Raw genomic sequence first — 57,671 nt, 5'->3', positions numbered from 1 at the left:
CCAGCTCCAGGGCGTCGTCCAGCAGGTGGAAGCGGTCCGTGGCGGTGTACGTCACCTGCGTGGCGGCCAGCACCCGTGCCTCGCGCCAGCAGCCGGCGGCGACCTGGACGTAGGTGCCGGCGTCGATCCGCTCCCGCACGGTCAGCGGCAGCGGCTCCACGCCGAGACCCTCCGTGCGCACCAGCGCGAGGTCGAGACCAGGCAGTGCCGTGACCGCGTCGGGGCCGACCACGCAGGTGCGGTCGCCGCCGGCGTGCAGCACCAGCCGGGGCAGGCCGTCGACGGCCTCGTGGCTGGTGAGCAGGGTGCCCTCGTGATCGGCGAGGAAGCCGAGTCCGCGCGGGCGGCCGGCCAGGTCCCGGATGCGTACGAGGGCGGCGTCGAGGCGGCCGGTTCCGGCGCCTGCGCCCGTGTCGTCGGCCGGGGTGGTGGCCGGGGCGCGGTCTTCCGGACCCGCGCCCGGCCCACCGCCGGCGCACTCCTCGTACGCGCGCGCTCCGGACGGCCGTTCCCCGTGCGCGCCGCCCCCGCCCGCGCGCTCCCCCTCGGCGCGCCCCTCGAACGGCGGCTCTGCGCACTCGTGCCCCCGGCGCCCGCTTCCGCCTCGCGGGCCCCGTTCCGTCATGGTCGTACCTCCCCGCCCGTCCCCGTGCCCTGGTTCCGACGGTAGGCGCGGGATGATCGGCGGGACAGATCGCGTGATGAACGCGCCCCCTTCCGCTCCCCCGGTTCACTCCGAGCGCCTGCCCGGACGGGTGAATAGGCGGAAGTTGCTGGATAACCCTAGGGGTGGGGGAACCGAGGGGGGACCGTGGAGCGGCGGCAGGACCGACCCCGTGTGGCCGCCGGCCGCCGCTCCACGGCAGACAGCCGCTCCCGGGCGGAGAGCCACGGCGGACAGCCACTCCACAGCGGACGCCGATCCATGCGGGCCCGATATCAGGGCCGACGGCTCATGCCTCGGATCTGAACGCCTCCGCGCCCCCGCGCCCCCGCGCCTCAGCCGAACACGGCGAGGCTCTTCGCCTTGCCCCGGTGTTCCTCGACCAGCGCGAGGAAACGGCCCTCGGTGTCGAACACGGCGACGGGACCGGCTCCCGCGTACTCGTCGGGGATCTCCAGCCGGACGCCGTTGAGCAGCAGCCGGGCCCGCTTGGCGTCGACCTCCCAGCGCGGGAACGCGGCGGTGGCGGCCTCGGCGATCGGCATCACGGTCAGCTCCTGCTGGAGCTGGTCCAGCGTCTTCGCCGCGTCCAGCTTGTACGGGCCGACGCGGGTGCGGCGCAGCGCGGTGAGGTGGCCGCCGACGCCCAGGTCGGCGCCCAGGTCGCGGGCGAGCGCACGGATGTAGGTGCCGGAGGAGCAGACCACCGACACCACCAGGTCGAGCACGGGCGTGCCGTCCTCGGCGACCGCGTCCCGGACGTCGTACACCGCGAAGGAGGAGATGGTCACCGGCCGGGCGGGGATCTCGAAGTCCTCGCCCTCACGGGCCCGCTTGTACGACCGTACGCCGTCGATCTTGATGGCGCTGACCTTGGACGGCACCTGCATGATGTCGCCGGTCAGCTTGGCGATGCCCGCGTCGATGGCGTCCCGGGTCACCTTGGAGGCGTCGGTCGACGAGGTGATCTCACCCTCGGCGTCGTCGGTGAGGGTGTTCTGGCCCAGGCGGACCGTGCCCAGGTACTCCTTCTCGGTGAGCGCCAGGTGCCCGAGGAGCTTGGTGGCGCGCTCGACCCCGAGGACCAGGACGCCGGTCGCCATCGGGTCGAGGGTGCCGGCGTGGCCGACGCGGCGGGTCCTGGCGATCCCGCGCATCTTGGCGACCACGTCGTGCGAAGTGAAGCCCGACGGCTTGTCGACGATGACGAGGCCGTCGGGCGTGGTGTGCTTCTGGGTCATTCGGTGGCGTCGCCGTCCGTGTCGCTGTCGTCGTCCGCCGGCTTGCGGTACGGGTCGGCGCCGCCGGCGTACGTGGCGCCCGTGGCCGCCTCGCGCACCTTCTCGTCGGACTGCCGGGCCTTGTCGAGGAGGTCCTCGATGGTCCGGGCGGTGTCCGGCAGGGCGTCCGCCACGAAGGTCAGGGTGGGCGTGAACTTCACCCCGGCCGCGCGGCCCACCTCGGAGCGCAGGATGCCCTTGGCGCTCTCCAGGCCGGCGGCCGCCGCCTTCCGCTCCTCCTCGTCGCCGTAGACCGTGTAGAAGACGGTCGCCTCCCGGAGGTCACCCGTGACCCGGGTGTCCGTGATGGTGACGTGTGAGCCGAGCCGCGGGTCCTTGATCCCGCGCTGCAGCTTCTGGGCCACCACCTCCCGGATGAGGTCCGCCAGCCTTTTAGCCCGCGCGTTGTCGGCCACTGGTCCGTCTCCCGTTCTTTCTCTTGCTTGCGTTTCGTGGTCAGTCGTCGTCGCCGTGGAAGCGCCGTCGCACGGACAGCAGCTCCACCTCGGGGCGGCCGGCGACCAGCCGCTCGCACCGGTCCAGTACGTCGGTGAGGTGCGCGGCGTCGCCGGAGACCGCGGCGAGGCCGATGATCGCCCGCCGGTGGAGGTTCATGTGGTCCACCTCGGCCGCGCTCACGGCGTACTTCCGCTGGAGTTCGGCGACGATCGGGCGGACGACGGAGCGCTTCTCCTTCAGCGAGTGGACGTCGCCGAGGAGGAAGTCGAAGGACAGAGTCCCCACGTACATGTGTGCAACCGGTTCACCCGCCGGTACGGGATCGATGGCCCCGGGTCCGTGTGGCCGGGGACATCAAGAACCGTACCGCGTGCCCGCCGGTGGCTCGACAGGGTTTCGGTGCGGTCGGCCGGAGCGGCACCCGGGCGGAAAACGGCGCGCTGGCCGACGGGACCGCAGTCCCGCCGGCCAGCACGAACCACAGGCGTTACGCCCGCGGCTTCTCCCGCATCTCGTACGTCGCGATGACGTCGTCGACCTTGATGTCGTTGAAGTTCCCGAGGTTGATACCACCCTCGTAGCCTTCGCGGATCTCGGTGACGTCGTCCTTGAAGCGACGCAGGCCCTCGATGGTGAGGTTCTCCGCGACCACCTTGCCGTCCCGGATGAGGCGGGCCTTGGTGTTGCGGCGCACCTCGCCGGAGCGGATGAGGACACCGGCGATGTTGCCCAGCTTGGACGACTTGAAGACCTCGCGGATCTCCGCCGTACCCAGCTCGACCTCTTCGTACTCCGGCTTGAGCATGCCCTTGAGGGCCGCCTCGATCTCCTCGATCGCCTGGTAGATGACCGAGTAGTACCGGACGTCCACGCCCTCGCGCTCGGCCATCTGCGCCGCGCGGCCGGCCGCGCGGACGTTGAAGCCGATCACGATGGCGTCCGAGCCCATCGCCAGGTCGATGTCGGACTCCGTGACCGCACCGACGCCGCGGTGCAGGACGCGGATGTCGACCTCTTCGCCGACGTCCAGCTGGAGCAGCGAGGACTCCAGGGCCTCGACCGAACCAGAAGCGTCACCCTTGATGATCAGGTTCAGCTGCTGGACCTCGCCGGCCTTGAGCACCTTGTCCAGGTCCTCCAGGGACACGCGGCGCGTGCGCTTCGCGAAGGCCGCGTTGCGCTCACGGGCGGCGCGCTTCTCGGCGATCTGACGGGCCGTACGGTCCTCGTCGACCACCAGGAAGTTGTCACCCGCACCCGGGACGTTGGTCAGGCCCAGGACCTGGACCGGCGTCGACGGGCCGGCCTCGGCGACGTTGTTGCCGTTGTCGTCGAGCATGGCGCGCACACGACCGTAGGCGTCGCCCACGACCATCGTGTCGCCGACCCGCAGCGTGCCTCGCTGGACGAGGACCGTCGCCACGGCACCACGGCCGCGGTCGAGACGGGACTCGATCGAGATGCCCTGCGCGTCCTGGTTCGGGTTGGCCCGCAGGTCGAGCGAGGCGTCGGCCGTGAGGATCACGGCCTCCAGCAGCGAGTCGATGTGCAGACCCTGCTTGGCGGAGATGTCGACGAACATGGTGTCGCCGCCGTACTCCTCGGCCACCAGGCCGTACTCGGTCAGCTGACCGCGCACCTTGGTCGGGTCCGCGCCCTCGACGTCGATCTTGTTGACCGCGACGACGATCGGCACGTCGGCCGCCTTGGCGTGGTTGAGCGCCTCGACCGTCTGCGGCATGACGCCGTCGTTGGCCGCGACGACCAGGATCGCGATGTCGGTCGACTTCGCACCACGGGCACGCATGGCGGTGAACGCCTCGTGACCCGGGGTGTCGATGAAGGTGATCTTGCGCTCTTCGTCGTTGACCTCGGTCGCGACCTGGTAGGCACCGATGTGCTGGGTGATGCCGCCGGCCTCGCCCGCGATGACGTTCGTCTTGCGGATGGCGTCGAGCAGTCGCGTCTTACCGTGGTCGACGTGACCCATGACGGTCACGACCGGCGGACGGACCACCAGGTCCTCGTCGGAGCCCTCGTCCTCGCCGAACTCGATGTCGAAGGACTCAAGCAGCTCGCGGTCCTCCTCCTCCGGGCTGACGATCTGAACCGTGTAGTTCATCTCGTCGGCGAGGAGCTGGAGGGTCTCGTCGGAGACGGACTGGGTCGCGGTGACCATCTCGCCGAGGTTCATCATGACCGCGACGAGGGACGCCGGGTTGGCGTTGATCTTCTCCGCGAAGTCGGTGAGCGACGCGCCGCGGGAGAGACGGATGGTCTCGCCGTTGCCGCGCGGCAGCATCACGCCGCCGACGCTCGGGGCCTGCATGGCCTCGTACTCCTGGCGACGCTGCCGCTTCGACTTGCGGCCACGACGCGCCGGACCGCCGGGACGGCCGAAGGCGCCCTGCGTGCCACCGCGGCCACCGGGACCGCCGGGACGGCCGCCGAAGCCGGGACGGCCACCGCCGCCACCGCCGGGACCGCCGCCGAAGCCGCCGCCACCACCGGGACGGCCGGCGAAACCGCCACCACCGCCCGGACGGGCACCGCCGCCGCCACCGGGACGGCCGGCGAAGCCGCCGCCACCGGGACGACCGCCGCCGCCACCGGGACGGCCGGCACCGGCCGGGCCGCGACCGCCGCCAGGGCCGGGACGCGGGCCGGCAGCGGGACGCTGCGGCATCATGCCGGGGTTCGGACGCGGACCGGCCGGGCCGGGACGCGGACCGCCCTGCGGCCGGGGCATGCCGGCCGGCGACGGACGGGGACCGCCCGGAGCCTGCGGACGCGGACCGCCGCCCTGGGCGCCGGGCGCCTGCGGACGCGGACCGGCGCCGGGGGCACCGCCGGGGCCGGGACGCGGGCCGCCCTGCGGGCGCGGGGCCTGCGGACGGGCCATACCGGCGTTGCCGCCGGAGGTGAAGGGGTTGTTGCCCGGGCGCGGACCGGCCGGACGGGCACCGGGACGCGCGGCCTGGCCACCGGGGCGGCCACCGCCCTGACCCGGACGGGCACCCTGGCCCTGGCCGGGGGCCGGACGGGCGCCACCGGGCTTCGGGGCGCCGGGACGGGCGCCGGGACGCGGACCCTGGGCGGCCGGAGCCTGCGGGGTCTGCGCGGCCGGGGCCGGCGGAGCGGTGAACTCCGGGGCGGCCGGGGCCGGACGCGGCGCGGGCTTGGGACCCGGCACCGGGCGCGGGCCCGGGGCCTGGGCGGGCGCCGAGGGGGCCGACGGGGCGGCCGGCTGCTGGGCAGCGGGCGCCGTCGGAGGCTTGGGGGCCGCCGGCCTCGGGGCCGGGGCAGCCGGACGTGCCGCCTGCGCCGGAGAGGGCGCGGCGGGCCTGGGGGCGGCCTTGCGCGGGGCGGGCTTGCCGGCGGACTTGCCGTTGCCACCGCCCTGGAAGGCGTCGGTCAGCTTGCGTACAACCGGCGCTTCGATGGTCGAAGACGCCGAACGGACGAATTCACCGAGTTCCTGGAGCTTGGCCATGACGACCTTGCTCTCGACACCGAACTCCTTGGCGAGTTCGTAGACCCGGACCTTAGCCACTTCGCTCCTTTGAGGTCCGGGTTGAAGCCGGACCGTCGCTAGTTCATGGGCGTACTCATCGCGTACTCATCGAGTGCTCATCGCAATCTCGACCTGCTTTCGACTCGCGAGGTACCAGACCGAACGGGGTTCCGTGCGGCTTGTCTTACGGCGTTGCCTGCTCGGCAACTGTTGTCTGCTCGACGTATCGGCGCAACGCCTTTGTGTCGAGCGGTCCCGGGACGCGCAGTGCCCGCGGGAACGCCCGGCGGCGTACCGCCTGGTCGAGACAGACCAGGGCGGGGTGTACATAGGCACCCCGGCCGGGCAGCGTACCGCGAGGATCGGGGACGCAGGCGTCCTCGATCTCCACGATCCGCAGGAGATCGTTCTTGGCCGCCCGCTCCCGGCACCCCACACAGGTGCGTTCAGGGCATGCTCGGGCGTGCGTCCGGCCAGACACAGTTAAGTCTACCTCCCCGTACCGACCTCACCCCTTCGGGGCAAGAATCGAACGGCTGTTGTCGTGATCTCAGCGCCGGACGGCTTGGATCTATTCCCCCGGCGCCCCGATCTGCTCCCCGGTCTACTCCCCGGCCTGCTCGGTGTCGGGCCGGATGTCGATCCGCCAGCCGGTCAGGCGGGCCGCCAGGCGGGCGTTCTGCCCCTCCTTGCCGATCGCCAGCGACAGCTGGTAGTCCGGCACGGTCACCCGGGCGGACCGGGAGGCCATGTCGACGACCTCCACCTTGCTCACCCGAGCGGGTGACAGGGCGTTCGCGACCATCTCCGCCGGGTCGTCCGACCAGTCGACGATGTCGATCTTCTCGCCGTTCAGTTCGCCCATCACGTTGCGCACCCGGCCGCCCATGGGGCCGATGCAGGCGCCCTTGGCGTTCAGGCCCGAACGGGTGGACCGTACGGCGATCTTGGTGCGGTGACCGGCCTCACGGGCGATCGCGGCGATCTCCACCGAACCGTCGGCGATCTCCGGCACCTCCAGGGCGAAGAGCTTCTTCACCAGGTTCGGGTGCGTACGGGAGAGGGTGACGGACGGCCCGCGCACGCCCTTGGCCACCCGGACGACGTACGACCTCAGACGCATGCCGTGCGGGTAGGTCTCCCCGGGCACCTGCTCCTGCACCGGCAGGATGGCCTCCAGCTTGCCGATGTCCACGAGCACGTTCTTCGGGTCGCGGCCCTGCTGGACCACACCGGTGACGATGTCGCCCTCGCGGCCGGCGTACTCGCCGAGCGTCGCGTCGTCCTCGGCGTCGCGCAGCCGCTGCAGGATGACCTGCTTGGCGGTGGTGGCGGCGATGCGGCCGAAGCCGGACGGGGTGTCGTCGAACTCGCGGGGCTCCTGCCCCTCGGCGAGGTCCTCGGGGTCCTCCTTCGCCCACACGGTCACATGCCCGGTCTCCCGGTTGAGCTCCACGCGCGCGTGTCGGCGGCTTCCCTCGGTGCGGTGGTAGGCGATGAGGAGGGCCGACTCGATCGCCTCGACCAGCAGGTCGAAGGAGATCTCCTTCTCCCGAACCAAGCCCCGCAGGGCGCTCATGTCGATGTCCACGGCTACGCCTCCTCCTCTTCCTTCATGTCCTTCTCGCCGGCCGGGCCGGCGCTGTCCTTGCGGTTGAACTCGACCTGCACGCGCGCCTTGGCGATCTCCGGGAAGCCGAGCCTGCGGGCGGTGGCCTTGCGGCCCTTCACGCCGGGCACCTCGACGTCGATCCCCTCGTCGTCGACCTTCAGGATCCGCGCGACCAGCTCGCCGCCCTCCGTGAGCTGGAACTTCACGAGCCGGTCGGTGGCGCGCACGAAGTGCCGGTGCTCGGTGAGGAGGCGCTCCGCGCCGGGGGTTCCGACCTCCAGGTCGTACGCGGCGTCACCCATCGCGTTCGTCTCGTCCAGCTTCGCCGAGAGCGCGCGGCTCACATCGGCGATGGCGTCCAGGTCCGCCCCGGTGTCGGAGTCGACGACCACGCGCAGCACCCGCTTGCGTCCGACGGAGTCCACGGCGATCTCTTCGAGATCCAGCCCCTGGGAGGTGACAAGCGGTTCCAGCAGCTCTCGCAGCCTCTCGCTCTGGGTGGTGCTCATCCGGGTGACTCCTCGGCCGCGTGTGCTGTTGTGGGATGGGTCGCGTGTCTGATCAAAGGGTACTGCCTCCGACGGGGGCCGGTTCGCACCAGAGGCCCGGGGTGCCGCCGTGCACGGGCCGGCCGTCGAGCCGGTGACGCGAGGCGGAGTGACTCGCGGGTACCGTGATCAACGGCGGGCCGGCGTTCCCGCCCGTGTGTTCGTACGAGCCCCCGAGGACGTCAGCCGTGCCCTACCCCCCGCCCTCGCGCGTGCCCTCGGCGCCGCGCAGAAGAACCCTGCTCGCCTCGGCCGCCGGCGGCGCCCTGCTGATGGGCTGCTCGGCCGGGCCGGAGTCCGGCGACGACGGTCCGTCGGCCACGCAGCGGGCACGCGCGCGTGCGGCGCGGGACAGCCGGGTGCTGCTGGCACGGTACGACGCCGTGCTCGCCGCGCATCCCGGGCTGGCGGAGCGGCTGCGCCCGCTGCGGGCCCAGGTCGCGGCGCACGCGGCGGCCTTCACGGACCGTACGGCGCCCACGCCTTCCGCCACGGCCACCGCCTCCGCCGCTCCCGTCCCGGCGCGCGAGAAGGACGCCGTCGCCGGGCTGGCCGCCGCCGAGCGCGCCCTCGCCGACCAGCGGGCCAAGGACCTGCTGGAGGCGCCGGGCGAGCTGGCGAGGCTGCTGGCGTCGGTCGCGGCGGCCGGGGCCGCGCACGCGTACCTGCTGACGGAGGGGGCCAGGTGAGCGACGGGACCGAGCAGGCCGGGAAGGCCGAGCTGAGCGCACTTCAGGCCGCGCTGGCGGCGGAGCACGCGGCCGTGTACGGGTACGGCGTCGTGGGCGGACGGATCGGCGAGCGGCGCCGGACGGAGGCGCGGTCGGCGTACGACGCCCACCGCGCGCGCCGGGACGCGCTGGTGCGCGCCGTGCGTGACCTGGGCGGCGCGCCGGTCGCCGCGAGCGCCGCGTACGCGCTGCCGTTCCCGGTCGAGGACGGGGCGGCCGCGCTGCGGCTGGCCGCACGGCTGGAGGAGCGGCTGGCCGGGGTGTACGCGGACCTGGTGCGGGCCACGAGCGGCGCCCGGCGGACCGACGCGGCCGGGGCGCTGCGGGAAGCCGCGGTGCGGGCGGTGCGCTGGAGCGGGGGGAGCGTAGCCTTCCCTGGTCTGGCCGAGCGGTCCGGCGAACGGGCGGGCGCGGCCGGCACGGCACCGTCGCCGTCCGGGTCGCCGGCGCGTTGACCGCCGGCGGGGCCGCCCGGGGTCGTTCCCCGGGCAGCCCGTGACGGCGCGAGGGCGGAACGGCAGGACGGCAGGACGGCAGGCAGGCACCGGTCACGATCGGGAACAGGATCAGGACGGGAGACTCGGGCGGGGTCCCGGCAGCACAGAGACGAAGGGAACGACTCGCGCATGGCTTTCGAACCGCCGCAGCGCCTGGTGCGGGCGCTCGGTGAGACGGCACCGGCCGGGGACGACTGGCTGGCGCGGCTGCCCGCGGCGGCCGAGCGGGCCGTCGCCCGGCGCGAGTTGACCGTCGAGCGGGTGCAGGTGCCGGGCGGGCGCAGCAGTCTGGTGGTGCTGGTGCGCCGGGCGGACGGCACCCCCGCCGTGCTGAAGCTGGCGCCGCCCCGGGCCCGCCCGGAGAGCGAGCGGGCGGCGCTGGCGCACTGGGGCGGGCTGGGCGCCGTACAGCTGCTGGAGGCCGAGGCGGAGGACGGGGCGCTGCTGCTGGAGCGGCTGCACCCGGACGTGTCCGTGCGGTCGTTGCCGGAGGCGAAGGCGCTGCTGGAGGCCGCGGGGACGCTGCGCAGGCTGTGGGTGGCGCCGCCGGCCGGGCACGTCTTCGAGACCGTCGCCGAGCGGACCGGGCGGCAGGCGGTGGCGATGCGGGCGGGCGCCGGAACCGATCCGGAGGCGGCCCCGCTGGTGGAGGCGGCCCTCGCCGCCCGTGCGGAGCTGCTGGCCGCGCCGCCCGAGCAGTTGCTGCTGCACGGCACGTTCCGGCAGAGCAAGGTGCTCTCCGGGGAGCGGATGCCCTGGCTGGCGGTGGGCCCGGACCCGGTGGTCGGCGAGAGCGCCTTCGACCTGGCGCGGCTGGTGCGGGACCGGGTGGAGGATCTGATCGCGGCGTCGTCCGGGCCGTCCACCACCCGGCGCCGGATCAAGCGGCTCGCCGAGTCCCTGGAGGTCGACCAGGAACGGCTGCGGGGCTGGACGCTGTTCCGGGCGGTGGAGTCCGGGGTGCGGGCGCGCCGGGTGGGCCGCGAGAAGGACGCGGAACTCCTGCTGGAGTTCGCGAGCTGGCTCTAGGCGCACGCGGCCATCTCGCGAGAGGCGCGCGTGGCCACACCGCCACCCGGCCCCAGATGAGGGTGGCCGGGTGGCCCCTTCACGAACCCGGCCCCAAGTCAGCCCGGCCAGTGCGCGGGCCGCCCCCGGACAACCACGACCGCTGCGCGGGCCACCCCTGGACGACCATGACACCGCGCGGGCCAACCCCAAGTGAGCCCGGCCACCACGCGGGCCGCCTCCGGACGACCATGGCCACCGCGCGGGCCAACCCCAAGTGAGCCCGGCCACCGCGCGGACCGCCCCCGGACGACCATGGCCACCGCCCGGGCCAACCCCAAATGAGCCCGGCCACCGCGCGGGCCGCCCCCGGACGACTGGCGCCACCTCCGAACACCCCGGGAGGGCCCGGGGTGTTCCCTACCGCTGGTCGTCGCTCACTGTGCGGTCAGGCGGGCGATCGCGTCCTCGACCGTCAGTTCCTCGCGCTCGCCGGTCTTGCGGTCCTTCAGCTCCAGGACGCCCTCGCCGGAGCGGCGGCCGGCGACCAGGATCTGCGGGACGCCGATCAGCTCGGCGTCGGTGAACTTCACGCCCGGGGAGACCCCGGCCCGGTCGTCCACCAGGACGCGGACACCCGCGGCGGCGAGCTTGTCGGAGACATCGAGGGCCAGCTCGGTCTGGAGCGCCTTGCCGGCGGCGACGACGTGCACGTCGGCCGGGGCGATCTCCTTGGGCCACACCAGGCCGTGCTCGTCGGCGGTCTGCTCGGCGAGCGCGGCGACGGCACGGGAGACACCGATGCCGTAGGAGCCCATGGTCACGCGGACCGGCTTGCCGTTCTGGCCGAGGACGTCCAGCTTGAGGGCGTCGGTGTACTTGCGGCCGAGCTGGAAGATGTGGCCGATCTCGATGGCGCGGTCCAACTTCAGGCCGGTGCCGCACTTGGGGCACGGGTCGCCCTCCTGGACCACCACGACGTCCACGTACTCGTCGACCTCGAAGTCCCGGCCGGCGACGACGTTCTTGGCGTGGGTGTGCTCCTTGTTGGCGCCGGTGATCCAGGCGGTGCCGGGGGCCACGCGCGGGTCGGCGATGTACTTCACCTTCTCACCCAGGCCCTGCGGGCCGACGTAGCCGCGGACCAGGTCGGTGCGCTCGGCGAAGTCCGCCTCGGTGACCATCTCGACGGTGGCCGGGGCGAAGTGCGCCTCCACCTTGCCCAGGTCCACCTCGCGGTCCCCGGGCACGCCGACGGCGACGATCTCACCGTCCACCTTGACCAGCAGGTTCTTCAGCGTGGCGGAGGCCGGGACGCCGAGCGAGGCGGCCAGCGTCTCGATGGTCGGGGTGTCCGGGGTCGGGATGTCCTCGGCGGCGGGCACGCCGGAGGCGTCCACCGGCTTCAGCTCGTACGTGATCGCCTCCGTGTTGGCGGCGAAGTCGCAGTTCGGGCAGTCGGCGAAGGTGTCCTCGCCCGCCTCGGCCGGGGCGAGGAACTCCTCGGACTTGGAGCCGCCCATGGCGCCGGCGGTGGCCGCGACGATGCGGTAGTCGAGGCCGAGCCGCGCGAAGACGCGCTGGTAGGCCTCGCGGTGCAGGGCGTAGGACCGGCCGAGGCCCTCGTCGTCCAGGTCGAAGGAGTACGAGTCCTTCATCAGGAACTCGCGGCCGCGCAGGATGCCGGCGCGGGGCCGGGCCTCGTCACGGAACTTGGTCTGGATCTGGTAGAGGATCACCGGCAGGTCCTTGTAGGACGTGCACTGGTCCTTGACCAGGAGGGTGAAGATCTCCTCGTGGGTGGGGCCGAGGAGGTAGTCGCCGCCCTTGCGGTCCTTGAGCCGGAACAGCTCCTGGCCGTACTCGTCCCAGCGGCCGGTGGCCTCGTAGGGCTCACGCGGCAGCAGGGCGGGCAGCGTGACCTCCTGGGCGCCGATGGCGTCCATCTCCTCGCGGACGACGCGCTCGATGTTGGCGAGGACCTTCTTGCCGAGGGGCAGCCAGCTCCAGATGCCGGCGGCCGTGCGGCGGACGTAGCCGGCGCGGACGAGGAGCTTGTGGCTGAGGACCTCGGCGTCCGCCGGGTCGTCGCGCAGCGTCTTCGCCATCAACTGGGACATGCGCTGGACCGGTGCGTTGGCCATGGTTCTCGTACTCCTGCCGGGAAAGGGTGATGGCATGGAGGTTAGCCGGGCCGCCTGTGCCGGTGGAAATCGGTTATCGCCGGCGCAGCGGCAGGGGGGCGCCCATCACGGCGTACGGCCTCGGTGCGCTCGGGAAGTGGACCCGGCGGGCGAGGTCGACGTAGCCGAGGGAGTGGTAGAGGCCGCGGGCGGGGCTGTCGGTGTCGATCGCGGAGAGGATCGAGCGGGGTTCGTCGGCGGTGTCGGTGATGGTGGTGATCAGGCGCCGGCCGATGCCGCGGTTCTGGTGGTCGGGGTGGACGTGCAGTTCGGTGATGACGAAGGAGTCGTCCAGCCAGAAGTCGTTGCCGCCCGCGCGCAGGTAGGGCTCGACGACGGTGGACCACCAGTGGGTACGGCTGTTGGGCATGCCGTAGACGAAACCGACGAGCCGTCCCCGGACGGTGGCGCCGTAGGCGCGCGCACCGCGGTACTGCATGTGCCGCTGGACGATCTGACGGCGTACGGCGACTTCGTCCGGGCCGAGCCCGAAGGCGACGGCTTGGACGGCCAGGGCCTCGTCCACGTGGGCAGTGAGGTCCAGGGGGCCGATCACGAGGTCCATGCCGGGAGCGTACAGGGCGGTCAGAAGAGCACGCTCATGAAGGCACCCACCTCGTGGAAGCCCACCCTGCGGTACGTCCTGCGCGCCGCGGTGTTGAAGTCGTTCACGTACAGGCTGACCACCGGCGCCACATCGGCCAGGGCGTAGCGCAGTACGGCCGCCATGCCGGGGGCCGCCAGGCCCCTGCCCCGGTACTCGGGGGCCACCCACACGCCCTGGATCTGGCAGGCCTGGGGGGTGGCGGCGCCGATCTCGGCCTTGAACACGACCCGGCCCTGGTCGTCGACGCGGGCGAAGGAGCGGCCGGAGCCGACGAGTTCGGCGACCCGGGCCTGGTAGAGCAGGCCGCCGTCGCCGGCGAGGGGCGAGACGCCGACCTCCTCGGTGAACATCGCGACGCACGCCGGCATGATCGTCTCCATCTCGTCCTTGCGGACGCGGCGGACGTACGGGTCCGGGGTGATGTCGGCCGGCATGCGGTCGGTGACCATCAGCGGCTGGTGGGCGCGGACCTCGCGGGCCGGGCCCCAGTGCGGCTCCAGCAGCCGCCACAGCGCGGCGGTGGCGTCGGCGGGACCGACGATGGAGGAGCAGCGCCGGCCGGCCCGCCGGGCGCGGTCGGCGAAGGCGCGGACGGCGCGGGGGGTGGCGCAGATCGGGACGAGGTTGGCGCCCGCGTAGCACAGGGACGTGAGCATGCCGTCCTCGTACCAGCCCCACATCTCGCCGCCGAGCCGCCAGGGGTCGAGGCCCGCGACCTGCACCCGCGAGGTCACGAAGGCGTTCGCGACCGGCTCGCGGTCGAGGACGGCGAGCGCGGCGTCCAGGTCGCCCGGTTCGAGCACTCGTGAGGTGGTCTGGGTCAACACGTGCGGGGCCTCACGCTGGGGGTCTGCTGATCTCCGCACTATAGCTGCGCCTGCTTTGCGGTGCGCCTCCGAGCCCGGGAGGCTGGAACCGTCGGCGACTGCGGGCCGCTCGTGGTCGCTCGCGCCCACGCGGCGGAGCCGCACATCGGGCACGGCCCCGCGCCCCCTGCGGGGCGCGGTCCCGCTGGTGTCGGAAACTCAGCCCGCCACCGACACCGACGGTTCGCCGGAGGCGACGCCCTCGGCCTCCATCTGCTCCGCCAGCTTCATGGCTTCCTCGATGAGGGTTTCCACGATCTTGGACTCGGGGACGGTCTTGATGACCTCGCCCTTGACGAAGATCTGGCCCTTGCCGTTGCCGGAGGCGACGCCGAGGTCGGCCTCGCGGGCCTCGCCGGGGCCGTTGACGACGCAGCCCATGACGGCGACGCGGAGCGGGACCTCCATGCCGGTCAGACCGGCGGTGACCTCTTCGGCGAGCTTGTAGACGTCGACCTGGGCGCGGCCGCAGGACGGGCAGGAGACGATCTCCAGGCCGCGCTGGCGCAGGCCGAGCGACTGGAGGATCTGGAGGCCGACCTTGACCTCCTCGACCGGCGGGGCCGACAGGGAGACCCGGATCGTGTCGCCGATGCCCTGGGAGAGCAGGGCACCGAAGGCGACGGCCGACTTGATCGTGCCCTGGAAGGCGGGGCCGGCCTCGGTGACGCCGAGGTGGAGGGGGTACTCGCACTGTTCGGCGAGCTGCCGGTAGGCCTCGATCATCACGACCGGGTCGTTGTGCTTGACGGAGATCTTGATGTCGCGGAAGTCGTGCTCCTCGAAGAGGGACGCCTCCCACAGGGCCGACTCGACCAGGGCCTCGGGGGTGGCCTTGCCGTACTTCTGGAGCAGGCGCTTGTCCAGGGAGCCGGCGTTCACGCCGATGCGGATCGGGGTGCCGTGGTCCTTGGCGGCCCTGGCGATCTCCTTGACCTTGTCGTCGAACTGCTTGATGTTGCCGGGGTTGACACGGACGGCGGCGCAGCCGGCCTCGATGGCCGCGAAGACGTACTTGGGCTGGAAGTGGATGTCCGCGATCACCGGGATCTGGGACTTCTTCGCGATGGTGGCGAGGGCGTCGGCGTCGTCCTGGGTGGGGCAGGCCACACGGACGATCTGGCAGCCGGACGCGGTCAGCTCGGCGATCTGCTGGAGGGTGGCGCCGATGTCGGACGTGCGGGTCGTGGTCATCGACTGGACCGAGACGGGCGCGTCTCCGCCGACCGCCACGCTTCCGACCTGGATCTGCCGGCTCTTCCGGCGCTCGGCGAGCTTGGTCGGAACGGACGGCATGCCGAGAGAAATCGCAGTCATCTGCTGTGCAACCCCAAGTCGTGGATCAAGGTCCGGTCCCGTGCAACGGCGGGCTCCAGGCTTTGAGATTACGGCACCGGGCCCCGCGTCAGCACATCCCACCCGTAAACCCACCCGATGGAATGCGGCCCGGATCCCGAGGGGTCCGGGCCGCGGTGAACGACGGGTGGCTAGGAGATTTTCACCGGGTTCACCACGTCGGCGATCAGCACCAGGACGGTGAAGCAGACGAAGATCCCGGCCACCACGTACGCCACCGGCATCAGCTTGGCGACGTCGAACGGTCCGGGGTCGGGCCGGCGCAGCACCCGGGCCAGGTTCCGCCGCAGCGACTCCCACAGGGCGCCCGCGATGTGCCCGCCGTCGAGCGGGAGCAGCGGGAGCATGTTGAACAGGAACAGGGAGAGGTTGAAGCCGGCCAGCACGAACACGAACATGGCGAGCTGCTGTGAGGCGGGGATGTCCAGGGTGGCGATCTCGCCGGTGACCCGGGCGGCGCCGACGATGCCCATCGGGGAGTCCGGCTCGCGCGGGCCGTCGCCGAAGGCCGCGTCCCACAGGGCCGGGATCTTGCCGGGCAGGGCGACGAGGGAGTCGACGGCGTCGCCGACCCGGTCGGTCATCCAGGTCACGGACTCGCCGAAGTCCTGTTTGACGACGCCGGTGGCGGGGCTGAAGCCGAGGAAGCCGGCCTTGACGTAGCCGTCGACGTAGTTGCCGCCGGCGTCCTTCTTGGCGACCTGGTTCGTGGCGATCTTCGCGTGCAGGGTCACGTGCCGGCCGTCGCGGTCGACGACGAAGGCGACGTTCTTCCCGGCGCTGTCCCGGATGAGGTCCGAGAGCGTGTTCCAGTCGCTGGTCGGCTTGCCGTCGAAGGAGACGATCCTGTCTCCCGCCTTCATGCCGGCCTGGGCGGCCGGGGACGACGGGTCGGACTTCTCGCAGGTGTCGCGGTGCTGGCTCTGCGCGATGACGCAGGGCGAGACGGATTCCACGACGGTGGTCTCCTTCTGGATGCCGAAGCCCATCAGCACGGTGAGGAAGAGGGCGACCGCGAGCACCAGGTTCATGAAGGGGCCCGCGAACATGACGATGACCCGCTTCCACGGCTTGCGCGTGTAGAACATGCGCGTCTCGTCACCCGGCTGGAGCTCCTCGAAGGCCGCCGAGCGGGCGTCCTCGATCATGCCGCGCCACGGGGAGGTGGAGCGGGCGGAGACCCGGCCCTGGTCGTCCGGCGGGAACATGCCGATCATGCGGATGTAGCCGCCGAGCGGGATCGCCTTGATGCCGTACTCGGTCTCGCCCTTCCTTCGTGACCAGATGGTCGGGCCGAAGCCGACCATGTACTGCGGCACGCGGATGCCGAAGAGCTTGGCCGTGGACAGGTGCCCCAGCTCGTGCCACGCGATCGAGACGAGCAGGCCGACCGCGAAGACCACTATGCCGAGGATGAACATCAAGGTCGTCATGCACGCGCCTCCGCGGTCGCCGTCGTGGCTGTGAGTTCGCGGGCCCGGGCTCTCGCCCAGGTCTCCGCTTCGAGGACGTCCGACACCGTGAGTGAGGTTCCCGTGACCGGGGTGCCGTGCTCCTCCACCACCCGGGTGACGGTATCCATGATCCCGTTGAAGGGCAGCGCGCCGCTCAGGAAGGCCGCGACGCACTCCTCGTTGGCGGCATTGAACACCGCCGGGGCCGTGCCCGCGAGCCGCCCCACGTGCCGGGCGAGGTCCACCGAGGGGAAGGCCTCGTCGTCCAGCGGGAAGAACTCCCAGGTGGAGGCCTTGCTCCAGTCGAACGCGGGGGCCGCGTCCGGGACACGTTCGGGCCAGCCCAGTCCGATGGCGATGGGCCCGCGCATGTCGGGGGGCGTCGCCTGGGCGATCGTGGATCCGTCGGTGAACTCGACCATCGAGTGGACATACGACTGCGGGTGCACGACCACCTCAATGCGGTCGAAGGGAATGTCGTAGAGGAGGTGGGCCTCGATGACCTCCAGTCCCTTGTTGACCAGGGTCGCGGAGTTGACCGTGATGACCGGGCCCATCGCCCACGTGGGGTGGGCGAGGGCGTCCGCGACGGTGACGTGTGCCAGTTCGTCCCTGGTCCGGCCGCGGAAGGGGCCGCCGGAGGCGGTGACGACGAGCTTGCGGACGTCGGCCCGGGTGCCGGCGGCGAGCGCCTGGAAGAGGGCGGCGTGCTCGGAGTCCACCGGGATGATCTGGCCCGGCTTCGCGAGCGCGGTGACCAGCGGGCCGCCGACGATCAGCGACTCCTTGTTGGCGAGCGCGAGGGTGCGGCCCGCCTCCAGGGCGGCGAGGGTCGGTGCGAGGCCGATGGAGCCGGTGATGCCGTTGAGCACGGTGTGGCAGTCGGAGGCGGCGACCTGGGTGGCCGCGTCGGGTCCGGCGAGGATCTCGGGCAGCGGCTCCGCGCCGCCGTACTCGGCGGCGAGCGCCTCGCGCAGCGCGGGTACGACGTCCTCGCGGGCGACCGCCACGGTCCGCACCCGCAGCCGGTGCGCCTGCTCGGCGAGGAGCGCCGGCCGGCCGCCGTTCGCGGACAGGGCGGTGGCCCGGAAGCGGTCGGGGTTGCGCAGCACGAGGTCGATGGCCTGGGTGCCGATGGATCCGGTGGAGCCGAGGATCACCACGTCCTGGGGGCCGCCTGCGGGGGCGGGGTCGTAGACGAGGTGCGGGTCGGCGAGGGGGGCCGGACGGGCGGGACTGTCGGTCATCCCCCCATTGTGGCGGCACGGGGTGACGGCCCGGACAGCGCGTCCCTCGCGCGAGTGCGTTTCCGCGGGACTGTGAACGCGCCGTGAAGATCATGTGATAACACTTCAGTCCGGGCCGGTCACCGTCCGGGCCGGCCACGACTTCGCGGACGACATCCTGGGGGGATCTCTCCATGCGTACTGTGCGCATACGCGCCGCCCTGCCCGCCCTCGCCGGCGCGGCCCTGCTCACCGGCACCCTGCTCAGCACCCCGGCCGAGGCCGCCGGGGGCGTGAAGATCCACCATGTGTGGTTCGACAGCCCCGGCTCGGACAACCGCTCGAACAAGAGCCTGAACGCCGAGTGGGTGCAGCTGAAGAACACCAGCGGCTCGGCGGTCTCGCTCAAGGGGTGGGTGCTGAAGGACGCCTCCAACCACAAGTACGTCTTCGGGAACGTCAAGATCGGCGCCGGGAAGTACCTGAAGGTGCACACCGGCAGCGGCTCGGACACCGCGTCGGACAAGTACCAGGACCGCCGTGCCTACGTCTGGAACAACGACAAGGACACGGCGACCCTGACCAAGGCGAGCGGCAGCAAGGTCGCCACCTGCTCCTGGACGACGCGGGACCCGAGCGACAAGTACTGCTAGCCCCCGAAGGGACGGCGGGCGTTCTCGCGGGCGGGGGGTCCGGGGGTCGCGTCGGCGATCCACGGCCCCTCTCCGGACGGGTCGAGAATGCCCTCCTCCAGCCAGGTGTAGGCCCCGCCGAGGACTTGCTTGACCACCTTGCGGTCCAGGTCGTCGGTGTTGGTCCACAGCCGGGCGAAGAGTTCGTCCACCCGGATGCGGGCCTGGCGGCAGAAGGCGTCGGCGAGCTGGTACGCCTCGCGGCCGTGCTCGCCCTCGCGCCACAGCCGCTCGGCGCGGACGCAGGCCGCGCTCATCGCGAACAGCTCGGCGCCGATGTCCACGACCCTGCCGAGGAAGCCCTGCTTGGTCTCCATCCGGCCCTGCCAGCGGGACATGGCGTAGAAGGTGGAGCGGGCGAGTTTGCGGGCGGTGCGCTCGACGTAGCGCAGGTGCCCGGAGAGGTCGATACCGTGCTTGAACTCGCCGTACGCCGTCGGCAGCTGGCCCGGTCCGGCGACCAGCTTCGGCAGCCACTTGGCGTAGAAGACGCCCGCGTTCGCGCCCGCCTTCGCCTTGGCGGACAGCGGCTTGTCGGGGTCGATGAGGTCACCGGCGACCGAGAGGTGGGCGTCCACGGCCTCCCGTGCGATCAGCAGGTGCATGATCTCCGTGGAGCCCTCGAAGATGCGGTTGATGCGCAGGTCGCGCAGGATCTGCTCGGCCGGGACCGCCCGCTCGCCGCGCGCCCGCAGCGACTCGGCCGTCTCGTAGCCGCGCCCGCCGCGGATCTGGACCAGTTCGTCGGCCATCTTCCAGGCCATCTCGGAGCCGTAGAGCTTGGCGAGGGCGGCCTCGATGCGGATGTCGTTGCGGTCCTCGTCGGCCATCTGCGAGGACAGGTCGAGCACGGCTTCGAGGGCGAAGGTGGTGGCCGCGATGAAGCTGATCTTGGCGCCGACCGCCTCGTGCAGCGCGACCGGCTTGCCCCACTGCTCGCGCTCGGCCGCCCACTCGCGGGCGATCTTCAGGCACCACTTGCCGGCTCCTGCGCACATCGCGGGCAGCGACAGCCGGCCGGTGTTGAGGGTGGTGAGCGCGATCTTCAGTCCGGCGCCCTCGGGGCCGATACGGTTGGCCGCCGGGACCCGTACCCGGTGGAAGCGGGTGACGCCGTTCTCGATGCCGCGCAGCCCCATGAAGGCGTTGCGGTTCTCGACGGTGACGCCCTCGGAGGTCGCCTCCACGACGAACGCGGTGATGCCGCCCTTGTGCCCCTCGGACTTCGGCACGCGCGCCATGACGACGAGCAGGTCGGCGACCACCCCGTTGGTGGTCCACAGCTTCACCCCGTCGAGCACGTAGTCGTCGCCGTCGGGTACGGCCGTGGTGGCGAGGCGGGCCGGGTCGGAGCCGACGTCCGGCTCGGTGAGCAGGAACGCGGAGATGTCGGTGCGGGCGCAGCGGGGCAGGAAGGCGTCCTTCTGCTCCTGGGTGCCGAACAGCTTCAGCGGCTGCGGTACGCCGATCGACTGGTGCGCGGAGAGCAGCGCGCCGACGGCGGGGCTGACGGAGCCGACCAGGGCGAGCGCCTTGTTGTAGTACAACTGGGTGAGGCCGAGACCGCCGTACTTCGGGTCGATCTTCATGCCGAGGGCGCCGAGTTCCTTCAGGCCCGCCACGACCTCGTCGGGGATGCGGGCCTCGCGCTCGATCCGGGCGGGGTCGATCGCCGTCTGGCAGAACGCGCGCAGGTTCGCCAGGAACTCCTCGCCGCGCCGCACGGAGTCCTCGTCGGGCAGCGGGTGGGGGTGGATGAGGTCGAGCCGGAAGCGCCCGAGGAACAGCTCCTTGGCGAAGCTGGGCTTGTGCCAGTCCTGCTGCCGGGCGGCCTCCGCCACCTGGCGGGCCTCGCGCTCGGTGACGGTGGTGCGTGGGGTGGTGGTGGCGGACATTCAGGCTCACCTCGCCGCAAAGGGGGACGAATGGGACCGTTCGTTACCGACCAGTGCTACTGGATCGTTGGTACCCGAAACGGGCCGACCCCACCACCCCTCGCGCGCGAACGGCGGAAAGCACCGCCGAAGAGCGCGCACCTGCGGCAGACGGGGCGCCATCCCCGCCCCCTGGAATTGCTGTCGAAGCGCTTCGACGGCCTATGGACACCCCGGCCCGCCTGGAGCTAGTGTCATTCTCACCCTCATCCACCTTGTCGGTCATGCGCAGTGTCGAAGCGCTTCAAAAGCTTGGAGAGCCGGATGGTCACCCTCGCCGAGGTAGCTCAGCACGCCGGAGTCTCGGCGAGCACGGTGAGCTATGTCCTCAGCGGCAAGCGGTCCATCTCCGCGACCACCCGGCAGCGGGTCGAGCAGAGCATCCGGGAGCTGGGCTACCACCCCAACGCGGGGGCCCGCGCCCTGGCCGGCAAACGGTCCAACATCATCGCGCTGATGGTCCCCCTGCGCACCGACATGTACGTGCCGGTGATGATGGAGATCGCCATCGCGGTGGCCACCACGGCCCGGACGCACGGGTACGACGTCCTGCTGCTCACCGGCGAGGAGGGGCCCGACGCGGTGCGCCGGGTCACCGGCAGCGGTCTCGCCGACGCGATGATCCTGATGGACGTCGAGCTGGAGGACGAGCGGCTGCCGCTGTTGCGGGCCTCCGGCCAGCCCTCGGTCCTCATCGGCCTGCCCGCCGACACCGCCGGGCTGACCTGCGTGGACCTGGACTGGGGCGCCACCGGCGCGCTGTGCGTGGAGCATCTGGCGGGGCTCGGGCACCGTGACATCGCTGTCATAGGAGAGGCCCCGGCGGTCTACGAGCGGCACACCGGCTTCGCCGAGCGGACCCTGGACGGTCTGCGCTCCCGTGCCCGCGAGACGGGCGTGCGGGTGCTGCACCGGCCCTGCGAGGGCGGGTACGACGCCCTCGCCCTCACCCTGGCCCGGATCTTCGACGAGCGGCCGGGGACGACCGGGTTCGTGGTGCAGAACGAGTCGGCGGTGGAACCGCTGCTCGCGCTGCTGCGCCAGCAGGGCCGGGCGGTGCCCGAGGACGTGTCCGTGGTCGCGATCTGCCCGGACCAGGTCGCCGTCCAGGCCTCGGTACGGCTGACCTCGGTCGCCATCCCCGCCCAGGAGATGGGCCGGCACGCGGTGGAGCACCTGGTGGCCAAGCTGGACGGGCGGGGCGGCGACGAGGTCGTGCTGCTCACGCCCGAGCTGACGGTACGGGCGAGTTCGGGACCGGCACCGTCCGCGCCCTGACCACCCGCCGGTCACGCCCCGCACGGGGCACACCCCGGCCTGTTCTCCTGCCCGCACGCTCCACCCGCCGTCCCGACCGCACCCTCCACCCGCCGTCCCGACCGCACCCTCACCCGGCGTCCCTGACCGCACTTCCGCCCGCTGTCCCTGTCTGCACAACTGCCTGCTGTCCCTGTCTGCACTCCCAGCCTCAGGAGCATGCCGTGAACCAGCCTGTCGTCGCGCAGCCCAAGGTCAGTCTCGCCCAGTCCTCCCCCACCACCGGCACGTTCCGGGAGCGGGACGGGGCGCTGGAGTGGAGCGGCCGGCAGGAGACGGTGCGGATCGAGCCATGGGGTCCGGACGCGGTCCGGGTGCGCGCCCGGCTCGGCGGCCCGGTGCTGGAGGGCCTGCCGGGCGCGCTCCTCGACGCCCCGCCCGCCCGGGACGGTGTGATCGAGCTGGGTGACGGCGAGGCGCGGATGACCGTCGGCGCCCTCACCGTCGAGGTGACCGCCGAGGGCCTGCTCCGCTTCCTGCGCACCGACGACCACACCGAGCTGCTCGCCGAGGAGCGTGCCCACTTCTGGTGGCCGGGTCCCCGCCTGTACACAGCGGTCGGCAACGGACACCACCGGCTGGAGCAGCGGTTCGCCGCCTACGAGGGCGAGAAGCTGTACGGGCTCGGCCAGCACCAGCACGGCCGGCTGGACCAGAAGGGCCTGGTGCTGGACCTGGTGCAGCGCAACGCCGAGGTGAGCGTGCCGGTGCTGGTCTCCAGCCGGGGCTACACCCTGCTGTGGAACAACCCGGCGATCGGCCGCGTGGAGCTGGCCGGCAACGGCACCCGGTGGGTCGCGGACTCGGCCCGGCAGATCGACTACTGGATCACGGCCGGCACCCCGGCGGACGGCCAGCGCGCCTACACGGCGGTGACCGGGCGTTCGCCGATGCTCCCGGAGTGGGCGGCGGGCTTCTGGCAGTGCAAGCTGCGCTACCGCACGCAGGACGAACTCCTCGCCGTGGCCCGCGAGTACAAGCGCCGGGGCCTGCTCCTCTCGGCGATCGTCTGCGACTTCTTCCACTGGACCCACCTCGGCGAGTGGAGGTTCGACCCGAAGGAGTGGCCCGACCCGGCGGGGATGGTGCGCGAGCTGGAGGACATGGGCGTCAAGCTGGTCGTCTCCGTCTGGCCGTCGGTGTCCCCGCTCTCCGAGAACCACGCGGTGATGGAGCAGCGCGGCTGGTTCATCGGCACCCAGTACGGGCCGGTGGCGCACGCCGACTGGCCGGACAAGGGGGTCGCCTCGACCGTCCAGGTGGCGTTCTACGACGCGACGAACCCGGAGGCCCGCGACTTCGTCTGGTCCCGCGTCCGCGACAACTACCTGGTCCCGTACGGCATCACGGCCTTCTGGCTGGACGCCTGCGAGCCCGAGCTGAAGCCCGGCTTCCAGGAGAACCTGCGCTACTGGACGGGCCCGGGCCTGGAGGTCGGCAACATCTACCCGGCCGAGAACGCCCGCACGTTCCACGAGGGCCTGCGGGCCGAGGGCGAGGAGGTCATCACCCTCAACCGCTCCGCGTGGGCGGGCAGTCAGCGCTACGGGGCCGCGCTGTGGTCCGGAGACATCGGTACCGACTTCGCGACCCTGCGCCGGCAACTCGCCGCCGGGCTCAACACCGCGCTGTCCGGCATCCCGTGGTGGAACACCGACATCGGCGGGTTCCACGGTGGCGACCCGGACGACCCGGCGTACCGGGAGGTGATGATCCGCTGGTTCCAGTTCGGCGCCCTGTCCCCGCTGATGCGGCTGCACGGCTTCCGCGACCCGGGCATGCCGCTGGGCCCGGAGATGACCGGCGGCCCGAACGAGGTGTGGTCGTACGGCGAGGAGGCCGGCGCGATCCTGGAGCGCTACCTCCGCCTGCGCGAGCGCCTGAAGCCGTACGTCCTCACGGTCATGCGGGAGGCCCACGAGGAGGGCCTGCCGGTGCTGCGCCCGCTCTTCCTGGAGTTCCCGGACGACCAGGCGGCCTGGTCGGTGGACGACGCCTACCTCTTCGGCCGGGACCTGCTGGTGGCCCCGGTGCTGACGGCGGGGGCCACGGCCCGGACGACGTACCTGCCGGCGGGCGCGCGCTGGACGGACGCGTGGACGGGTGCGACGTACGAGGGCGGTACGGCGGTGACGGTGGAGGCGCCGCTGGACCGCATCCCGCTGTTCCTGCGGGACGGGGCCGAGCTGCCGGTCACCGAGTAGCCCGGAGGGGCCGGCTCCCGCGGGGGAGCCGGCCCGGTCGGCTCAACCGCCGCTGACCGTCAGGTTGTTGGTGGTGAAGTCCAGGCCGCCGGACGACGATGTGATCTCGTAGCCGAACTGGACGTCCCCGATGGTGACGTTGCCGAACCAGCCCTTCGTGTCCTTGATCCACTTCAGGATCGGCAGGATGTTCACCGTGCCCGAACTGGAGTTGGAGGTGCGGATGAAGGAGAAGACGTCGTTGGAGCCGTTGTTGCCCTTGTAGACGGTCCAGGTGGCGCCGCCGAGGGTGACCGTGCCCTGCGAGGTGCCGAGCGGGCCGACGGCACCGGTCTTGTTGACCCAGAGCATGACCTCGTAGTCGTACGCCGTGTCCCAGATGTCGTACGACGTGTTGTACGCGCCGGACGCCGGGACGGTGACGTTGTAGCTGCTGGTCAGCGAGGTCAGTGAGGTGATCGGCTTGTTGATCGCCTTCTTGGCGTTGGGGTAGGACTTGATGCCGCCGGTGTTCGGGTGGTTCGCCCAGACGCCCCAGCTGGTGCCGGAGTTGGCCCAGACGCACTGGCTGCCGGCGCCGGAGCCCCAGATGTTGTTGTACAGGGTGTAGCCGTTCAGGGTGGTGTTGCCCCACTGGTCGCAGGAGTTCCAGACGGCGGCGGAGGCGGGCGACGCGGCGAGGCCGACGGTGGCGCCCAGGGCGAGGGCGGGGGCGAGCAGGGCCTTGGCGACCCGGCCCGGCGTGCGTGTTGCCATGGTGTCCCTTCCATGGGTGGGGGGAGTTTCCTCGGTCACCGCGCCCCCAGGATGAGGACGCGGTCTTCTCCGGCGACGAGGTCGAGCGGCTCGGCGCCGGAGGAAGTCCGCAGTTCGACGCGGCCGGTGCGGTGGGGGCGCAGGACGGCCCGGGCGCCGTCCGGGCCCCAGGCGAGATCGATCTCCGCGCCGAACCGGGTGCGCACGCCCCGCAGTTCACCGCGCGGGCACGCGTCCGGGACGGCGGGCAGCAGGACGAGCCGGTCCGGGGTGGACTGGACGAGCATCTCGATCAGCACGCCGGGCAGGGTGTGCGCGGCGTCCGCGTTGTAGACGTTCCGGCGCGGGTAGTGGGCGCTCATCAGGGAGGCGTGGAAGAAGTCGCCGTCGAGGACCCGGCGCAGGGCCTGGGCTGCGCGGCCCGCGTCACCGAGCCGGGCGGCGATCAGGGCGTGGTGCAGATGGCCGTGGGCGGAGTCGTTCTCGGGGCCGCGCAGTGCGAGCGCCCGCAGGGCGGCGGCGGCCAGGCGCGGGGTGTCGTACGGGGTGATCTCCTCCAGCGGCCAGCAGCCGTACAGGTGGCTGAGGTGGCGGTGGTCGTAGCTGTCGTCGAGTCCGGGCCAGGCCCATTCGGCGAGGGCGCCGTCGGCGTTGACGCGGTGCGGGGGCAGCCGGTCGGCCAGGGACCGCCACCTTCCGGCGAGTCCGGGGTGGTAGCGGGCGGCGGTGAGCAGGGTGTGGCGGGCGGCCGAGAGGTCCATGGCCGCGTTGACCGCGCCCCAGCTGCCGTTGGCGGGCCGGTTCTCGGGCGAGTAGGAGGGCACGACGACGAGGTGGCCGTCGGCGTCGGTGCGGGTGAAAAAGTCCTCGTAGAAGAGGGCCGCCTCGGCGAGGGCGGCGGCGGTGCGCGGATCCCGCTCGCCACGGATCTCGTCGTGGTCGACCAGTGGTTTGAGCAGCCAGTCGGCGCCGGCGGTCCACAGGTGCAGCGGGTACTCACGGCTGAAGTGGTACGTCAGCCCGGACTCGCCGTCGGTGTGCGAGGGCGCGACGGCGCCCCGCGTGCCGAAGATCGCCCGGGCGTTGGCCCGCCAGTCCGGGAGCTGCCGTTCGACCAGCGTGGCCAGCGCCTCGGTGACCTCGGGCAGGGCGGCGGCGGGTGCGGAGGCGGTCTGGAGGTTGAGGTTGGCGTTCGTGGTGAACGCGCCCGACCAGGCGGTGTCCCAGTCGCCGGTCCACAGGCCGGTGAGCCGGGGCGGGAGCAGGCCGCTGCTGGAGAGCAGGTGGTAGCGCCCGGCGGCGAACAGCCGCTCCAGCAGGGCCGGGCTGTGCGGGCGCCTCAGCAGCTCGGAGCCGGGCAGGGCGCGCTCGGCCGGGTCGGCGCCGAGATCGAGCGTCACCCGCAGATAGGCGGTGCGGTGCCGCTCCAGATGCCGGGTGAGGAGGCTGTCGTACGGCCGCTCGGTGCCGTCGAGCAGGTCCTGGAGCAGCCGGGCCTCGGCGGTGACGTCGGCCTCGCCGGTGTGCCGGCGCACCCGGGTGAGCAGCAGCACGGAGCGGGCGCCGGTGACGCGGACGCCCGGCGGGACGAGTTCGGTCCGGCCACCGGAGACGGCGACGAGGGTCACGCCGGTGTAGGCGCGGTCGCTGTCCGGGTAGCGGGCGCGCAGGCTCAGCAGGGCGCCCTCGGGCGTGAGCAGCGTGCCGTGGCCGACGCGCAGCCCGGCCGGGGCGCCCGGCAGCCGGTGGTCCAGGCGGATGTCGAGGTCGCCCCCGGTGATCTCGTGCACGATCACGTCGTCGGCACGGGAGACGAAGACGCGGCTGACGGCGGCGGAGCGGGCGGCCGTGACCTCGCCGGTGGTGAAGTCGACGGCCCGGCGCAGGCCGCCGTGGGCGCCTGCCGCCGCTCCGCGCAGCCGGATCCGGAAGGCGGGGTGGAAGGGCTGCACCCACTGGAGCGGGCGGCCGTCCGTGAACCCCTCGGCGGCGGTGAGGTCACCGGCGAGCAACCGCGTGCGCACCGCCGGGAGCTGGGCGGCCAGCCGGGGCGGCCGGGCGTGCTCGGCTCCGTTGGGGCGGACCAGGGTGTGATGGGTGACGACCACCCGCTCGTCGTCCGGGTCGCCGGACACGAGAACGCCGTGCCGGCCGTTGCCGCTCAGGAAGGCGTCCTCCCAGCGGGCGGCCGGGGCCGGCTCCCAGGTGCCGTGGACCGGCGTGCGGCTCATGACCGCAGCACCGCCACGCCGTAGCGGCCGAGGGTGACCGCGTCCGTGACGTCGGTGTCGCCGAGCAGTTCGCGGGGGGCGCCGGGGACCGGGACGGTGACCGGCTCCCGCCCGTGGTTCAGCAGGAACAGCAGCTCGCCCCGGCGCACCGCCTCCACGGCCGGCGGGAGCCCGTCCAGCACCGGGCGCACCCCCGCCCCGGCGGCGATGCCGGCCAGCAGGGAGCGCAGCGCCTCCGGCTCGGGCAGCGTGGAGAGGTACCAGGCGCGGCCCCGGCGCAGCACGGCGGGCATCCCGTCCAGCTCGCCGCCCCGGTACGGCACGGTCTCGGCGGCCCCGGGCTCCGGCTCGATCTCCTCCGACCAGAGCGTCCCCCGGAAGCCCTCGCAGGCCACGGTCTCCCCGGCCTCCAGCGGCCACCACTCGTGCAGGGTGCGGATGCCGAACAGCTCGCGCAGCCGGGCGTCCATGCCGCCGGTCCGGACCCGGTCGTCCTCGTCGGCGACCCCGGTGAGGAAGCCGCAGACGAGGGCGCCGCCGCCCCGGACGTACGCGAGGAGGTTGGTGACGGCGGCGTCGGTGAGCAGGTACAGCTGCGGGGCGACGACGAGCCGGTAGCCGGACAGATCGTGTTCCGGGTGGGCGAAGTCGGTGGTGAGGTGGGACTCCCACAGGGCCCGGTGCCAGGCGGTCAGCACCTGCGGAAGGTCCACCAGCGTCGACAGCCGCCCTTCGTGGTCACCGGCCCACCAGGAGTGCCAGTCGTGCAGCACGGCCACGTCGGCGGCGACCGGGCGGCCGGCCACGTCCGGGGAGAGCCGGGCGAGTTCGGCGCCGAGTTGTCTGACCTCCTGGTACGTGCGCCCCTCCGGCCCCGCGTGTCCGACCATGCCGGAGTGGAACTTCTCGGCGCCCTGCCGGGACTGCCGCCACTGGAAGTAGCAGACGGCGTCGGCGCCCCGGGCGACGGCCTGGAAGGACCACAGGCGGTTGAGGCCGCGCGGCTTGGGGTGGTTCACGCCCCGCCAGTTGACCGGCCCGGCCGCCTGCTCCATCAGCATCCAGGGCCCGCGCGCCTGCGAGCGGGTGAGGTCCTGCACGAGGGCGCCGCGCTGTGCGCCCAGCGGATCGCGCGGGTCGGGGTAGAGGTCGACGGAGACGACGTCCTCCTCCTCGGCCCAGCGCCAGCCGTCCTGTCCGGTCCACAGCGGCATGAAGTTGGTGGTGACCGGGATGTGCGGGGTGTGCCGGCGGACGATGTCCCGCTCGGCGGTGTAGCACTCCAGGAGCATGTCGGAGGTGAACCGCCGGAAGTCCAGCACCTGGCCCGGGTTCTTCAGGTAGTGGGCGCGCCGCGGGGGCAGGATGCCGTCCCAGGTGTCGTAGCCCTGGCTCCAGAAGGCGGTGCCCCAGGCCGAGTTGAGGGCGTCGAGGGTGCCGTACCTCGCGCGCAGCCAGCGGCGGAACGCGGCGGCGGCCTCGTCGCCGTGGTCGAAGGTGCAGTACTCGTTGTTGATGTGCCACAGGGTGAGGGCGGGGTGGCCGGCGTAGCGGGCGGCCAGGTCCTCGGTGATGGCGGCGGCGTACCGGCGGTAGGTGGCGCTGGAGTGCGAGAAGTGCTGCCGGCCGCCCCACCACTCGGTCCGCCCGTCGGCGTCCCGGGGCAGGGTGTCCGGGTGCAGGCGGCCCATCCAGGGCGGTGGCGAGGAGGTGGGCGTGGCGAGGACGACCCCGACGCCGTGGTCGTGCAGCAGGTCCATCAGCCGGTCCAGCCAGCCGAACTCACGCGCGCCCGGCTCGGGTTCGAGTTTCGACCAGGAGAAGACGCCGAGCGTGACGGAGGTGACCCGGGCGTCCTTCATCAGCCGGACGTCGTCCTGCCAGGTCTCCTCCGGCCACTGCTCGGGGTTGTAGTCGCCGCCGAAGAGGACGCGGCCCCGGGTGGCGTCGGCGAGGGTCGGTCTCACGCGGGCTCCCCGTACTGGATGCCCCGTCCGTTGGTGGCGAGGTAGACCCGGCCGTGGACGCGCGGATCGCCGGTGATCGCCTGCCCGGTCCAGCCCCACCGGTGGGCGTCGTCGTTGACACGGACCCAGGTGCGGGCCTCGTCGTCGGAGCGGAGGACGGCGGGGGCCGAGTCGGTGGCGCCGACCAGGTGGACCGCCGGGTAGCGGGCGCCGGGCGCCGCCTTGCCGAAACCGAGGGTGTGTCCGGCCCGCACCCCGTCGACCTTCGTGAAACCCGCCCCGCCGTCGGTGGACCGGTACAGCCCGTTCTCCTTGGTGCACAGCCACAGGTCGCCGGTCCGCCCGGGTGCCGCGGCGAGCTGGAACTGGCTGTCCCCGGACGGCAGTCCGGTGGCGCGGGCGGTGAAGGTACGGCCGTGGTCGGTGCTGGCGTACAGGGTTCCGGCGTCGGTGTCGTAGGCGTAGAAGACGGCGGGGTCGACGGGATCGGCGACCGGTGTCGCCCCCTCGGGACAGGTGGGCACCTCGCTCCAGGCTGCGCCGCCGTCCGCCGACCGGTGGGCCGGGTACGTGGTCCCGTCCCCGTGCACGAAGGTCCACAGCAGCACGCCGCCGTCGGCGCTGACGGCGATCGGGCCGGGGGCGGTCTTGGCCGGGGCGGGCTGGGCGGGGAAGGGCGCCCAGGTGCGTCCGCCGTCGGTCGAGAAGGCACCGTTGCCGTGGTCGCCCCACCCGGTGCGGACGACGTACGACGGTTTCGCCGCCGCCAGCGCGAGGCCGGTGGCGGTGCCGAAGACGGGGTTCGTGGCCATGCCGCGCTTCGGGGAGGCGGTGAGCCGCTCGTGGTGGAGCACCCCGATGTCCCCGTTCCCGCTGATCAGGTGGGCCTCTCCGGTCGGTGGCGAGATCAGCTGACGTACGGAGGTCTCCTCCAGGCCGCGGACGCGGGGCGCCCAGTGGACGAGGTCGCGGGTGCCGTAGACGGTGGCGCCGGTGCCGAAGAGGACGTGCGCGCTGTCGTACGGGTCGACGGCGACGGCCTGGATCCACCAGCCGAACTTGGGCTCGTCCCCACCCCAGGTGAGGTAGGGCGTCTCGGAGACGTCCAGCACGGCGGTGTCCTTGAGGGAGACCCAGCTGCGGCCGCCGTCGGTGCTCCGGTACAGGGTGTCGACGGCGGCCCAGCGGTTGTTGGTGGAGACGACGACGGTGCCCGGGCGGCGGGCGGTTACGGCGACTCCGCCGTAGCCGAAGGTGTCGGTGCCGCCCGGGACGGCCGGGGTGACGTCGGTCCAGGTGCCGGTCGCGGTGTCCAGCTTGTGCACGCTGCCGGTGGTCTGGCCGTTGGGGCCCGGCACGTCGGCGTACGTCACGTACAGCGCGCGGGTGTGGGGGTCGTGGGCGGCGCGGACCGGGACCTTGGCGGAGGCGCCGGTGGGCTGTCCGGGGACGGGTTCCCAGGTGGTGCCGTCGGTGGTGCGGTACAGGTTCGGGTGCGCGGCGGTGCCGTCGCCGTCGCCCCAGCCGGCGTAGACGGTCCGGCCGGCGGCGAGCAGCAGGGTGACGCCCTGGCCGCTGCCGGCGGGGGTGACCGGGAAGCCGGCCTGCCGCGCCCAGGTGGCGCCCCTGTCGGTGGACTTGAGGAGGCCGTCGTGGCGGGTGCCGAGCCAGAGGGTGTCGCTGTCGCGGGGGTCGACGAGGAGGCGTTCGCCGGTGCCGCGGCCGTCCTCGTTCGCGCCGAGGCGTACGGGGAGGTCGGTGCGGTGCCAGGTGCCGCCGCGGTCCTCGGAGCGCAGGAGGGCGCCGTTGCCTGCCCAGGGCTGGGTGTAGGTGCCGAGGGCCAGGTACAGCCGGTCGGGGTGGGCCGGGTCGACCGCCAGGGCCTCCACGCCGAGCAGGTTCCAGTCGTCCCAGCCGAGGTGGTCGGTGAGGGGGGTCCAGTGGGCCGTGTCCTGGTCCCAGCGGTAGGCGCCGCCGATGTCCGTGCGGGCGTAGGCGAGGCCGGGGGTGGTGGGGTGGAAGAGGATGCCGGTGACGAATCCGGTGCCGCCGATCACCACGGTGCGCCAGCGGTACGGGCGCCGCTCGGCCGGGGCCGCGTGGACGGGGGCGGGGAGGCCGGCGAGCGCGGCGCCGGCCGCCGTCGCGGCGAGGACGGTTCTGCGGGTGGGCATGGGGATACCTCGGTGGGGGTGTCTTGATTGGTGGTCGGGTACTGGTGCTGGGCGAGGTGGGGACGCTTGCCGTGAAGCCGACGCCGACTGCGGCTCCCTAGGGGCGCGGGGAACTGCGCGAGCGGCCCCCGCCCACAGTCGCCGACGAGACCGCACCGCCCTCCGCGGAGGCGCCCCGTCACCCCTTCACCGCCCCCGTCAGCATCCCCTTGCGGAAGTGCTTCTGGACGAACGGCGAAAGCACGGCGACCGGCAGCAGGGCGAGCACCATCACCGCCATCTGGACGGCCAGCGGTGACAGCTGTCCGGTGTTGATCTGGGCCGACAGCCCGACCGGCCGTTCCTGCTTCTGCACCAGCTGGATCATCACGTTCTGCAGCGGCATCATCTTCTGGTCGGTCAGGTAGATCGACGCGTTGAACCAGGCGCTCCAGTACCCGACCGCGTAGAACAGCGTGATCACCGCCAGCACGGCCCGGGACAGCGGCAGCACGATCCGCCACAGGATCCGCCAGTCCCCCGCCCCGTCGATCCGCGCGCTGTCGACGAGTTCGGGCGAGATGCCCATGAAGAACCCGCGCAGGACGAGGATGTTGAAGACGCTGACGGCGCTGGGCAGGATCAGGGCCAGGTAGGTGTCGGTGAGGCCGAGCGCCTGGACCAGCAGGTACGTCGGGATCAGCCCGGCCCCGAAGAACATCGTCGCGAGCAGGGTCATCAGGATCCACCGGTGCCCCAGTGAGCCCCGGCGCGAGAGGCCGTACGCGCACAGCACCGACACCGTCATGCTGAACACCGTGCCGACGAGCGTCACCCCGACGCTGACCAGCGCGGCCCGCTGCACCTGTCCGCCGCCGAGGAGTTCCTGGTAGGCGACGAAGGTGATGCCCTTGGGGATCACCACCAGTCCGCCGGTGTCGTCGATGACCTTCTTCGGGGACAGGCTGGTGACCACCACGATCCACAGCGGGAACAGCACGGCGAAGCAGGCGATCCCGAGGACCAGCCCCTTGGCGGCGAGTCCGGCCCGCGCCGGCTCCTCCTCCCAGGACGGCCGGGGCGGGGGCGCCCACCGGCTCCGCCTCCCGCTGGGCTCCGGTTCCACGAGAGGCCGGTCGGCCACGGCGCTCACTTCTCGTACACCCCCTGCTCGCCCATGAGGTGGGCCACCTTGTTCGCCACGAGGACGAGGGTCAGTCCGACGACGCCCTTGATCAGGCCGGCCGCCGCCGCGTAGCTGAAGTCCTGGTTGCGGATGCCGTTCCACCACACGTAGGTGTCGAGCACCTCGGAGGCGTCCGGGCCGACCGCCTGCCGCTGGAGCAGGAACTGCTCGAAGCCGACGGTGAGGGCGTCGCCGACGCGCAGCACGAGCAGCAGGGCGATCACCGGCCGCAGCGCGGGCAGCGTGATGTGCCACATGCGGCGCCGGCGCCCGGCGCCGTCCATCGCGGCGGCCTCGTACAGGTCGGTGGAGACGGCGGCGAGGGCCGCGAGGAAGACGATGACGCCCCAGCCCGCGTCCTTCCAGACCATCTGGGCCGTCACCAGGTACTTGAAGACCGAGGGGTCGGTCATGACGTCGAAGCCGGAGTGCCCGTGTTCGCGCAGGGTCTGCGCGAGGACGCCGGCACCGCCGAAGATCTGCTGGAAGACGGTGACGACCAGCACCCAGGAGAAGAAGTGCGGCAGGTACAGGACCGCCTGGGCGACCGCGCGCACCCGGGGCCGGATCACGCTGTTGACGAGCAGGGCCAGCGCGATCGGGACCGGGAAGTACAGCACGAGCTGGAGGAGGAACAGGACGAAGGTGTTCTGCACGGCGTGCCAGAACTCCGCGTCCAGGAAGACCCGTTGGAACTGCTCGAAGCCGACCCAGGGGCTCTGGAGGACGGCGACGAAGCCGTTGTCGCTGAGGTAGGGGTCGTAGTCCTGGAAGGCGACGACGTTGCCGAGGATCGGGACGTAGTTGAAGACCAGGAGCAGCAGGACGACGGGCAGGGTCATCAGGATCAGGGTGCGGTCGCGCCGGAACCTGATCCTCAGACCGAGCTTGCGGCGTCCAGCGCCGGCGGAGGGCACCACCGCGGCCCCCTCCCCCGCCTTCGCCCCGGCCCTGCTGCGGGGCACGGCGCTGGTCACTTCGCCGAGCCGGTGGAGTCGAGCAGCTTGCGGTACCAGTCGCGCAGGTCGTCGCCGCCCTGCTTCTTCCAGTCGGAGACCGCCCGCTGCACGTCGCCGATCTTCTTCCGGCCGCGCACGACGTCGTCCTCCAGCTGCTCGAAGTCGTCGGCGAGGTTGGACCAGCGGCTGGGTTCGGTGATCGTGAGCCCGTAGAAGGAGGACTTCTTGGTGAAGGCGCCCATGCGCTGCTGCCACTCGACCATGCCCCGGGTGACCTCGGGGAGGTCGGGGTGGGCGACGTACGCGGCGGGTTTGCCGGTGTAGTCGAAGGCGCCGAGGACCTCGTTGACACCCTTGGTGGTCTTGGTGGGCACGCCCTTGTCCAGCGTGAAGTCGGTGCCCTCGACGCCGTACTCGGCGAGCAGGCGCTCCTTGGTGCCGAACGGGGCGGCGCAGAAGTTGGCGATGGCGAGGAAGTCCTTGATCTTCCGCTCGGACGCCTTCTTGTTGACGAAGGTGAAGATGTCGGAGGGCTGGACCGCCCACAGCAGCGGGTCGTCGCCGTCGTGGGTGAAGACGTCCATGGCGGCCATCTCGAAGTCCCGGTTCTGGGTGCGCTGTTCGGAGGTCTTGCCGAACCAGTCGGAGAGGTCGTTGTTGTAGACGAGGAGCTTGCCGGCGGTGAAGCGGACACCGGCCGGGTTGGCGGTCTTGCCGGCCTTGTCGTCGGGGTGGACGACGCCGGCGGCGAACAGCTTGCGGGCCCATTCCAGGGCTTCGAGGTACTCCTCGGTCTCTATCCGGTTGACCAGCTTTCCACCCTGGAGGTTCCACCACAGCGCCTTGTCGCTGCCGTTGAGCACGCCGAAGGCGTTGAAGGCGGTCCACTTCATGTCGGCGCAGGCCCACACCCCGCCCTTGGCGTCGGTGGCCTCCTTCGCCCAGTCCAGGAACTCGTCGGTGGTCCTGGGCGGTTGCCAGCCGCGCTTGTCGAAGACGTCCTTGCGGTAGAAGGGCGCGATGTTGGTGACGTAGGGGGCGGGCAGCGGGATCGCCCGCAACTGGCCGCCGAAGAGGGAGCGCTGCCAGGCGTCGGTGGGTACGGCGGCGAGGTTCGGGTAGTCCTTCACCTTGTCGCCGGACAGGTAGGGCCCGAGGTCGGCGAACTTGGCGTTGATGGCGCTGGGGATCTTGCCCATCAGGTTCCAGCCGGGGACGACCACGACGTCCGGGATGTCGCTGGACGCGAGGACCGCGCCGAGCTTCTCGTCGTAGGTGTTGCCGTCCTGGTTCTGCCAGCGGGTCCGGACGCCGATGGCCTCGTTCATGGCCCGGTAGTACGGGTTGTCGTCGTCCGGCGGGGTCCCCCACAGCGGGGCCATGACGGTGAGCTCGCCGCCGCTGCCGAGCTTCTTCGGCACGGAGGTCTTCAGCCGGTCCGGGGCGACGGCCTTGGTGAAGCCGGTCGCCGAGCCGTTCTTCGCGGGGATGTCGGGGGCGACGACGCTCGACGCGACGTACGCGGGGAGGAGCTTGCGCGCCGCCTTGCCGGAGGTGGTGCCTTCCTTGCGGCCCTCCTGCCCGCCGCCGCAGGCGGTGAGCAGCGGCGTCCCGCCGGCCACGGCCGCGGCGGCGACCGCGGTGGAGGCGAGGAAGCTCCTCCTGCTGGGGGAGCTTCTCCAGCTGGGCGCGGAGGAGGCGGAGGCGGCGTTCGGCGTCATTGCGTCAACCCTTCATGGCGCACCAGGACACCCGGCGGGTGGGCCGTCGGCTGCGGTGTCTTCAGTGGATCCGGCTGAGCGGAAGCGCGCTGCCGTCACAGGCGGTCGAGGCAGTCGAAGCGCTTCGAAGTTGCTGCGAGGTTAAGTGAACACGTGGGGGCGCACAAGGGTCGTTCCCAAGATTCCTGCCGATCTCCCCAGAGCTGTGCAGGAGTTGGTCACGCCTTGCCGTCCCGGCGGAAAGTCGGTCCTGTTTCGGTCCGGCACCTTGACACTCCCGCTCCGGTCGACTGAGCATCGAAGCGCTTCGAAAGCGTCGCCTCGCTCCGTCCGCAAGGGGAACCTCTCGTGACCGTTGACCCGCCGTCCACGCCGCCCTTCCGCGATCCGCACCTGCCGTTCGCGAAGCGCATCGACGACCTGCTCACGCGGCTCACCCTGGACGAGAAGATCTCCTTCCTGCACCAGTACGCGCCCGCCGTGGAACGGCTCGGCATCGCCGCCTGGCGGACCGGCCAGGAGGCCCTGCACGGCGTGGCCTGGATGGGCCCGGCGACGGTGTTCCCGCAGGCGGTCGGCCTCGGCGCGACCTGGAACCCGGACCTGGTGCGGCGCGTCGGGGAGGCGGTGTCCAGGGAGGCCCGGGCGATGCGCGCCCGTGACGACCGGGTCGGCCTCAACGTCTGGTCCCCGACGGTCAACCTGCTGCGCCACCCGCTGTGGGGCCGCAACGAGGAGGGCTACTCCGAGGACCCGAAGCTCACCTCGGCCATCGCCACGGCGTACACCCGCGGCCTGCGTGGCGAACACCCTCTGTACTGGCGCACCGCGCCCGTGCTCAAGCACTGGCTCGCGCACAACAACGAGACGGACCGGGCCACCTCGTCGGCGTCCGTGCGCCCGCGCGTCCTGCACGAGTACGACCTGCGCGCCTTCAAGGAGACGGTCGAGGCGGGCGCGGTGGCCGGGGTGATGCCCGCCTACAACCTGGTCAACGGCCGCCCCAACCACGTCTCCCCGTACCTGCGCGAGCATCTGCGCACCTGGACCGACGAGGAACTGCTGGTCTGCTCGGACGCGGGCGCGCCCTCCAACCTGGTCGACGCCGAGCACTACTTCGACAGCCACGAGGAGGCCACCGCGGCGGCCCTGCTGGCCGGCGTGGACAGCTTCACCGACCACGGCACGGACCCCTCCCTGATCACCGCGCGGGTCAAGGGGGCCGTGGAGCGGTGCCTGTTGACGGAGGCGGACCTCGACGCCGCGGTCCGCCGCCAGCTCTCCGTCCGCTTCCGGCTCGGCGAGTTCGACCCCCGCCACGACCCGCACACGGCCACGGCCGCGTTCGACACCCCCGCCCACCGGGAGCTGGCACGGGAGGCCGCCGAGCAGGCGGTCGTCCTGCTGAAGAACGACGACGGCCTGCTGCCGCTGGCCCCCGGCACCCGGATCGCGGTCGTCGGCCTGCTCGCCGACGAGTGCAAGCTCGACTGGTACAGCGGCACCCTGATCCACCGCTCCACTCCCCTGGAGGGCCTGTACGAGCGGTTCGGCGCGGAACGGGTGGAGTTCGCGGAGGGCGTGGACCGCGTCCGGCTGCGCACGGCGGCGGGCGCGTTCCTGTCCGTGCCACCGGCCGAGGTCCCCGACCGGGCGCGCGGCGCCGAGGGCGCGCTGGACCCCGCGCTGCTCTCCGGCCGCACCGATCTGCCGCCGCTGACCACGGACGCGACCGGCAGCGAGTTCGCGCTGGCCGACTGGGGCGAGGGCGTGCTGACGCTGCGCGCCCCCGACGGCCGCTATCTCTCGGTCGCCGAGGACGGCTACCTGCGCGCCTCCGCCGACCAGCCCGGCGGCTGGGTCGTCCAGGAGACGTTCCGCCTGGAACCGCACCGTGGCGGTCACCTCCTCAAGCACCTGGGCACGGGTCGTCATGTGCGGGTCGCCGCCGACGGCGTGAAGGTTGCCGGCACCGGCGACGTCTTCGAGGTCGTCACGGCCGAGCGGGGCGAGGAGGCCGTGGCCCGGGTGGCGGGCGCGGCGGACGTCGTCGTGGTGGTGGCGGGCAACGACCCGCACATCAACGGCCGGGAGACCGAGGACCGTACGACCCTGCTGCTGCCGGAGCACCAGCTACGGCTGCTGAGCGCGGCCCTCGCCGCCAACCCGCGCACGGTGCTGGTGCTGGTGTCGGCGTACCCCTACGCGGTGGACACGGCCCGGCTGCCGGCCGCGCTCTGGACGGCACACGGCGGCCAGGCTGCGGGCACGGCGCTGGCCCGGGTGCTGGCCGGTGACGTCTCCCCGGCCGGCCGCCTGCCCCAGACCTGGTACGCCTCCGACGCCGACCTGCCCGACCTGCTGGACTACGACGTGATCGGCAGCCGCCAGACCTACCTCTACTTCGAGGGCACGCCGCTCTTCCCGTTCGGTCACGGCCTGTCGTACGCGTCCTTCGCCTACGCGGACATGGCGGCCGCCGTGGCGGCGGGCTCGGTGCGGGTCCGCTGCACGGTCACCCACACCGGCGACCGGACGGCGGACGAGGTGGTCCAGCTCTACGGCCTGGCGATGGACCCGTCGGTGCCCCGCCCGCGCCGGGAGCTGCTGGCGCACCGCCGGATCACGCTCGACCCCGGCGAGACCGCCGCCGTCTCCTTCGAAGTGCCGCTCTCCGCACTGGAGTTCTGGGACGTGGCCGAGGACGGATGGCGCCTAGAGGAGGGCTCTTACGAACTGCTGCTGGGGGCGTCCAGCGAGGACGTGCGCCTGCGGACGACCGTCCACGTCGACGGCCGGCCCCCGGCCCCCCGCCCGGTGCTCGAACGGGGCCTGGCCGGCGCCGGCTTCGACGAGCAGTCCGGCGTCGCGATCGTGGACCGGACGAGGACCGCGGGCGACGCGGTGACCCCGGCCCACGACGGCACGGCCGAACTGGTCTACCGCGCCTGCGACTTCGGTACCGGTGCGCGCGAGATGACCGTCCGGGTGGCGGGCGAGGGCACCCTGGAACTCGCCCTGGACGGCGGCCCGGTGCTGGCGGCGCTCACCCTGGACACGCCCACGGACGGCCCGTACGCGTACACGGACGTGGCCGCCGGGCTGGTCGCCGACGGCGTCCACGACGTCCGCCTCAGGCTGCGCGGCCCGCTGCGGCTCGCGCACGTCGGCTTCTCCGGTTGAGGGTCCGGAGGAGACCGGCACCCGGCAGGGGCCCGGCGCCGGAAGGCAGCGGCGCCGGGCCCCTTCGGTGTGTCGGGAGGCGGGGGACGTGCCCTGTCACCGCTAGCGGACCACGATGATCACGGCGCCTCCGTTGCCGAACCGGTGATCGAAGCCGTGGTCGAAGCGATGACCGAAGCCGTGGTCGAAGCGGTGACCGAAGCGATGGTCGAAGCCGTGGTCGAAGCAGTTCCAGCCGTCCTGGCCCCAGCACCAGTCGTCGGTGACCCGGGTGGGTACGGCAGGGGCTGCCGCCGAAGCCGTGCCTGCTGCACCGATCGCGGCGCCGCCGGCCATCACCAGGCCGGCCGCGGACGCCGCGACGAGGCGCCTCGCGCGTGATGCTCGCATGATGGCCCTCCTTCTTCCCTCAGGGATGCGGCCCTACTTCATGTACGTCCGCGAAGCCCTTCCGGATTGCCCCGGCGAGAGAAAACGGCGAACGGCCGCAGCCCCCGCACAGCGGGCTGCGGCCGTTCCGTTCCTGACCTGTCCGTGGCAGGTCAGAGCGCGAGACCGGTGAGGACCAGCACGCGCTCGTAGGTGTAGTCCTCCATCGCGAACCGCACGCCTTCGCGGCCCACGCCGGACTGCTTGACACCGCCGTACGGCATCTGATCGGCCCGGTAGGACGGGACGTCGCCGATCACCACACCGCCGACCTCCAGGGCGCGGTGGGCACGGAAGGCGACCTGGAGGTCGTGGGTGAACACGCCCGCCTGGAGGCCGTACTTGGAGTCGTTGACCGCGGCGAACGCCTCGGCCTCGCCGTCGACCTTCTGCACGGTGAGGACGGGCCCGAAGACCTCCTCGCAGGAGAGGGTCGCACCGGCCGGTACGTCGGTGAGCACGGTCGGCGCGTAGGAGGCGCCGTCACGGTCACCGCCGGTGAGCAGGGTGGCGCCGGCCTCGACCGCCTCCTTGACCCAGGACTCGACGCGCTTGGCCGCGTCCTCGCTGACCAGCGGGCCGACGTCGGTCTTCGGGTCGGACGGGTCACCGGTGACCTGGGCCTCGACGGCGGCGACGATCCGCGGCAGCAGCCGGTCGTACACGGAGGCGTCGGCGATCACGCGCTGCACCGAGATGCAGGACTGGCCGCCCTGGTAGTTGGAGAAGGTCGCGATGCGGGTCGCGGCCCAGTCCAGGTCGGCGTCGGAGGCGTAGTCGCCGAGGACGACCGCGGCTCCGTTGCCGCCCAGCTCCAGCGTGCAGTGCTTGCGCGGCACCGAGTCCATGATCGCGTAACCGACCTTCTCGGAACCGGTGAAGGAGATGACCGGCAGGCGCTCGTCCTGGACCAGGGCGGGCATCTTGTCGTTCGGCACCGGCAGGATGCTCCACGACCCGGCCGGCAGGTCGGTCTCGGCGAGCAGGTCACCGATGATCAGGCCGGACAGCGGGGTGGCCGGGGCCGGCTTCAGGATGATCGGGGCGCCGGCGGCGATGGCCGGGGCGACCTTGTGGGCGCACAGGTTCAGCGGGAAGTTGAACGGCGCGATGCCGAGCACGACACCCTTCGGGAAGCGGCGGGTGAGCGCGAGCCGGCCCTGGCCGCCGGCGTCGGTGTCGAGCCGCTGGGCCTCGCCGCCGTTGAACCGCCGGGCCTCCTCGGCCGCGAACCGGAACACGGAGACGGCACGGCCGACCTCGCCCCGGGCCCACTTGACCGGCTTGCCGTTCTCGGCGGAGATCAGCTGGGCGATCTCCTCGGTGCGCTCGGCCAGCCGCTTGCTGACGTGGTCGAGAGCGGCGGCGCGGACGTGCGCCGGGGTGGCGGCGAAGTCCTCGCGGACGGCGTACGCGGCGGCCACGGCCTCCTCGACCTGGGCGTCGGTCGGCACGCTGACCTTGCCGACGAGCCGGCCGTCCCACGGGGAGGTGACGTCGAAGGTGTCCTCGCCGGTGGCCTGGCGGCCGGCGAGCCAGAAGGCATGGGTGGAAGTCATGTACGAGTCCCGGCCCTTCCGCGTTGGGGGTGTGTCGCTTGGCTTGCGTGGTCCACGGTAGGGCGGGGGCGGCCGGGGGGCGTTTGTCCGAGTCGTAGCAGTGGACGGACCGTGCACTACTGATTGGACTACTCGGCGCTGCTCGGTGCTCCCCGCTACTCCGTGGACGTCGCCTTCAGGGCGAGCCACAGCTCCATCCGCACATCGGGGTCGTCCAGGCTGCGCCCCAGGATCTCCTCCACCCGGCGCATCCGGTACCGCAGGGTGTGCCGGTGCACCCCCAGGTCGGCCGCCGCCGCGTCCCACTGCCCGTGCCGCGACAACCACGCCCGCAGCGAGGCGACCAGGTCCCCCCGGCCGGTGGCGTCGTGCTCGTGCAACGCCCGCAGCAACCCGTCGGCGAACGCCTTCACCGCGTCGTCGGCCAGCAGTGGGAGGACCGACCCGGCGGCCAGCTGCTCGTGCTCCACGAACACCCGGCCCCGCCGGCGCGCGACCGACAGCGCCTGCTCGGCCTGCTTGTACGCCGCCGCCGCCGCGATCGGCCCGGCGGGCGCCGACAGGCCGACGACCAGCGCGTCCTCCTCCGTCCGCCCCTGCTCGCCCATCGCCCGGTCGGCCTCCCGCACCGCGGCGTGATCGACACAGGCGGCCACCGCCGCGCCCTCGTCGGCGGCCAGCACCACCAGCCGCTCCCCCTCGGGCACGACCAGTACGGCCTCCCCGGCCCGCGCCGCCGCGCTCTCCACGGTCTCCGCGAGCTCGCCCAGCGGTTCGCCCGCCGGGCCGGACCCGGACTCGGCGACCATCAGCCGGAACGGGGCGTCCAGCAGCCCGCCGTACAGGTCCCCGGCGACGGCCCGGGCGTGGTCGGGCTCGCCCGCGAGGAGCATGCGCAGCACCGCCGCACCGACGCGCTGCTCGGCCGCGTGCAGGGAGCGGGAGCGTTCGGTGGTGAGGGTGAGCAGGGCGATGGCGGAGTGGACGGCGTACCGCTCGGCGGTGCCCAGCGTGGCGGCCGTCCCCACGGCGAGCGCGGCGCGCGGGCGGCGGCCGGTGCCGAGGCTGTGCAACTCCACCCGGTCCTCGTGCTCGGGCCCGCCGACGACGGAGGACGCGGGCGCGGGCCGCTCCCGCAGCCGCTCCACCTCGGTGGTGAGCCGGGCGGCGCGGCGGCCGGCCCACTCCGGCGCGGCGGCGACGACGGCGCCCGAGGCGTCGTACAGCGCGGCCCAGCCGTCCACCTGGGCGGCGAGCGCGCCGAGCACCCCCTCCGGGCCGGCGTTCAGCGCCTGCTTGGTCAGCTCGCGCTGGGCGGCGAAGCCTGCCGTGACCGCCCGGTACTGGTCGGCGGCGATGGCGGCGGAGACGGCCTTGCTGATGGCGAGGAAGGGGGTGCGGCGGGGCACCTCCAGCAGCGGCAGTCCCTCCTGCGCGCAGGCGCCGACGAGGGCGTCGGGGATCTCCTCGTAGTTGACCCCGACGGCGAACCCCAGCCCGACCACCCCCGCGCCGACCAGCCGCCGCACGTACCGCCGCATGGCCTCGGGATCCTCCGCGTCCAGCTTGAGCGCGGTGATCAGCAGCAGCTCGCCGCCCTCCATGTAGGGGACGGGGTCGGCCAGCTCGCTGACGTGCGCCCAGCGGACGGGCACGTCCAGACGGTCCTCGCCCGCGCGCACGGTCAGCTTGAGCGCGGAGTGGTGGACGAGCGAGGCGAGAGTCGGGGGCATGGGGCCTTCACGGTGAGGGAGATCCGTCGATCCCGGTGATCTTTTGGCCGCCGTGTATGAACGGCCCACCCCGATTCTGCCTCACCGTACGATCCCGCGCTGGCCCCTCACCCCCGCAGATCCACCAGCAACGGCGGCGCGTGCTCCCCCTCCACGGTGGTCAACGACAACACGGCGTGCCCCGGCGGCACCCCATGAGCCAACTCGGAAGCCGACCACCGCTCCCGCTCGACCTGACGCACGGTGACGGCACGGGCGGTGGGCGCCTGGCCGGTGATGACCCGGCGCAGCATGTGCACGGCCTTGCCGGCCGGGGTCTCGGCGATGATCTGCCGGTCGGTGACGTCCCGGGTCTCGGTCCACTCCTTGCCCCACACCTCGGCGAAGTCCTGACCGTCCCAGGGGGTGAGCCCGGACAGCGCCATCCGGCAGCCCGTGGCGCCCAGCAGCGGCCCGCGCAGCGACCGGGGTACGTCGTCCAGGGTGCGCAGCGTGAGCACCGTGCCGGCGTTGGCGCTGCGCAGCCGCTGGATGCCGCGTACGGCCTCCGGGGTGACGACCCCGGTGGCGTCGTCGAGCAGCAGGCAGGCGAAGAGCGACCGGTCCTCCCGCACCGTCACGGAGGCCGTGAACTGGGCGAGCACCAGTCGGGCCAGGATCCGGGAGGCGTCGGCGTGACCGCGCTGGGGCAGGTCGATGCGGACCCGGACCGGGTGGTCGAGAGCCTTCAGGGAGAACGGCCGGCTCTGTCCTGAGGTGTCGAAGAAGGTGGCGAAGGCGGGCCGGTCGAGCAGGGCGATCCGGTCGGCGAGCACCGTGCCGACGTCGCCCGGGTGGGCCATCTGCCGCTCCCGGGCGTCGAGTTCCCTGAGCAGGGAGGCGTGCCCGGTGTCGGTCAGGCCCTTGCGCAGCGCCGCCAGCGGGCCGGGGGCGCCGTCGAGCAGCTGCCGCAGCTCCGGTACGGACGGGAAACGGTCGTGGACGGCGCGGAACGGGCCGAGCAGCTGGGCGAGGACGGTGGTGGAGCGGCGGCTGTCGCTGCCGGGGTGCGGGTCCGCGAGGTCACCGACGAGGGCCTCGGCGAGTATGGCGGCGGCCTCGTCGGGATCGGTGGTGCCGCCGTAGAGGTCGAGGTCGTACACGGATTCCGGGTGGCCGACGCGGACGACGACGTCGTAGGACTCGGCCGGGCCGAGCCCGGCGCCCGCCGCGCCGACCACCACGACCGACGCCCGGCCGGCCAGGGCGTGCAGGCACAGGGACTCGGCGAGCGGACGCACCACGGTACCGGTCTTCCCGGAACCTGCCGGGCCGACGGCGAGCAGGGAGGTGCCGAGCAGATCGGGGCCGAGGGCGAGGCCCGCGCCGCGGTAGTGGTAGGGGTTGCGGGGGTCGTCGGCGGTGGTGCCGAGCCGGACCTGTCCGGTGAGCAGGTCGTGGCGGGCGTGCCGGGCGGGCAGGTCGCGCTCGCCCGAGGGGTGCGGGCAGGCGGCGGCGCCGTCCTTCAGTACGGCGCCGGTGAAGCCGGCCAGGCTGTGCCGGCCGGACCGCACGCCCTGCCAGGCCCTGCTGATCCGCGCGTGATCCACATCCCGCATGAGCCCGGCCTTCGCCTCACCGGCAAGCCGCGCAGCAGCCTCATGAGCCCCGGCCTGCCGCAGCTGGGGCCATTCGGCGGGGTCTTGTTCGGGGGTGGGTGGTGCGTCGGCGGTGGGAATGGTGCCGCGACCGGCAGGCACGGCCGAACGCAGTGCGGGCACAGCGGCGCGCAGGAGGGGAGCACCGTAGCGGCGCCAGAGCTCACCCCAGTGCCCGATCTTTCCGAACAACGCGAAGATCGCACCGAAGACCAACCACGTGTACAGCCACGATGCGGCCCCGCCCACTTGGCCGGCTTCGCCCTTCACCCAGGAATCCGGCGCGAGCACGTACCACGGCCATTGCCAGAAGCCGCCGAGGTAGCCGTTCCACAACAGAGAGCACAGCAGCCACCCGCACAAGAGGGCGATCACGGCCCCACCGAGCAATTGCCGCGTGGGTGTCTCCTTCGGTTCGACCTCCGGCCGTGGCCGATAGCGGAATCGCCAGATTCCCGGGGCCGCCTGCGGCCTGGGAGCGCGCAACCACGTCAGGAAGGCCGACCCGTCGGGCATCGGCGGTACCCCGGGCGGCATCGGCGGTACCCCCACCCCCTCTGGCGCCGCCATAGGCCGCGGTAGCGGGTTCGCGTGGGTGCCGCGGGTGTCGCGCGGCGCGTCGCTGTCCATCGACCTTGCCCCCTGACCAGCCGTTCCGTCCGTCGTCAGCGAGTCAATCTAACGCCCCGGCAGGGGGAGTTCACCGCTTACGTGGCCGTAAGGAGCCGTACCCGCCCGGCCGGGCTATGTCCACGGCGGACAACGGGGATCGCCGACAACGCCCACATGGAGCATGCCCACCTTCCGGAACCGGTCTTAGCCTGCGAGAAAAGAAGGTATGCGTCCGAAAACGCACCGCCCGGAACCGCCCGGGACCGCCCGGTACGCAAGATCATCAGGGAGCCCCCATGACCGCACTTCCGCAGGAGCGCCGCGTCGTCACCGCCATCCCCGGCCCGAAGTCGCAGGAGCTGCAGGCCCGCCGTACCGCCGCGGTCGCCCAGGGCGTGGGCTCCGTGCTGCCCGTGTTCACCGCGCGCGCGGGCGGCGGGATCATCGAGGACGTCGACGGCAACCGGCTGATCGACTTCGGTTCCGGCATCGCCGTGACGAGCGTCGGCGCCTCCGCCGAGGCCGTGGTGCGCCGCGCGAGCGCCCAGCTCGCCGACTTCACCCACACCTGTTTCATGGTCACCCCGTACGAGGGCTACGTGGAGGTCGCGGAGGCGCTCGCCGAGCTGACCCCGGGTGACCACGCCAAGAAGTCCGCGCTGTTCAACTCCGGCGCCGAGGCCGTCGAGAACGCCGTCAAGATCGCGCGTGCGTACACCAAGCGGCAGGCCGTGGTGGTGTTCGACCACGGGTACCACGGGCGGACCAACCTCACGATGGCGCTGACGGCGAAGAACATGCCGTACAAGCACGGGTTCGGGCCGTTCGCGCCCGAGGTGTACCGCGTGCCCGTCGCCTACGCGTACCGCTGGCCGACCGGCCCGGAGAACGCCGGCCCGGAGGCCGCCGCGCAGGCCATCGACCAGATCACCAAGCAGGTCGGCCCGGACAACGTCGCCGCGATCATCATCGAGCCGGTCCTCGGCGAGGGCGGCTTCATCGAGCCCGCCAAGGGCTTCCTGCCGGCCATCCGCCAGTTCGCCGCCGACAACGGCATCGTCTTCGTCGCCGACGAGATCCAGTCCGGCTTCTGCCGGACCGGGCAGTGGTTCGCGTGCGAGGACGAGGGCATCGTCCCGGACCTGATCACCACCGCCAAGGGCATCGCCGGCGGTCTGCCGCTCGCCGCCGTGACCGGCCGCGCGGAGATCATGGACGCCGCGCACGCCGGTGGGCTCGGTGGTACGTACGGCGGCAACCCGGTCGCGTGCGCCGGTGCGCTCGGCGCCATCGAGACGATGAAGGAGCTGGACCTCAACGGCAAGGCCAAGCGCATCGAGGAGATCATGAAGGGTCGCCTCACCGCCATGGCCGAGAAGTTCGACATCATCGGTGACGTGCGCGGACGTGGTGCCATGATCGCGATCGAGCTGGTGAAGGACCGCGCCACCAAGGAGCCGAACCCGGAGGCCACCGCGGCGCTCGCCAAGGCCTGCCACGCCGAGGGCCTGCTGGTCCTGACCTGCGGCACCTACGGCAACGTGCTCCGCTTCCTGCCGCCGCTCGTCATCGGCGAGGACCTGCTGAACGAGGGCCTCGACATCATCGAGCAGGGGTTCGCCCGCATCTGAGCCCGCGCATCTGAGCACCGGGTCCGCACCTCTGACGGCGCCTGCGGCAGGCCGTGTGAAGAAGGTGTGCGGGGTGGATGACGGGAGCGGATTCCGTCTGCCAAAGCGCCGCCGCCTGCCGTAGGTTCTCCTCAGATGAGAGATACACCCGCCCGCGGGGGACCGCGGGCGGACACCGGGCCGGGGCCTCCCCAGCTTCGACCTGGTCGTGCCCTCGCGCACACAACCGGCGCCTGACGGCTCCGGGATCTCCTCACCGATCGGACGGTCGCCGCCCCAAACCCCCCGGGGCGCGCGACGTTCCGGTCCGGACGGCCGCCTCGGAACCACCCCCCCTGTTCCGGGGCGGCCGACCTCCTTCCCCGCGACCGTCTGCCAAGCTGGGCTCATGCTGCTCCTGGTCCTCCCGGCGTTCGCCTTCGCCCTCGTCACCTGGCAGGTCGTCGCCGACGGGCCGCTGCTCCGGCTGGACGCGGACGCCAGCCGGGCCCTCGTCCACCCGGACCGGTTCTCCCAGCTGCTGTCCGACCTCGGCAACGTCCAGGTCGCCCTCCCCGCGCTCGCCGTGGCCCTCGGGTACGTGGCCTGGCGGGGCCGGGCCGCCGGTGCCGGGCGGTGGTGGCTGCCACCGCTCGCCGCGGCCGTGCTGATGGCGCTGGTCCCGGCGGTCGTCGTCCCGCTGAAGGAGTGGACGGCCCGGCCGGGGACACCGGTGGTGCCCCCGGGGACCGGCTACTTCCCGTCCGGTCACACGGCGACGGCCGCGGTCGCGTACGGTTCGGCGACCCTGCTCCTCCTGCCCTGGCTCCGCTCCCCCGCGGCCCGCCGGGTCCTGGTCGCGGGGTGTGCGGCCCTCGTCCTCGGGGTGTCGTACGGCCTGGTCCGCCACGGCTGGCACTGGCCGCTGGACGTGGTGGCCAGCTGGTGCCTGAGCACGGTGCTGCTGGCCGCCCTGTCCCTCGTGCTCAGCCGAAGTACGCGTCGAAGTTCTTCTGGAACTCCCAGTTCGCGTAGCGGTCCCAGTTCACCGACCACGTCATCAGGCCCCGCAGCGCGGGCCAGGTCCCGTGGGTGGCGTACGAGCCGCAGTTCGTCCTCTTCGTCAGGCAGTCCAGGGTCTTGGTGACCTCGGACGGGGAGACGTAGCCGTTGCCCGCGTTGGTCGAGGCGGGCATGCCGATCGCGACCTGGTCGGGGCGCAGCGGCGGGAAGACGTTGTTCGGGTCGCCGGCGACCGGGAAGCCGGTGAGGAGCATGTCGGTCATGGCGATGTGGAAGTCGGCGCCGCCCATGGAGTGGTACTGGTTGTCCAGGCCCATGATCGGGCCGGAGTTGTAGTCCTGGACGTGCAGGAGCGTGAGGTCGTCGCGGAGGGCGTGGATGACCGGGAGGTAGGCGCCGCAGCGGGGGTCCTGGCCGCCCCACTTGCCGGTGCCGTAGTACTGGTAGCCGTTCTGCACGAAGAAGGTCTCCGGGGCCATCGTGAGCACGAACTTCGCGCCGTACTTGGCCTTCAGGGTCTTCAGCGCCGAGATGAGGTTCACGATCACGGGGGTGGTCGGGTTCCTGAAGTCCGTGTCGTTCGCGTTCAGGGACAGCGAGTGGCCCTCGAAGTCGATGTCCAGGCCGTCGAGGCCGTAGGTGTCGATGATCTTCGAGACGGAGGAGACGAAGGTGTCGCGGGCCGCGGTCGTGGTGAGCTGGACCTGGCCGTTCTGGCCGCCGATCGAGATCAGGACCTTCTTGCCGGCGGCCTGCTTGGCCTTGACGGCCGCCTTGAAGTCGGCGTCGCTCTCCACGTTCGGGCACTCGGTGACCGGGCAGCGGTTGAAGCGGATGTCCCCGGAGGTGACCGAGGTGGGCTCGCCGAAGGCCAGGTCGATGACGTCCCAGCTGTCGGGGACGTCGGCGAGGCGGGTGTAGCCGGCGCCGTTGGCGAAGCTGGCGTGCAGGTAGCCGACGAGGGCGTGGGCGGGCAGGTCGGACGATCCGCCGCCACCGCCGCCGGGGCTGGTCGTCGCGGTCACGACCGCCGATTTCGCGGACTCGCCGGCGTCGTTCACCGCGCTGACCTGGAAGCTGTACGCCGTCGAGGCCGTGAGGCCGGAGACGGTGGCCGAGGTGCCGGTCACGGTCTGGACCTTGGTGCCGTCGCGGTAGACCGCGTAGCCGGTCGCGCCGGTCACCGCGGACCAGGACAGACCGACCGAGGACGAGGTCACGGTGGTGGTTCTCAGGCCGGCCGGGGCGGCGGGAGGCTGTGTGGTGCCGCTGCCGCCGGGGCCGACGAGGGTGAGGTCGTCGGCGTTGTAGGCGCCGGTGCCGTACCAGCCGTGGGTGTAGATCGTGACCTTGGTGGTGGCGGCCCCGGTGCGGAAGGTGGTGCTCAGCTTCTGCCAGTCGGGGGCGGACTGGGTCCAGGTGGAGACGTCGGTGGTGCCGGTGCCGTTCGCGCCGAGGTAGACGTAGGAGCCGCGGACGTAACCGGACAGGGTGTACTGCGCGTTCGGCTGGACGGTCACCGTCTGGGAGCACTGGGCGTTGTCGCTGCCGGCCGGGGTGGCCTGGAGCGCCGCGTTTCCGCTGTGCACGGGTGAGCTGACGGTCGTACCGGCGGTGCAGGTCCAGCCGGTGAGGCCGGACTCGAAGCCGCCGTTGACCACGACGTCCGCGTCGGCCGCGTGGGCGGCCGACGAGAGCGCGGTGATGCCGGGCAGGGCCAGCAGTGCGGCCGTGAGCGCGGCGAGGGCGGATCTGGGGCGTCTGGCGCGGTCCACAAGGGCCTCCGGGTGCCGGGGAGTTGGAGGGGCGGAGCGCACACAACTTGGTCCAGACCAATCCGGTTGTCAAGGTGTCGGGGCGCTACCCGTTCTCGCGCCTCTCCCGTGCCGCCCCCGCCGCCGCCTCGTGCATCGCCAGTTCCAGCAGCGCCGGGTCGGTCAGCGTGCCCGAGCCGTCCGGCGGCACCAGCCAGCGCACGCCCCGGGTCGCCCGGCCCGGATACGGCACGACGATCCAGGTGCCGGCCCCGGCGGCCCTGATCCCGGTGCCGAGCCAGCGGGCCGCGGTGCCCGGGGGCACGAGGAACCCGACCCGGTCGTCGTCGAAGTCGACGAGCACGGGGCCGACCTGGTCGAGGATCCGGGTGAGCACGTCGAGGGTCGGATAGCCGAGGGCACCCGGCAGGATCAGGACGTCCCACGCCTTGCCGGCGGGCAGCAGCGCGACCCCGAGGGGGTTGCGTTCCCACTCCCAGCGACAGGCCTCGGGGTCCGGTGCGACGGATGCCAGCCATTCGACCGCCGTCTTCGCCCCAGTCATGAGGAGACCTCCCTCTCTCTCGTGGACGCGGTCGCGTCACGAGGGAGAGGGAGGTCTCCGGGGAGCATTACGCGGGTTCGGGCGACTTGTTGCGGCGATCCGGGTCAGCCCGTGACTAACTGTCGAAGCCCAGTCCCAGCCGGTCCATCGTCCGCAGCCACAGGTTCCGGCGGCCCCCGTGGGCGTCCGCGCGGGCCAGGGACCACTTGGTGAGGGCGATGCCCGTCCAGGCGAAGGGCTCCGGCGGGAACGGCAGCGGCTTCTTGCGGACCATCTCCAGTTCGGTCCGCTCGGTGCGCTCCCCGTCCAGCAGGTCGAGCATCACGTCCGCGCCGAACCGGGTCGCGCCGACGCCGAGACCGGTGTAGCCCGCCGCGTAGGCCACGCGGCCCTGGTGGCCGGTGCCGAAGAACGCCGAGAAGCGGGAGCAGGTGTCGATCGCGCCGCCCCAGGCGTGGGTGAAGCGGACGCCCTCCAGCTGCGGGAAGCACGTGAAGAAGTGGCCCGCGAGCTTGGCGTACGTCTCGGGCCGGTCGTCGTACTCGGCGCGGACCCGGCCGCCGTAGGGGTAGATCGCGTCGTAGCCGCCCCACAGGACGCGGTTGTCGGCGGACAGCCGGAAGTAGTGGAACTGGTTCGCCGAGTCCCCCAGGCCCTGTCTGTTCTTCCAGCCGATCGAGGCGAGCTGCTCCTCGGTCAGCGGCTCGGTCATCAGGGCGTAGTCGTAGACCGGGACGGTGTACGACCGCACGCGGCGCAGCAGGCTCGGGAAGATGTTGGTGCCGAGCGCGACCCTGCGGGCGCGGACGGCTCCGTACGGGGTGCGTACGGCCATCCCGGCCCCGTAGCTCTTCAGGGTCAGGGCGGGTGTGTGCTCGTACACCCGCACCCCGAGCTTCAGGCAGGCCTTCTTCAGGCCCCACGCCAGCTTGGCCGGGTGGAGCATGGCCACGCCCCGGCGGTCCCACAGGCCGGCCTCGAAGGTGGGTGAGTTCACCTGCTCGCGCACGGCGTCGGCGTCCAGGAACTCGATGCCGTCCGCGAGCCCCTTCTCCTTCAGCTCCCGGTGCCAGTCGCGCAGTTCCCGGGCCTGGTAGGTCTCGGTCGCGACGTCGATCTCGCCGGTGCGTTCGAAGTCGCAGTCGATGCCGTGCCGGGCGATCGCCGCCTCGATCCCGTCGAGGTTGCGCCGGCCCAGTTCCTCCAGTCTGTGGATCTCGCCGGGCCAGCGGGCCAGGCCGTTGGGCAGGCCGTGCGTGAGGGAGGCGGCGCAGAAACCGCCGTTGCGGCCCGAGGCGGCCCAGCCCACCTCGCGGCCTTCCAGCAGCACCACATCGCGCCGCGGGTCGCGCTCCTTGGCGTTCAGCGCGGTCCACAGCCCGCTGTAGCCGCCGCCGACGACCAGCAGGTCACAGGTCTCGGTGCCGGTGAGGGCGGGCTCGGCGGGTGGCTTGCCGGGGTCTTCCAGCCAGTACGGGACCGGCTGGGCTTCGGAGAGAGAGGCGATCCAGTTGTCTTTGCCACGGCTCATGGCGCTCGGGGCCATGATTTCAACTCCCTACAGAGGATGTTCCGGGAAAGGGCTTATGCCTTTTGCTTGTTCCGGCGATTGCCGACGACCATCGACGTCAGCACGAAGAGGACGGCGACCAGGAACATGGCCGTACCGATCACATTGATCTGGACGGGCGTTCCACGCTGGGCCGAGCCCCACACGAACATGGGGAAGGTGACGGTCGAACCGGCGTTGAAGTTGGTGATGATGAAATCGTCGAAGGAGAGGGCGAACGACAGCAGCGCGCCCGCGGCGATTCCGGGGGCCGCGATGGGCAGGGTGACCCGCAGGAAGGTCTGCACGGGACCGGCGTACAGGTCCCGGGCGGCCTCCTCCAAGCGCGGGTCCATCGACATCACGCGCGCCTTGACCGCCGTGACGACGAAGCTCAGGCAGAACATGATGTGGGCGATGAGGATCGTCCAGAAGCCGAGCTGGGCACCCATGTTGAGGAACAGGGTGAGCAGCGAGGCGGCCATGACGACCTCGGGCATCGCCATCGGCAGGAAGATCAGCGAGTTGACGGCGCCGCGCGCGCGGAAGCGGTAGCGGACCAGCGCGAAGGAGATCATCGTGCCGAGGACCGTGGCACCGACCGTCGCCCACACGGCGATCTGGAGGCTGAGGGACAGCGAGCCGCACATGTCGGCGACACCGCAGGGGTCCTTCCAGGCGTCCGTGGAGAACCGCTGCCATTCGTAGTTGAAGCGCCCCTTCGGTTTGTTGAAGGAGAACACCGTGACGATGACGTTCGGCAGCAGGAGATAGGCGAGCGTCAGCAGTCCGGCGATGACGACGAGATGGCGCTTGAGCCAGGTGACGAAGGGCATTTAGACCAGATCCTCCGTCCCGGAGCGGCGGATGTAGAGCGTGACCATGGCAAGGATCGCGGCCATGAGGATGAAGGAGAGGGCGGCGGCCGTCGGATAGTCCAGGATGCGCAGGAACTGCGTCTGGATGACGTTGCCGATCATGCGGGTGTCGGTGGAGCCGAGGAGTTCGGCGTTGACGTAGTCACCGGCCGCCGGGATGAAGGTCAGCAGTGTCCCGGAGACCACGCCCGGCATGGACAGCGGGAAGGTGACCTTGCGGAAGGTGGTCCACGGCTTGGCGTACAGGTCGCCGGCCGCCTCGTGCAGCCGGCCGTCGATCCGCTCCAACGAGGTGTACAGCGGCAGGATCATGAACGGCAGGAAGTTGTACGTCAGACCGCACACGACCGCGAGCGGAGTGGCCAGGACCCGGTCGCCGGCCGTCCAGCCGAGCCAGTTGGTGAGGTCCAGGACGTGCAGCGAGTTCAGGGTGTGCACGACCACGCCGTTGTCCGCGAGGATCGTCTTCCAGGCCAGCGTGCGGATCAGGAAGCTGGTGAAGAACGGCGCGATCACCAGGATCATGATCAGGTTGCGCCAGCGGCCCGCGCGGAAGGCGATGAGATAGGCCAGCGGGTAGCCGAGCAGCAGGCACAGCACGGTCGCGGCGGCGGCGTAGAAGACGGACCGCAGGAACTGCGGCCAGTACGCGGACAGGGCGTCCCAGTAGGTCGCGAAGTGCCAGGTGACCTTGTAGCCCTCCTCCAGGGAGCCCTGCTGCACGGAGGTGGACGCCTGGTAGAGCATCGGCAGCGCGAAGAAGACGATCAGCCACAGCATGCCGGGCAGCAGCAGCCAGTACGGGGTGAACCGGCCGCGCCTGCGCGGGGGCTTCTTCTCCGGGGTGGCGGGGGCGAGGGGCGGGGGCGCCTCGGTGAGGGTCGACATCAGGCGGCGACCTCTTCCTCGGTGCCCGCGTCGATGTCCTGGGCGGCGTCCAGCCCGAAGGTGTGCGCCGGACTCCAGTGCAGGACCACGTCGGCGCCGGGGACGAGCCGGCCGTCCCGCTCGACGTTCTGCACGTACACCGCCAGCTCGTCGCAGACCGGGCTGTCGATCACGTACTGCGTGGAGACGCCGATGAAGCTCGCGTCGGCGATCTTGCCGGTGAGGCGGTTGCGGCCCTCGGGGATCTCCCCCGCGTCGTCGGCGTGCGTGAGCGAGATCTTCTCCGGGCGGATGCCGACCAGCACCTTGCCGCCGGCCGTCGTCGGGGCGGAACACCGCGCCTCGGGCAGCACCAGCTTGCCGCCGCCCGCCTTCAGCACGATGTCGTCGCCGTTCTTCGTGTCGACCTCGGCCTCGATGAGGTTGGAGGTGCCTAGGAAGTTCGCGACGAAGGTGCTCTGCGGGTTCTCGTACAGGTCGGCCGGCGAGCCGAGCTGCTCGACCCGGCCGCCGTTCATCACGGCGACCGTGTCGGCCATGGTCATGGCCTCCTCCTGGTCGTGCGTGACATGGATGAAGGTGATGCCGACCTCGGTCTGGATGCGCTTGAGCTCCAGCTGCATCTGGCGGCGCAGCTTCAGGTCCAGGGCGCCGAGCGGCTCGTCCAGCAGGAGCACCTTGGGGTGGTTGATCAGCGCGCGGGCCACGGCGACGCGCTGCTGCTGGCCGCCGGAGAGCTGGTGCGGCTTCTTGCGCGCCTGCTCGCCGAGCTGGACCAGCTCCAGCATGTCCTCCACCTGCTTCTTCACGCTCTTGATGCCGCGCCGGCGCAGACCGAAGGCGACGTTCTCGAAGATGTCGAGGTGCGGGAAGAGGGCGTAGGACTGGAAGACCGTGTTCACCGGCCGTCTGTACGGCGGCAGGTGGGTGACGTCCTGGTCGCCGAGCCGGACCGTGCCCGTCGTGGGCTCCTCCAGGCCGGCGATCATGCGCAGGGTGGTGGTCTTGCCGCAGCCGGAGGCGCCGAGCAGGGCGAAGAAGGAGCCCTGCGGCACGGTCAGGTCGAGCGGCTGGACGGCGGTGAAGCCGTTGTCGTAGGTCTTGCTGATACCGGAGAGGCGGACGTCGCCGCTGTTGTCTGTCGTCATGGTCGTCACGCCCCTGTGAGCTTCGCGAACTTCTCTTCGTAGGCCGTCTCTTCCTTCTGGCTCAGGGAGCGGAAGGCGTGGGACTTCGCCTGCATGGCCTTGTCGGGGACGATCAGCGGGTTGTCCGCCGCGTCCTTGTCGATCTTCGCAAGGTACGGCTTCACCCCGTCGACCGGCGTCACGTAGTTGATGTAGGCGGCGAGCGCGGCGGCCTGCTCGGGCTCGTAGTAGAAGTCCATGAGCCGTTCGGCGTTCGTCTTGTGCCGCGCCTTGTTGGGGACGCACATGTTGTCGGTCGACGTCATGTAGCCGCTGTCGGGGATGACGAAGTCGACGTCCGGGCTGTCCGCCTTGAGCTGGACGACGTCCCCGGCCCAGGCGACGCAGGCCGCGAAGTCGCCCTTGGTCAGGTCGGAGGTGTAGTCGTTGCCGGTGAAGCGGCGGATCTGGCCCTTGTCGACGGCCTTCTGGAGGCGGGCGATCGCCGCGTCGAAGTCGTCGTCGGTGAACTTCGCCGGGTCCTTGCCCATGTCGAGCAGGGTCATGCCGACGGAGTCCCGCATCTCCGACAGGAAGCCCACGCGCCCTTTGAGCCTGGGGTTGTCGAGCAGGTCGGAGACCGACTTCACCTCGATGCCGTCGAGCGCCTTCTTGTTGTAGGCGATCACGGTGGAGATGCCCTGCCAGGGGTACGAGTACGCCCGCCCGGGGTCCCAGTCGGGGTTGCGGAACTGGGGCGAGAGGTTGGTGTACGCGTGCGGGAGGTTCGACGGGTCGAGCTTCTGCACCCAGCCCAGGCGGATCAGCCGGGCGGCCAGCCAGTCGGTGAGGACGAGGATGTCCCGGCCGGTGTCCTGTCCCGCGGCGAGCTGCGGCTTGATCTTGCCGAAGAACTCGTTGTTGTCGTTGATGTCCTCGGTGTAGTTGACCGTGATCCCGGTCCGCCGGCGGAAGGTCTCCAGGGTGGGGTGGTGCTTGCCGCTGTCGTCGACGTCGATGTACTCGGTCCAGTTGGAGAAGTTCACCACCTTCTCCTGGGCGGAGTGGTCCTGGGAGGAGGTGCCGCCCTGGGTCTTGCCCGCGGCGGGGATTCCGCAGCCGCTCAGCGCCCCGAGGCCGCCGGCGGCGAGCGCGCCGCCCGCGGACGCCCGCAGCAGCGACCGGCGGGTCAGGGCGGCCCTGCCGTTGCGAAGGCTGCGCCGCATGGCGGCCACTTGGGGCGGGGTGAGGCGGTCGGGCTCGTACTGCTCCATGCGCGTGGTGCCCTTTCGGAGGATCGGCCTGGTCGGTGGCCGGGTCGTCGCTAGCGGTCCCCGAAGATCGTGCGGTGCCAGTCCTTCCTGGCGACCGCGGTGTTGTCGAACATTACGTGCTTGACCTGCGTGTATTCCTCGAAGGAGTACGCCGACATGTCCTTGCCGAAGCCGGAGGCCTTGTAGCCGCCGTGCGGCATCTCGCTGATGATCGGGATGTGGTCGTTGATCCAGACGCAGCCCGCCTTGATCTCGCGGGTGGCCCGGTTCGCGCGGTAGACGTTGCCGCTCCACGCGGAGGCGGCGAGGCCGTACGGGGTGTCGTTGGCCAGCCGGATGCCCTCATCATCACTGTCGAACGGCAGTACGACCAGTACCGGGCCGAAGATCTCCGACTGGACGATCTCGCTGTCCTGGGCCGCGCCGGCGATCAGCGTGGGCCGGTAGTAGGCGCCGTCCTTCAGATCGCCCGCGGGGGCCTCGCCGCCGGTCACCACGCGCGCGTAGCCCCGCGCGCGGTCCACGAAACCGGCGACCCGGTCGCGCTGGACGTGCGAGATCAGCGGTCCGAGGTCGGTGCCGGGCGCGAACGGGTCGCCCAGCCGCACGGTCTCCATCAGCGCGGCGGTCCGCTCCACGAACGCCTCGTACAGCGGGCGCTGCACGTACGCGCGCGTTGCGGCCGTGCAGTCCTGTCCGGTGTTGATGAGCGCGCCGGCGACCGCGCCGTGCACGGCGGCCTCCAGGTCGGCGTCGTCGAAGACGACGAAGGGCGCCTTGCCGCCCAGTTCCAGGTGGAGCCGCTTGACGGTGGCGGTGGCGATCTCGGCGACGCGCTTGCCGACGGCGGTGGAACCGGTGAAGGAGGTCATGGCCACGTCGGGGTGCCCGACGAGGTGCTCACCGGCCTCCTTGCCGGTCCCGGTGACGATGTTGACCACGCCGTCCGGGATGCCGGCGTCCGTGGCGGCCCGCGCGAACAGCAGCGAGGTCAGCGGGGTCAGCTCGGCGGGCTTCAGCACGATGGTGTTGCCCGCGGCGATCGCCGGGAGGATCTTCCAGGCGGCCATCTGGAGCGGGTAGTTCCAGGGTGCGATGGAGCCGACGACACCGATGGGCTCGCGCCGGACGTACGACGTGTGGTCCCCGGAGTACTCACCGGCGGACTGCCCCTGCAGATGCCGGGCGGCGCCCGCGAAGAACGCGGTGTTGTCGATGGTCCCCGGCACGTCGAACTCGCGGGTGAGCTTGAGCGGCTTGCCGCACTGGAGGGACTCCGCGCGGGCGAACTCCTCGGCGCGGTCGGCGAGCACGGCGGCGAACCGGTGCAGGGCGTCCGAGCGCTCGCCCGGAGTGGCGCCGGCCCAGCCCGGGAAGGCGGCGCGCGCGGCGGCGACGGCCGCGTCGACGTCGTCGGTACCGGCCAGCTCGTACGTGTACACCTCGGTGCCGGTGGCCGGGTCGACCACGGAGTGGGTGCGGCCCGAGGTGCCGTGGGCGGGCCGGCCCGCGATGAACTGCGCGCCGTCCGCGAGGCGGTCCTGTGCGGGGAATCGTTCCGGGGTGGCGGTGCCCGGGTTGTGCATGTCGCTCTCCTCCGCCGTGCGCCCGTCCCGAGGGGCGGGGGGCGTGGCTCCAGCTCGATTTGAGTGCCGATCCTGACAGAGGGGGCGGACGCCAACAAGTGATTCCGTTGTTGCCTTTTGGTTACGCGACGGAATCTGTCGACCAGGTGTCGAGTCGGGGTGGAAAAGGGCGGACGGAGTGTCAGTGGTGCGTGCCACACTCGCGTGCATGGGGAAGATCGACGGGGTGGACGCCCTGATCAAGGAGGTCCGGGCGGGGTCCCGGATCAGGTATCTGCACTTCTGGGGACACCGGCCGCGGCCGGACGGCCGGATCGGCGCGAGCTGTCTGAGCCAGTGGTGGCCGTCGCCGTTCGTGGTGGACGGCGTGCGGTACGCGACGGCCGAGCACTGGATGATGGCGGGCAAGGCCCGGCTGTTCGGGGACGCCGAGGCCGAGCGCCGGGTGCTGGCCGTGGAGCACCCCGCCGAGGCGAAGAAGGTGGGCCGGCTGGTCCGGGGCTTCGACGACGCGGTGTGGGCGCGGGAACGCTTCCGGCTGGTGGTCGAGGGCAGCGTGCACAAGTTCGCCGCTGATGACGACCTCGGCATGTTCCTGCTGGGGACCGGGGAGCGGGTGCTGGTGGAGGCGAGCCCCATGGACCGGATATGGGGCATCGGCCTGGCAGCGGACGACGAGGCCGCCTCCGACCCCGAGCGCTGGCGGGGCCTGAACCTCCTGGGCTTCGCACTGATGGAAGCCCGGGAGCGACTGGCGGGCGCGGGAGCGTAGGCCTGCGGCGCTTCGGCGGGGGGGGGTGCCGGGGCGGCTGCCGGGTGGTGCCGGGGCGGGTACCGGGGTGGTCTCGGGTGGTGCCGGGTGGTTTCGGCGGTTGGCGGTCCGCTGGCGGTGGCGGGGTGGCTGCCGGGTGGTGCCGGGGCGGCTGCCGGGGTGGTCTCGGGTGGTGCCGGACGGTTTCGGCGGTTGGCGGTCCGCTGGCGGTGGCGGGGTGGCTGCCGGGTGGTGCCGGGGCGGCCGCCGGGGTGGTCTCGGGTGGTGCCGGGCGGTTTCGGCGGTTGGCGGTCCGCTGGCGGTGGCGGGGTGGCTGCCGGGTGGTGCCGGGGCGGCCGCCGGGGTGGTCTCGGGTGGTGCCGGGCGG

At 72.1% G+C, this 57,671-nt stretch carries 43 protein-coding genes and 1 pseudogene (1 of these 44 only partly in view); 10 read left to right on the top strand and 34 right to left on the bottom strand.

The features are described from left to right. The 8 genes from ACH4LD_RS29255 to rimP form a co-directional block, all read right to left on the bottom strand. On the bottom strand, nucleotides 1–625 hold the beginning of the coding sequence (locus ACH4LD_RS29255) for a trypsin-like peptidase domain-containing protein (protein WP_398057090.1). The gene continues 3,242 nt to the left of window position 1, outside the view; 625 of the gene's 3,867 nt are visible here — the first part of the coding sequence; the start codon lies at nucleotides 623–625; its stop codon lies beyond the left edge, outside the window. Nucleotides 626–999: 374 nt separating this feature from the next. Then, nucleotides 1,000–1,905 carry a tRNA pseudouridine(55) synthase TruB gene (gene truB, locus ACH4LD_RS29250; RefSeq protein WP_398057091.1) on the bottom strand — a complete coding sequence of 302 codons (906 nt, stop codon included), beginning with the start codon at nucleotides 1,903–1,905 and terminating at the stop codon, nucleotides 1,000–1,002. Beyond that, nucleotides 1,902–2,360 (bottom strand): 30S ribosome-binding factor RbfA, encoded by a 459-nt coding sequence (rbfA, locus tag ACH4LD_RS29245; protein WP_014675351.1) that lies wholly within the window; start codon nucleotides 2,358–2,360, stop codon nucleotides 1,902–1,904. Before rbfA ends, truB begins: the two co-directional genes overlap by 4 nt. Before the next feature lie 40 nt (nucleotides 2,361–2,400). Further along, complete coding sequence (locus ACH4LD_RS29240) at nucleotides 2,401–2,694, bottom strand: DUF503 domain-containing protein (protein ID WP_398057092.1); 294 nt, start codon at nucleotides 2,692–2,694, stop codon at nucleotides 2,401–2,403. A 196-nt stretch (nucleotides 2,695–2,890) separates the two neighbouring features. After that, nucleotides 2,891–5,956, bottom strand: coding sequence for a translation initiation factor IF-2 (gene infB / locus ACH4LD_RS29235; RefSeq protein ID WP_398057093.1), 3,066 nt, complete (start codon nucleotides 5,954–5,956; stop codon nucleotides 2,891–2,893). Between the two features lie 145 nt (nucleotides 5,957–6,101). Continuing rightward, the gene (locus tag ACH4LD_RS29230) at nucleotides 6,102–6,398 is read right to left on the bottom strand and encodes a YlxR family protein (RefSeq protein WP_103811097.1); all 297 of its coding nucleotides are present in this window, start codon (nucleotides 6,396–6,398) and stop codon (nucleotides 6,102–6,104) included. A 123-nt stretch (nucleotides 6,399–6,521) separates the two neighbouring features. After that, entirely contained in the window at nucleotides 6,522–7,508 is a 987-nt protein-coding gene (gene nusA / locus ACH4LD_RS29225) for a transcription termination factor NusA (RefSeq protein ID WP_398057094.1), read from the bottom strand. Nucleotides 7,509–7,510: 2 nt separating this feature from the next. Further along, entirely contained in the window at nucleotides 7,511–8,038 is a 528-nt protein-coding gene (gene rimP, locus ACH4LD_RS29220; protein ID WP_132788766.1) for a ribosome maturation factor RimP, read from the bottom strand. A 227-nt stretch (nucleotides 8,039–8,265) separates the two neighbouring features. Here rimP and ACH4LD_RS29215 point away from each other — a divergent pair, with 227 nt between their 5' ends. From ACH4LD_RS29215 to ACH4LD_RS29205, 3 genes are all read left to right on the top strand, one after another. After that, complete coding sequence (locus ACH4LD_RS29215) at nucleotides 8,266–8,766, top strand: hypothetical protein (protein ID WP_398057095.1); 501 nt, start codon at nucleotides 8,266–8,268, stop codon at nucleotides 8,764–8,766. Then, nucleotides 8,763–9,263: a ferritin-like domain-containing protein gene (locus ACH4LD_RS29210; protein ID WP_132788768.1), complete on the top strand. Its 501-nt coding sequence runs from the start codon at nucleotides 8,763–8,765 to the stop codon at nucleotides 9,261–9,263. Before ACH4LD_RS29215 ends, ACH4LD_RS29210 begins: the two co-directional genes overlap by 4 nt. 171 nt (nucleotides 9,264–9,434) lie before the next feature. Beyond that, nucleotides 9,435–10,334, top strand: a complete 900-nt coding sequence (locus ACH4LD_RS29205) for an aminoglycoside phosphotransferase family protein (protein ID WP_398057096.1) — start codon at nucleotides 9,435–9,437, stop codon at nucleotides 10,332–10,334. 416 nt (nucleotides 10,335–10,750) lie between these two features. Here ACH4LD_RS29205 and ACH4LD_RS29200 read toward each other — a convergent pair whose 3' ends face one another. The 6 genes from ACH4LD_RS29200 to dxr form a co-directional block, all read right to left on the bottom strand. Further along, complete coding sequence (locus tag ACH4LD_RS29200) at nucleotides 10,751–12,457, bottom strand: proline--tRNA ligase (RefSeq protein ID WP_398057097.1); 1,707 nt, start codon at nucleotides 12,455–12,457, stop codon at nucleotides 10,751–10,753. Between the two features lie 73 nt (nucleotides 12,458–12,530). Next, entirely contained in the window at nucleotides 12,531–13,061 is a 531-nt protein-coding gene (locus ACH4LD_RS29195) for a GNAT family N-acetyltransferase (RefSeq protein WP_132788771.1), read from the bottom strand. A 20-nt stretch (nucleotides 13,062–13,081) separates the two neighbouring features. After that, nucleotides 13,082–13,930 carry a GNAT family N-acetyltransferase gene (locus ACH4LD_RS29190; RefSeq protein WP_103811105.1) on the bottom strand — a complete coding sequence of 283 codons (849 nt, stop codon included), beginning with the start codon at nucleotides 13,928–13,930 and terminating at the stop codon, nucleotides 13,082–13,084. Nucleotides 13,931–14,128: 198 nt separating this feature from the next. Continuing rightward, the gene (gene ispG / locus ACH4LD_RS29185; protein WP_366751163.1) at nucleotides 14,129–15,286 is read right to left on the bottom strand and encodes a flavodoxin-dependent (E)-4-hydroxy-3-methylbut-2-enyl-diphosphate synthase; all 1,158 of its coding nucleotides are present in this window, start codon (nucleotides 15,284–15,286) and stop codon (nucleotides 14,129–14,131) included. Between the two features lie 170 nt (nucleotides 15,287–15,456). Further along, nucleotides 15,457–16,758, bottom strand: coding sequence for a M50 family metallopeptidase (locus ACH4LD_RS29180; RefSeq protein ID WP_398057098.1), 1,302 nt, complete (start codon nucleotides 16,756–16,758; stop codon nucleotides 15,457–15,459). Next, nucleotides 16,755–18,026, bottom strand: coding sequence for a 1-deoxy-D-xylulose-5-phosphate reductoisomerase (dxr, locus tag ACH4LD_RS29175; protein WP_398057099.1), 1,272 nt, complete (start codon nucleotides 18,024–18,026; stop codon nucleotides 16,755–16,757). The genes ACH4LD_RS29180 and dxr overlap by 4 nt, the downstream gene beginning before the upstream one ends. Before the next feature lie 173 nt (nucleotides 18,027–18,199). On the opposite strand from dxr, the gene ACH4LD_RS29170 reads away from it, so the two are divergent. Beyond that, nucleotides 18,200–18,658 (top strand): lamin tail domain-containing protein, encoded by a 459-nt coding sequence (locus ACH4LD_RS29170; RefSeq protein ID WP_132788775.1) that lies wholly within the window; start codon nucleotides 18,200–18,202, stop codon nucleotides 18,656–18,658. On the opposite strand, the gene ACH4LD_RS29165 is transcribed toward ACH4LD_RS29170, so the two are convergent. After that, on the bottom strand, nucleotides 18,655–20,592 hold the full coding sequence (locus ACH4LD_RS29165) for an acyl-CoA dehydrogenase family protein (protein WP_398057100.1): 1,938 nt from the start codon (nucleotides 20,590–20,592) through the stop codon (nucleotides 18,655–18,657). The two genes, ACH4LD_RS29170 and ACH4LD_RS29165, sit on opposite strands and share 4 nt — an antisense overlap. Nucleotides 20,593–20,895: 303 nt before the next feature. On the opposite strand from ACH4LD_RS29165, the gene ACH4LD_RS29160 reads away from it, so the two are divergent. Both ACH4LD_RS29160 and ACH4LD_RS29155 read left to right on the top strand, forming a co-directional pair. Further along, on the top strand, nucleotides 20,896–21,909 hold the full coding sequence (locus tag ACH4LD_RS29160) for a LacI family DNA-binding transcriptional regulator (RefSeq protein ID WP_398057101.1): 1,014 nt from the start codon (nucleotides 20,896–20,898) through the stop codon (nucleotides 21,907–21,909). A 203-nt stretch (nucleotides 21,910–22,112) separates the two neighbouring features. Then, on the top strand, nucleotides 22,113–24,152 hold the full coding sequence (locus ACH4LD_RS29155) for a TIM-barrel domain-containing protein (RefSeq protein ID WP_398057102.1): 2,040 nt from the start codon (nucleotides 22,113–22,115) through the stop codon (nucleotides 24,150–24,152). A gap of 42 nt (nucleotides 24,153–24,194) precedes the next feature. Here ACH4LD_RS29155 and ACH4LD_RS29150 read toward each other — a convergent pair whose 3' ends face one another. The 7 genes from ACH4LD_RS29150 to ACH4LD_RS29120 form a co-directional block, all read right to left on the bottom strand. Continuing rightward, nucleotides 24,195–24,908, bottom strand: a complete 714-nt coding sequence (locus ACH4LD_RS29150; protein WP_398057103.1) for a hypothetical protein — start codon at nucleotides 24,906–24,908, stop codon at nucleotides 24,195–24,197. A gap of 35 nt (nucleotides 24,909–24,943) precedes the next feature. Next, on the bottom strand, nucleotides 24,944–27,139 hold the full coding sequence (locus ACH4LD_RS29145; RefSeq protein WP_398057104.1) for a glycosyl hydrolase family 95 catalytic domain-containing protein: 2,196 nt from the start codon (nucleotides 27,137–27,139) through the stop codon (nucleotides 24,944–24,946). Next, nucleotides 27,136–29,106 (bottom strand): beta-galactosidase, encoded by a 1,971-nt coding sequence (locus ACH4LD_RS29140; protein WP_398057105.1) that lies wholly within the window; start codon nucleotides 29,104–29,106, stop codon nucleotides 27,136–27,138. Before ACH4LD_RS29140 ends, ACH4LD_RS29145 begins: the two co-directional genes overlap by 4 nt. Continuing rightward, nucleotides 29,103–31,280: a 1,4-beta-glucanase gene (locus ACH4LD_RS29135; protein WP_398057106.1), complete on the bottom strand. Its 2,178-nt coding sequence runs from the start codon at nucleotides 31,278–31,280 to the stop codon at nucleotides 29,103–29,105. Before ACH4LD_RS29135 ends, ACH4LD_RS29140 begins: the two co-directional genes overlap by 4 nt. A gap of 178 nt (nucleotides 31,281–31,458) precedes the next feature. Then, nucleotides 31,459–32,412: a carbohydrate ABC transporter permease gene (locus tag ACH4LD_RS29130; protein ID WP_398057107.1), complete on the bottom strand. Its 954-nt coding sequence runs from the start codon at nucleotides 32,410–32,412 to the stop codon at nucleotides 31,459–31,461. Next, entirely contained in the window at nucleotides 32,409–33,365 is a 957-nt protein-coding gene (locus tag ACH4LD_RS29125; RefSeq protein ID WP_398057222.1) for an ABC transporter permease, read from the bottom strand. Before ACH4LD_RS29125 ends, ACH4LD_RS29130 begins: the two co-directional genes overlap by 4 nt. A 53-nt stretch (nucleotides 33,366–33,418) precedes the next feature. After that, nucleotides 33,419–35,125: an extracellular solute-binding protein gene (locus ACH4LD_RS29120; protein WP_398057108.1), complete on the bottom strand. Its 1,707-nt coding sequence runs from the start codon at nucleotides 35,123–35,125 to the stop codon at nucleotides 33,419–33,421. A gap of 348 nt (nucleotides 35,126–35,473) precedes the next feature. Between ACH4LD_RS29120 and ACH4LD_RS29115 the strand changes: the two genes are divergently transcribed. Then, nucleotides 35,474–38,308, top strand: coding sequence for a glycoside hydrolase family 3 C-terminal domain-containing protein (locus tag ACH4LD_RS29115; protein WP_398057109.1), 2,835 nt, complete (start codon nucleotides 35,474–35,476; stop codon nucleotides 38,306–38,308). A gap of 102 nt (nucleotides 38,309–38,410) precedes the next feature. Here the strand turns inward: ACH4LD_RS29115 and ACH4LD_RS29110 are convergent, their stop codons facing one another. The 4 genes from ACH4LD_RS29110 to ACH4LD_RS29095 form a co-directional block, all read right to left on the bottom strand. Continuing rightward, nucleotides 38,411–38,698, bottom strand: coding sequence for a hypothetical protein (locus ACH4LD_RS29110; RefSeq protein WP_398057110.1), 288 nt, complete (start codon nucleotides 38,696–38,698; stop codon nucleotides 38,411–38,413). Nucleotides 38,699–38,850: 152 nt separating this feature from the next. Next, nucleotides 38,851–40,296 carry an aldehyde dehydrogenase family protein gene (locus ACH4LD_RS29105; protein WP_103811120.1) on the bottom strand — a complete coding sequence of 482 codons (1,446 nt, stop codon included), beginning with the start codon at nucleotides 40,294–40,296 and terminating at the stop codon, nucleotides 38,851–38,853. 155 nt (nucleotides 40,297–40,451) lie between these two features. Then, entirely contained in the window at nucleotides 40,452–42,029 is a 1,578-nt protein-coding gene (locus tag ACH4LD_RS29100; RefSeq protein ID WP_398057111.1) for a PucR family transcriptional regulator, read from the bottom strand. A 107-nt stretch (nucleotides 42,030–42,136) separates the two neighbouring features. After that, nucleotides 42,137–44,296 carry an ATP-binding protein gene (locus ACH4LD_RS29095; RefSeq protein ID WP_398057112.1) on the bottom strand — a complete coding sequence of 720 codons (2,160 nt, stop codon included), beginning with the start codon at nucleotides 44,294–44,296 and terminating at the stop codon, nucleotides 42,137–42,139. Nucleotides 44,297–44,574: 278 nt separating this feature from the next. On the opposite strand from ACH4LD_RS29095, the gene gabT reads away from it, so the two are divergent. Then, complete coding sequence (gene gabT, locus ACH4LD_RS29090) at nucleotides 44,575–45,909, top strand: 4-aminobutyrate--2-oxoglutarate transaminase (protein ID WP_398057113.1); 1,335 nt, start codon at nucleotides 44,575–44,577, stop codon at nucleotides 45,907–45,909. Between the two features lie 388 nt (nucleotides 45,910–46,297). Beyond that, nucleotides 46,298–46,933 (top strand): annotated as a pseudogene (locus ACH4LD_RS29085) (phosphatase PAP2 family protein); the annotation flags it as partial. Here the strand turns inward: ACH4LD_RS29085 and ACH4LD_RS29080 are convergent. From ACH4LD_RS29080 to ACH4LD_RS29045, 8 genes are all read right to left on the bottom strand, one after another. Continuing rightward, entirely contained in the window at nucleotides 46,875–48,686 is a 1,812-nt protein-coding gene (locus ACH4LD_RS29080; protein ID WP_398057115.1) for a chitinase, read from the bottom strand. The pseudogene ACH4LD_RS29085 and the gene ACH4LD_RS29080 overlap by 59 nt on opposite strands. Before the next feature lie 85 nt (nucleotides 48,687–48,771). Next, on the bottom strand, nucleotides 48,772–49,230 hold the full coding sequence (locus ACH4LD_RS29075) for a hypothetical protein (protein ID WP_398057116.1): 459 nt from the start codon (nucleotides 49,228–49,230) through the stop codon (nucleotides 48,772–48,774). Nucleotides 49,231–49,345: 115 nt separating this feature from the next. After that, complete coding sequence (locus tag ACH4LD_RS29070) at nucleotides 49,346–50,776, bottom strand: NAD(P)/FAD-dependent oxidoreductase (protein ID WP_398057117.1); 1,431 nt, start codon at nucleotides 50,774–50,776, stop codon at nucleotides 49,346–49,348. A gap of 38 nt (nucleotides 50,777–50,814) precedes the next feature. Further along, nucleotides 50,815–51,615 (bottom strand): ABC transporter permease, encoded by an 801-nt coding sequence (locus ACH4LD_RS29065; protein ID WP_398057118.1) that lies wholly within the window; start codon nucleotides 51,613–51,615, stop codon nucleotides 50,815–50,817. Then, complete coding sequence (locus ACH4LD_RS29060) at nucleotides 51,616–52,545, bottom strand: ABC transporter permease (protein ID WP_132788795.1); 930 nt, start codon at nucleotides 52,543–52,545, stop codon at nucleotides 51,616–51,618. Continuing rightward, a complete protein-coding gene (locus ACH4LD_RS29055; RefSeq protein ID WP_398057119.1) occupies nucleotides 52,545–53,702 on the bottom strand; it encodes an ABC transporter ATP-binding protein in 1,158 nt (385 codons plus the stop codon). The genes ACH4LD_RS29060 and ACH4LD_RS29055 overlap by 1 nt, the downstream gene beginning before the upstream one ends. Further along, a complete protein-coding gene (locus ACH4LD_RS29050) occupies nucleotides 53,699–54,946 on the bottom strand; it encodes a spermidine/putrescine ABC transporter substrate-binding protein (RefSeq protein WP_398057120.1) in 1,248 nt (415 codons plus the stop codon). The genes ACH4LD_RS29055 and ACH4LD_RS29050 overlap by 4 nt, the downstream gene beginning before the upstream one ends. Nucleotides 54,947–54,996: 50 nt before the next feature. Then, on the bottom strand, nucleotides 54,997–56,532 hold the full coding sequence (locus tag ACH4LD_RS29045; RefSeq protein WP_132788798.1) for a gamma-aminobutyraldehyde dehydrogenase: 1,536 nt from the start codon (nucleotides 56,530–56,532) through the stop codon (nucleotides 54,997–54,999). Between the two features lie 208 nt (nucleotides 56,533–56,740). On the opposite strand from ACH4LD_RS29045, the gene ACH4LD_RS29040 reads away from it, so the two are divergent. Then, nucleotides 56,741–57,304, top strand: a complete 564-nt coding sequence (locus ACH4LD_RS29040) for an NADAR family protein (RefSeq protein WP_398057121.1) — start codon at nucleotides 56,741–56,743, stop codon at nucleotides 57,302–57,304. Nucleotides 57,305–57,671: the final 367 nt, after the last annotated feature.

It is taken from the genome of Streptomyces sp. NPDC017676, from assembly GCF_044329325.1.
Lineage (GTDB): Bacteria > Actinomycetota > Actinomycetes > Streptomycetales > Streptomycetaceae > Streptomyces.
The sequence above is the reverse complement of the archived record's forward strand: the minus strand, read 5'-3'. Positions and strand labels throughout refer to the sequence as shown.

Coding starts and splice junctions, on each gene's coding strand:
- truB (WP_398057091.1), bottom strand. CDS start 1,905: ATGACCCAGAAGCACACCACGCCCGACGGCCTCGTCATCGTCGACAAG.
- ACH4LD_RS29240 (WP_398057092.1), bottom strand. CDS start 2,694: ATGTACGTGGGGACTCTGTCCTTCGACTTCCTCCTCGGCGACGTCCAC.
- rimP (WP_132788766.1), bottom strand. CDS start 8,038: ATGAGCACCACCCAGAGCGAGAGGCTGCGAGAGCTGCTGGAACCGCTT.
- ACH4LD_RS29205 (WP_398057096.1), top strand. CDS start 9,435: ATGGCTTTCGAACCGCCGCAGCGCCTGGTGCGGGCGCTCGGTGAGACG.
- ACH4LD_RS29200 (WP_398057097.1), bottom strand. CDS start 12,457: ATGGCCAACGCACCGGTCCAGCGCATGTCCCAGTTGATGGCGAAGACG.
- ACH4LD_RS29195 (WP_132788771.1), bottom strand. CDS start 13,061: ATGGACCTCGTGATCGGCCCCCTGGACCTCACTGCCCACGTGGACGAG.
- ispG (WP_366751163.1), bottom strand. CDS start 15,286: ATGACTGCGATTTCTCTCGGCATGCCGTCCGTTCCGACCAAGCTCGCC.
- ACH4LD_RS29180 (WP_398057098.1), bottom strand. CDS start 16,758: ATGACGACCTTGATGTTCATCCTCGGCATAGTGGTCTTCGCGGTCGGC.
- dxr (WP_398057099.1), bottom strand. CDS start 18,026: ATGACCGACAGTCCCGCCCGTCCGGCCCCCCTCGCCGACCCGCACCTC.
- ACH4LD_RS29170 (WP_132788775.1), top strand. CDS start 18,200: ATGCGTACTGTGCGCATACGCGCCGCCCTGCCCGCCCTCGCCGGCGCG.
- ACH4LD_RS29165 (WP_398057100.1), bottom strand. CDS start 20,592: ATGTCCGCCACCACCACCCCACGCACCACCGTCACCGAGCGCGAGGCC.
- ACH4LD_RS29160 (WP_398057101.1), top strand. CDS start 20,896: ATGGTCACCCTCGCCGAGGTAGCTCAGCACGCCGGAGTCTCGGCGAGC.
- ACH4LD_RS29150 (WP_398057103.1), bottom strand. CDS start 24,908: ATGGCAACACGCACGCCGGGCCGGGTCGCCAAGGCCCTGCTCGCCCCC.
- ACH4LD_RS29145 (WP_398057104.1), bottom strand. CDS start 27,139: ATGAGCCGCACGCCGGTCCACGGCACCTGGGAGCCGGCCCCGGCCGCC.
- ACH4LD_RS29135 (WP_398057106.1), bottom strand. CDS start 31,280: ATGCCCACCCGCAGAACCGTCCTCGCCGCGACGGCGGCCGGCGCCGCG.
- ACH4LD_RS29120 (WP_398057108.1), bottom strand. CDS start 35,125: ATGACGCCGAACGCCGCCTCCGCCTCCTCCGCGCCCAGCTGGAGAAGC.
- ACH4LD_RS29110 (WP_398057110.1), bottom strand. CDS start 38,698: ATGCGAGCATCACGCGCGAGGCGCCTCGTCGCGGCGTCCGCGGCCGGC.
- ACH4LD_RS29105 (WP_103811120.1), bottom strand. CDS start 40,296: ATGACTTCCACCCATGCCTTCTGGCTCGCCGGCCGCCAGGCCACCGGC.
- ACH4LD_RS29100 (WP_398057111.1), bottom strand. CDS start 42,029: ATGCCCCCGACTCTCGCCTCGCTCGTCCACCACTCCGCGCTCAAGCTG.
- ACH4LD_RS29095 (WP_398057112.1), bottom strand. CDS start 44,296: ATGGACAGCGACGCGCCGCGCGACACCCGCGGCACCCACGCGAACCCG.
- gabT (WP_398057113.1), top strand. CDS start 44,575: ATGACCGCACTTCCGCAGGAGCGCCGCGTCGTCACCGCCATCCCCGGC.
- ACH4LD_RS29075 (WP_398057116.1), bottom strand. CDS start 49,230: ATGACTGGGGCGAAGACGGCGGTCGAATGGCTGGCATCCGTCGCACCG.
- ACH4LD_RS29070 (WP_398057117.1), bottom strand. CDS start 50,776: ATGGCCCCGAGCGCCATGAGCCGTGGCAAAGACAACTGGATCGCCTCT.
- ACH4LD_RS29065 (WP_398057118.1), bottom strand. CDS start 51,615: ATGCCCTTCGTCACCTGGCTCAAGCGCCATCTCGTCGTCATCGCCGGA.
- ACH4LD_RS29060 (WP_132788795.1), bottom strand. CDS start 52,545: ATGTCGACCCTCACCGAGGCGCCCCCGCCCCTCGCCCCCGCCACCCCG.
- ACH4LD_RS29050 (WP_398057120.1), bottom strand. CDS start 54,946: ATGGAGCAGTACGAGCCCGACCGCCTCACCCCGCCCCAAGTGGCCGCC.
- ACH4LD_RS29045 (WP_132788798.1), bottom strand. CDS start 56,532: ATGCACAACCCGGGCACCGCCACCCCGGAACGATTCCCCGCACAGGAC.
- ACH4LD_RS29040 (WP_398057121.1), top strand. CDS start 56,741: ATGGGGAAGATCGACGGGGTGGACGCCCTGATCAAGGAGGTCCGGGCG.